The sequence below is a fragment of the Ruegeria sp. AI2 genome (assembly GCF_056541275.1).
On record NZ_JBQFYB010000006.1, the window covers coordinates 1 to 57,671 of the forward strand.

The 57,671-nt window shown below is 56.1% G+C and carries 51 protein-coding genes and 1 tRNA gene (1 of these 52 running past the window's edge); 22 read left to right on the forward strand and 30 right to left on the reverse strand.

Translation table 11 applies throughout. From position 1 onward, the window contains the following. Window positions 1-253: 253 nt before the first annotated feature. A complete protein-coding gene (gene msrQ / locus ACR0LL_RS12370) occupies window positions 254-868 on the reverse strand; it encodes a protein-methionine-sulfoxide reductase heme-binding subunit MsrQ (protein ID WP_480587089.1) in 615 nt (204 codons plus the stop codon). Window positions 869-872: 4 nt separating this feature from the next. Next, complete coding sequence (msrP, locus tag ACR0LL_RS12375; RefSeq protein WP_480587092.1) at window positions 873-1,775, reverse strand: protein-methionine-sulfoxide reductase catalytic subunit MsrP; 903 nt, start codon at window positions 1,773-1,775, stop codon at window positions 873-875. Window positions 1,776-2,154: 379 nt separating this feature from the next. Here msrP and ACR0LL_RS12380 point away from each other — a divergent pair, with 379 nt between their 5' ends. After that, window positions 2,155-2,970 carry a cyclase family protein gene (locus tag ACR0LL_RS12380; RefSeq protein ID WP_480587095.1) on the forward strand — a complete coding sequence of 272 codons (816 nt, stop codon included), beginning with the start codon at window positions 2,155-2,157 and terminating at the stop codon, window positions 2,968-2,970. 162 nt (window positions 2,971-3,132) lie between these two features. Further along, window positions 3,133-3,741, forward strand: a complete 609-nt coding sequence (locus ACR0LL_RS12385) for a class I SAM-dependent methyltransferase (protein ID WP_480587098.1) — start codon at window positions 3,133-3,135, stop codon at window positions 3,739-3,741. 1 nt (window position 3,742) lies between these two features. Here the strand turns inward: ACR0LL_RS12385 and clpB are convergent, their stop codons facing one another. The 3 genes from clpB to ACR0LL_RS12400 all read right to left on the reverse strand — a co-directional run bounded on the left by clpB (window position 3,743) and on the right by ACR0LL_RS12400 (window position 8,158). Continuing rightward, entirely contained in the window at window positions 3,743-6,361 is a 2,619-nt protein-coding gene (clpB, locus tag ACR0LL_RS12390) for an ATP-dependent chaperone ClpB (RefSeq protein WP_480587101.1), read from the reverse strand. A 125-nt stretch (window positions 6,362-6,486) separates the two neighbouring features. Further along, window positions 6,487-6,801 (reverse strand): hypothetical protein, encoded by a 315-nt coding sequence (locus ACR0LL_RS12395; protein WP_480587104.1) that lies wholly within the window; start codon window positions 6,799-6,801, stop codon window positions 6,487-6,489. Between the two features lie 100 nt (window positions 6,802-6,901). Then, window positions 6,902-8,158: a tetratricopeptide repeat protein gene (locus ACR0LL_RS12400; protein WP_480587107.1), complete on the reverse strand. Its 1,257-nt coding sequence runs from the start codon at window positions 8,156-8,158 to the stop codon at window positions 6,902-6,904. Window positions 8,159-8,245: 87 nt separating this feature from the next. Here ACR0LL_RS12400 and pyrF point away from each other — a divergent pair, with 87 nt between their 5' ends. Continuing rightward, window positions 8,246-8,959 carry an orotidine-5'-phosphate decarboxylase gene (pyrF, locus tag ACR0LL_RS12405; RefSeq protein ID WP_480587110.1) on the forward strand — a complete coding sequence of 238 codons (714 nt, stop codon included), beginning with the start codon at window positions 8,246-8,248 and terminating at the stop codon, window positions 8,957-8,959. 349 nt (window positions 8,960-9,308) lie between these two features. Next, complete coding sequence (locus ACR0LL_RS12410) at window positions 9,309-10,562, forward strand: DNA polymerase IV (protein WP_480587113.1); 1,254 nt, start codon at window positions 9,309-9,311, stop codon at window positions 10,560-10,562. A gap of 2 nt (window positions 10,563-10,564) precedes the next feature. Here ACR0LL_RS12410 and ACR0LL_RS12415 read toward each other — a convergent pair whose 3' ends face one another. Next, window positions 10,565-11,425 (reverse strand): N-formylglutamate amidohydrolase, encoded by an 861-nt coding sequence (locus tag ACR0LL_RS12415; RefSeq protein WP_267365028.1) that lies wholly within the window; start codon window positions 11,423-11,425, stop codon window positions 10,565-10,567. Window positions 11,426-11,574: 149 nt separating this feature from the next. Between ACR0LL_RS12415 and ACR0LL_RS12420 the strand changes: the two genes are divergently transcribed. Beyond that, a tRNA-Val gene (locus ACR0LL_RS12420) sits at window positions 11,575-11,649 on the forward strand. A 90-nt stretch (window positions 11,650-11,739) separates the two neighbouring features. Continuing rightward, complete coding sequence (gene ykgO / locus ACR0LL_RS12425; RefSeq protein ID WP_008755722.1) at window positions 11,740-11,865, forward strand: type B 50S ribosomal protein L36; 126 nt, start codon at window positions 11,740-11,742, stop codon at window positions 11,863-11,865. Between the two features lie 65 nt (window positions 11,866-11,930). On the opposite strand, the gene ACR0LL_RS12430 is transcribed toward ykgO, so the two are convergent. Then, window positions 11,931-12,167, reverse strand: coding sequence for a SemiSWEET transporter (locus ACR0LL_RS12430; RefSeq protein WP_480587116.1), 237 nt, complete (start codon window positions 12,165-12,167; stop codon window positions 11,931-11,933). 368 nt (window positions 12,168-12,535) lie between these two features. Here ACR0LL_RS12430 and ACR0LL_RS12435 point away from each other — a divergent pair, with 368 nt between their 5' ends. The 3 genes from ACR0LL_RS12435 (at window position 12,536) to ACR0LL_RS12445 (ending at window position 14,742) form a co-directional block, all read left to right on the forward strand. Beyond that, on the forward strand, window positions 12,536-13,552 hold the full coding sequence (locus ACR0LL_RS12435; protein WP_480494584.1) for a Fe(3+) ABC transporter substrate-binding protein: 1,017 nt from the start codon (window positions 12,536-12,538) through the stop codon (window positions 13,550-13,552). Between the two features lie 117 nt (window positions 13,553-13,669). Continuing rightward, window positions 13,670-14,224 carry a helix-turn-helix domain-containing protein gene (locus ACR0LL_RS12440; RefSeq protein ID WP_480587119.1) on the forward strand — a complete coding sequence of 185 codons (555 nt, stop codon included), beginning with the start codon at window positions 13,670-13,672 and terminating at the stop codon, window positions 14,222-14,224. Further along, window positions 14,221-14,742, forward strand: a complete 522-nt coding sequence (locus ACR0LL_RS12445) for an N-acetyltransferase family protein (protein ID WP_480587122.1) — start codon at window positions 14,221-14,223, stop codon at window positions 14,740-14,742. The genes ACR0LL_RS12440 and ACR0LL_RS12445 overlap by 4 nt, the downstream gene beginning before the upstream one ends. A gap of 16 nt (window positions 14,743-14,758) precedes the next feature. On the opposite strand, the gene ACR0LL_RS12450 is transcribed toward ACR0LL_RS12445, so the two are convergent. Continuing rightward, window positions 14,759-15,559: a phenylalanine 4-monooxygenase gene (locus tag ACR0LL_RS12450; RefSeq protein ID WP_480587125.1), complete on the reverse strand. Its 801-nt coding sequence runs from the start codon at window positions 15,557-15,559 to the stop codon at window positions 14,759-14,761. 119 nt (window positions 15,560-15,678) lie between these two features. Here ACR0LL_RS12450 and ACR0LL_RS12455 point away from each other — a divergent pair, with 119 nt between their 5' ends. After that, the gene (locus ACR0LL_RS12455) at window positions 15,679-16,137 is read left to right on the forward strand and encodes an Lrp/AsnC family transcriptional regulator (protein WP_480494575.1); all 459 of its coding nucleotides are present in this window, start codon (window positions 15,679-15,681) and stop codon (window positions 16,135-16,137) included. A gap of 151 nt (window positions 16,138-16,288) precedes the next feature. On the opposite strand, the gene ACR0LL_RS12460 is transcribed toward ACR0LL_RS12455, so the two are convergent. From ACR0LL_RS12460 to ACR0LL_RS12470, 3 genes are all read right to left on the reverse strand, one after another. After that, complete coding sequence (locus ACR0LL_RS12460; RefSeq protein ID WP_480587128.1) at window positions 16,289-19,081, reverse strand: bifunctional aconitate hydratase 2/2-methylisocitrate dehydratase; 2,793 nt, start codon at window positions 19,079-19,081, stop codon at window positions 16,289-16,291. A gap of 714 nt (window positions 19,082-19,795) precedes the next feature. Then, window positions 19,796-20,902 carry an alkene reductase gene (locus ACR0LL_RS12465; RefSeq protein ID WP_480587130.1) on the reverse strand — a complete coding sequence of 369 codons (1,107 nt, stop codon included), beginning with the start codon at window positions 20,900-20,902 and terminating at the stop codon, window positions 19,796-19,798. 122 nt (window positions 20,903-21,024) lie between these two features. Then, a complete protein-coding gene (locus ACR0LL_RS12470) occupies window positions 21,025-21,621 on the reverse strand; it encodes a TetR/AcrR family transcriptional regulator (RefSeq protein ID WP_480587132.1) in 597 nt (198 codons plus the stop codon). 621 nt (window positions 21,622-22,242) lie between these two features. Between ACR0LL_RS12470 and ACR0LL_RS12475 the strand changes: the two genes are divergently transcribed. Continuing rightward, the gene (locus ACR0LL_RS12475) at window positions 22,243-22,611 is read left to right on the forward strand and encodes a hypothetical protein (protein WP_480587134.1); all 369 of its coding nucleotides are present in this window, start codon (window positions 22,243-22,245) and stop codon (window positions 22,609-22,611) included. Between the two features lie 380 nt (window positions 22,612-22,991). Further along, complete coding sequence (locus ACR0LL_RS12480) at window positions 22,992-23,336, forward strand: hypothetical protein (RefSeq protein WP_480587137.1); 345 nt, start codon at window positions 22,992-22,994, stop codon at window positions 23,334-23,336. Window positions 23,337-23,347: 11 nt separating this feature from the next. Here ACR0LL_RS12480 and ACR0LL_RS12485 read toward each other — a convergent pair whose 3' ends face one another. The 3 genes from ACR0LL_RS12485 to ACR0LL_RS12495 form a co-directional block, all read right to left on the reverse strand. Continuing rightward, entirely contained in the window at window positions 23,348-26,092 is a 2,745-nt protein-coding gene (locus ACR0LL_RS12485; RefSeq protein ID WP_480587139.1) for an AsmA family protein, read from the reverse strand. A 113-nt stretch (window positions 26,093-26,205) separates the two neighbouring features. Beyond that, window positions 26,206-27,831 (reverse strand): L,D-transpeptidase family protein, encoded by a 1,626-nt coding sequence (locus tag ACR0LL_RS12490; RefSeq protein WP_480587141.1) that lies wholly within the window; start codon window positions 27,829-27,831, stop codon window positions 26,206-26,208. A 304-nt stretch (window positions 27,832-28,135) separates the two neighbouring features. Continuing rightward, entirely contained in the window at window positions 28,136-28,669 is a 534-nt protein-coding gene (locus tag ACR0LL_RS12495) for a hypothetical protein (RefSeq protein ID WP_480587144.1), read from the reverse strand. Window positions 28,670-28,762: 93 nt separating this feature from the next. On the opposite strand from ACR0LL_RS12495, the gene ACR0LL_RS12500 reads away from it, so the two are divergent. Then, entirely contained in the window at window positions 28,763-30,265 is a 1,503-nt protein-coding gene (locus tag ACR0LL_RS12500) for a phospholipase D family protein (protein ID WP_480587146.1), read from the forward strand. 366 nt (window positions 30,266-30,631) lie between these two features. Here ACR0LL_RS12500 and gyrB read toward each other — a convergent pair whose 3' ends face one another. Further along, window positions 30,632-33,049 carry a DNA topoisomerase (ATP-hydrolyzing) subunit B gene (gene gyrB, locus ACR0LL_RS12505; RefSeq protein WP_480587149.1) on the reverse strand — a complete coding sequence of 806 codons (2,418 nt, stop codon included), beginning with the start codon at window positions 33,047-33,049 and terminating at the stop codon, window positions 30,632-30,634. 114 nt (window positions 33,050-33,163) lie between these two features. Beyond that, window positions 33,164-33,736: a TetR/AcrR family transcriptional regulator gene (locus ACR0LL_RS12510; protein ID WP_480587152.1), complete on the reverse strand. Its 573-nt coding sequence runs from the start codon at window positions 33,734-33,736 to the stop codon at window positions 33,164-33,166. A gap of 100 nt (window positions 33,737-33,836) precedes the next feature. Between ACR0LL_RS12510 and ACR0LL_RS12515 the strand changes: the two genes are divergently transcribed. Next, a complete protein-coding gene (locus tag ACR0LL_RS12515; RefSeq protein ID WP_480587155.1) occupies window positions 33,837-34,403 on the forward strand; it encodes a carboxymuconolactone decarboxylase family protein in 567 nt (188 codons plus the stop codon). Here the strand turns inward: ACR0LL_RS12515 and recF are convergent. The 6 genes from recF to mutM all read right to left on the reverse strand — a co-directional run bounded on the left by recF (window position 34,400) and on the right by mutM (window position 41,027). Then, complete coding sequence (gene recF / locus ACR0LL_RS12520) at window positions 34,400-35,497, reverse strand: DNA replication/repair protein RecF (protein ID WP_480587429.1); 1,098 nt, start codon at window positions 35,495-35,497, stop codon at window positions 34,400-34,402. The genes ACR0LL_RS12515 and recF overlap by 4 nt on opposite strands. Before the next feature lie 59 nt (window positions 35,498-35,556). After that, window positions 35,557-36,678 carry a DNA polymerase III subunit beta gene (gene dnaN / locus ACR0LL_RS12525; protein ID WP_480587158.1) on the reverse strand — a complete coding sequence of 374 codons (1,122 nt, stop codon included), beginning with the start codon at window positions 36,676-36,678 and terminating at the stop codon, window positions 35,557-35,559. A gap of 224 nt (window positions 36,679-36,902) precedes the next feature. Then, entirely contained in the window at window positions 36,903-38,288 is a 1,386-nt protein-coding gene (gene dnaA, locus ACR0LL_RS12530; RefSeq protein WP_480587161.1) for a chromosomal replication initiator protein DnaA, read from the reverse strand. A gap of 555 nt (window positions 38,289-38,843) precedes the next feature. After that, on the reverse strand, window positions 38,844-39,107 hold the full coding sequence (gene rpsT / locus ACR0LL_RS12535; RefSeq protein ID WP_039541017.1) for a 30S ribosomal protein S20: 264 nt from the start codon (window positions 39,105-39,107) through the stop codon (window positions 38,844-38,846). A gap of 225 nt (window positions 39,108-39,332) precedes the next feature. Next, window positions 39,333-40,109, reverse strand: coding sequence for an enoyl-CoA hydratase (locus tag ACR0LL_RS12540; protein WP_267363125.1), 777 nt, complete (start codon window positions 40,107-40,109; stop codon window positions 39,333-39,335). Between the two features lie 66 nt (window positions 40,110-40,175). Then, entirely contained in the window at window positions 40,176-41,027 is an 852-nt protein-coding gene (gene mutM / locus ACR0LL_RS12545) for a bifunctional DNA-formamidopyrimidine glycosylase/DNA-(apurinic or apyrimidinic site) lyase (RefSeq protein WP_480587164.1), read from the reverse strand. An 86-nt stretch (window positions 41,028-41,113) separates the two neighbouring features. On the opposite strand from mutM, the gene ubiE reads away from it, so the two are divergent. Together ubiE and ubiB are read left to right on the forward strand one after the other, a co-directional pair. Beyond that, on the forward strand, window positions 41,114-41,866 hold the full coding sequence (ubiE, locus tag ACR0LL_RS12550; protein WP_267363123.1) for a bifunctional demethylmenaquinone methyltransferase/2-methoxy-6-polyprenyl-1,4-benzoquinol methylase UbiE: 753 nt from the start codon (window positions 41,114-41,116) through the stop codon (window positions 41,864-41,866). A gap of 3 nt (window positions 41,867-41,869) precedes the next feature. After that, on the forward strand, window positions 41,870-43,399 hold the full coding sequence (gene ubiB / locus ACR0LL_RS12555; protein ID WP_480587167.1) for a 2-polyprenylphenol 6-hydroxylase: 1,530 nt from the start codon (window positions 41,870-41,872) through the stop codon (window positions 43,397-43,399). A gap of 96 nt (window positions 43,400-43,495) precedes the next feature. Here the strand turns inward: ubiB and ACR0LL_RS12560 are convergent, their stop codons facing one another. Beyond that, window positions 43,496-44,671: an acetyl-CoA C-acyltransferase family protein gene (locus tag ACR0LL_RS12560; protein ID WP_480587170.1), complete on the reverse strand. Its 1,176-nt coding sequence runs from the start codon at window positions 44,669-44,671 to the stop codon at window positions 43,496-43,498. Between the two features lie 116 nt (window positions 44,672-44,787). On the opposite strand from ACR0LL_RS12560, the gene ACR0LL_RS12565 reads away from it, so the two are divergent. The 5 genes from ACR0LL_RS12565 to ACR0LL_RS12585 all read left to right on the forward strand — a co-directional run bounded on the left by ACR0LL_RS12565 (window position 44,788) and on the right by ACR0LL_RS12585 (window position 49,469). After that, window positions 44,788-45,351, forward strand: coding sequence for a helix-turn-helix domain-containing protein (locus ACR0LL_RS12565; protein WP_480587173.1), 564 nt, complete (start codon window positions 44,788-44,790; stop codon window positions 45,349-45,351). Window positions 45,352-45,461: 110 nt separating this feature from the next. After that, window positions 45,462-46,646, forward strand: a complete 1,185-nt coding sequence (locus ACR0LL_RS12570; protein WP_480587175.1) for a glycine C-acetyltransferase — start codon at window positions 45,462-45,464, stop codon at window positions 46,644-46,646. Window positions 46,647-46,660: 14 nt separating this feature from the next. Further along, a complete protein-coding gene (tdh, locus tag ACR0LL_RS12575) occupies window positions 46,661-47,689 on the forward strand; it encodes an L-threonine 3-dehydrogenase (RefSeq protein ID WP_480587432.1) in 1,029 nt (342 codons plus the stop codon). 64 nt (window positions 47,690-47,753) lie between these two features. Next, window positions 47,754-48,638 (forward strand): tryptophan 2,3-dioxygenase, encoded by an 885-nt coding sequence (locus tag ACR0LL_RS12580; RefSeq protein ID WP_480587178.1) that lies wholly within the window; start codon window positions 47,754-47,756, stop codon window positions 48,636-48,638. Between the two features lie 60 nt (window positions 48,639-48,698). Beyond that, entirely contained in the window at window positions 48,699-49,469 is a 771-nt protein-coding gene (locus ACR0LL_RS12585) for an alpha/beta hydrolase (RefSeq protein ID WP_480587180.1), read from the forward strand. A 66-nt stretch (window positions 49,470-49,535) separates the two neighbouring features. Here the strand turns inward: ACR0LL_RS12585 and infB are convergent, their stop codons facing one another. From infB to pip, 6 genes are all read right to left on the reverse strand, one after another. Further along, window positions 49,536-52,019: a translation initiation factor IF-2 gene (gene infB, locus ACR0LL_RS12590; protein WP_480587183.1), complete on the reverse strand. Its 2,484-nt coding sequence runs from the start codon at window positions 52,017-52,019 to the stop codon at window positions 49,536-49,538. Window positions 52,020-52,027: 8 nt separating this feature from the next. After that, window positions 52,028-52,651, reverse strand: coding sequence for an RNA-binding protein (locus ACR0LL_RS12595; protein WP_480587186.1), 624 nt, complete (start codon window positions 52,649-52,651; stop codon window positions 52,028-52,030). Between the two features lie 22 nt (window positions 52,652-52,673). After that, the gene (gene nusA, locus ACR0LL_RS12600; protein ID WP_480559420.1) at window positions 52,674-54,293 is read right to left on the reverse strand and encodes a transcription termination factor NusA; all 1,620 of its coding nucleotides are present in this window, start codon (window positions 54,291-54,293) and stop codon (window positions 52,674-52,676) included. Next, window positions 54,293-54,883 (reverse strand): ribosome maturation factor RimP, encoded by a 591-nt coding sequence (rimP, locus tag ACR0LL_RS12605; protein WP_267363111.1) that lies wholly within the window; start codon window positions 54,881-54,883, stop codon window positions 54,293-54,295. Before rimP ends, nusA begins: the two co-directional genes overlap by 1 nt. A gap of 160 nt (window positions 54,884-55,043) precedes the next feature. After that, window positions 55,044-55,865 carry an ABC transporter substrate-binding protein gene (locus ACR0LL_RS12610; RefSeq protein WP_480587189.1) on the reverse strand — a complete coding sequence of 274 codons (822 nt, stop codon included), beginning with the start codon at window positions 55,863-55,865 and terminating at the stop codon, window positions 55,044-55,046. Beyond that, the gene (pip, locus tag ACR0LL_RS12615) at window positions 55,862-56,839 is read right to left on the reverse strand and encodes a prolyl aminopeptidase (protein WP_480587192.1); all 978 of its coding nucleotides are present in this window, start codon (window positions 56,837-56,839) and stop codon (window positions 55,862-55,864) included. The genes ACR0LL_RS12610 and pip overlap by 4 nt, the downstream gene beginning before the upstream one ends. Window positions 56,840-56,887: 48 nt before the next feature. Here pip and ubiG point away from each other — a divergent pair, with 48 nt between their 5' ends. Continuing rightward, window positions 56,888-57,634, forward strand: a complete 747-nt coding sequence (gene ubiG, locus ACR0LL_RS12620; RefSeq protein ID WP_480587194.1) for a bifunctional 2-polyprenyl-6-hydroxyphenol methylase/3-demethylubiquinol 3-O-methyltransferase UbiG — start codon at window positions 56,888-56,890, stop codon at window positions 57,632-57,634. 3 nt (window positions 57,635-57,637) lie between these two features. Here ubiG and ACR0LL_RS12625 read toward each other — a convergent pair whose 3' ends face one another. Beyond that, window positions 57,638-57,671 carry the final stretch of a MarR family winged helix-turn-helix transcriptional regulator gene (locus tag ACR0LL_RS12625; RefSeq protein ID WP_267363106.1) on the reverse strand. It continues 407 nt past the right edge of the window, so only the last 34 of its 441 coding nucleotides appear in the window; its start codon lies off the right edge, out of view; the stop codon is at window positions 57,638-57,640.

Genomic DNA, 57,671 nt, shown 5'->3' on the forward strand with positions numbered 1-57,671 from the left:
TCAACCGTCTTTCCAGTCCGTCAGGCCAACCTCAGCTGCGCCGGTGAAGGGGGTTCTAAGTATTACTCTCAAAACCCGCAAGCGGAAAATGCACGAAAACAAAAGAAAATGCCGATTTCAAAAATAATTATTTATTTTCAACACGTTAACTATTCACGATCAGGCGGAAGCGCGCCGGAATCGTCGGAAACACAGATGGGGTTCCGCGCTTTATCGCCTTGTTTACAATGTTACTCACAGACTCGCTTCCGAGTCAGGCAGAATCTGCTGTGTTGGACTGGAGTGACAGGCTTGGAATCGGCAACCTAAGGGCAAGAAGGATGACTATAGCTGCCAAATAGATCAGCGGCTCGATCTGAAACCCTTTTGCCAGCATCACGTAATGCAGGCCGCCCAGCAAAGCGGCCGGGTACACCAGCCAATGCAGCCTGCGCCAACGCGGCCCCAGTCGGCGCACCGACCAGTTGTTGGATGTTGCCGTCAGAGGCAACAGCAAAAGAAACGCCCCAATTCCAACAGTAATATAAGGACGCTTGAGGATATCCGCCCAAATCTGGCTGGGAAGCTGAACGTCCAGAACCAGCCAGACAAGGAGATGCAGGCTGACATATACAAAAGTCAGCACCCCAATGGCCCGACGGAACTTCACCAGGTTCAAGCCCACAAATCGGCGCAAGGATGTGATGGCCAGCCCGGCAATCAGCAACTGTAAAGCCAGTTCGCCATAGCGGTGTTCCAGCGCCTCAATCGGTTCGATTCCCAAACCGCCAGTCAGGCCAAGATAGAACAGCCAGGGCGCGGGCAGCGCGCCCATCAGATAAACGGCCCATACCGGAATACGCCGGAGTGTCTGATTGATGGCCTGCATGATTCTAGTAGTTCCTGGCCAAATCCATACCTTCATAAAGGCTGGCGACCTCTTCTTCATAACCGTTGAACATCAGCGTCGGTTTGCGCGAGGCAAACAGGCCGCCGCCGATTTCACGTTCGGAGGCTTGCGACCAGCGCGGATGATCAACGTTCGGGTTTACATTACTATAAAAACCGTATTCTCGCGAATTGGCCATATTCCAACTGGTGGGCGGCTCTTCTTCAACAAGCGTGATCCGGACAATCGACTTGATCGATTTGAACCCGTATTTCCACGGTACGACCAGACGCAAAGGCGCGCCGTTCTGATTTGGAATCGGCTTGTCATAGATACCAGTGGCCATGATCGTCAGCGGATGCAACGCCTCGTCCAGGCGCAAACCCTCGCGATAGGGCCATTCCAGAATGGGATAGCGCGTTCCCGGCATCTCATCCGGGCGGTGGGCCGTTTCGAACGCTACGTATTTCGCGCCGTCTTTCACCCCCGCCATTTTCAGAAGATCGGCCAGTTCGAACCCGTTCCATGGTACGACCATCGACCAGGCTTCAACGCAACGGAAGCGATAGATGCGTTCTTCGATCGTCATCTCGGACAGGATGTCCTTGAAATCATACTCACCAGGACGATCGACCAGACCGTCAATCTTTACGCTCCAGGGTTCGGTCACCAGCGTATGCGCATATTTCGCCGGGTCATCTTTTCCGGTCCCGAACTCATAATAATTGTTGTAACTCGTGATCTCATCCCAGGTGTTCGGCTCCAGCGCATCCTGCGCCGCAGCTGGTTGGCCCATTGCCGCCACACCAACACCCGCCATCCCGGCCATGACCTGCCGACGGTTCAGGAACGACGCCCGTGGGGTGACGTCGGCATGTGTTAATGTATTGGTCCAGCGATGCGCCATTTAGGTCTCCGTCATATTCGTTTGTCATTACAGACTTAGGGTGCTGATAGCACAGACCCATGGAAACAGGCGTCACGTTTGAGCGACGTGATTGTAACTTTCCGAGTGGCGACAGGCCCAGACAGGCGGATTGTGCCGCGCTCCGCCCGCTTTCAGCGGTTGTCACGACCTGAGCCAACTCTCAGTGCTCGAACATTACGCTGGGGATATACGGTTCGCTGAGAGCTGGTTCTGAAAGGAGAAACACAACCGGGTAGTCTGACTGCAGTCTTTACAACTGCGGGTCCAAAACTGCACTCTGTCAGATAGGCACCATACGCGATCAACAGTGTGGCGGGCCTGTTTTTGCAGCCGCGTGGCCGCAATGGGAGGACGAAATATGTGTGATATCTGTGTAATGAACGCCGTAAAAGACAGGATGCTGTCCCGGCGCGGGTTCTTCAAAGCCGCTGCGGCATCGGGTGTTGCGGCTGCCGCAACCGGGGCTATGGCACCGGCCGCACTGGCCGCGGGGCATGGCGGTGTCCAAGACATGACCCACACGCTCAGCCCGGAGTTCCCGACCTGGGGCGGAGAGCCGGGTATCTCGGCCGAACAGGCATTCAATTTCGCGGAGCACGGATTCAATCTGTTCAATTTGTCGATCAATGAGCATACGGGCACGCATATAGATGCCCCGTTGCACTTTTCTGCGGATGGGGCTTCGGTCGATGAAATCCCGGTCTCAGATCTGGTTGCACCACTTTGCGTGGTCGATATCGCTGCCCGCGCAGCAGAAGACGCCGATACGCGTTTAACCCCTGATGACCTGAAAGCCTGGATAGCCGCCAATGGCGATATACCAGACGGGGCTTGTGTGGCCATGCACTCTGGGTGGGCTGGCAAAACGGCAACGGACGCGTTCCGCAATTTCGACGGTGAAGCGCAGCATTACCCGGGCTTTCACGTTGAAGCTGCGCAGATGCTGATGGAAGAAACCGGAGCGCGGTCTATTGCCGTTGACACCTTGTCACTGGATCACGGCATGTCTGCGGATTTCGCCACCCATTATGCCTGGTTGCCATCCGGCCGGTTCGGGATCGAATGCCTGGCCAATCTGGATCAGGTACCCGCGTCGGGCGCAACACTTGTTATTGGCGCACCGAAACACGCAGGCGGCACCGGAGGTCCGGCGCGGATACTTGCGCTGATCTGATGAAACTGACGTTTGGCGAAACTGGCCCGCTTTCTTCGGTGGCCAGTTTCCATCTGCGCATTCCATGAGTGGTAGGCACTGAGAGCAAGCCAGCCAATGGGCAAGACCAAGTCTGATACCACACGGCGCTATGATACCGCTGCACCAAAATGGCGGGATAAGATGCGTGCTCTTGGTTATTACGATGCGTATCTTGGTTTTCTGTCAGCAAGTCAGCTCGCGACAGAGCATAACAGTCGGGTTGTTGATATCGGTGCCGGGACGGCCTCGTTTGCAGAAGCCTGGGTCGCTATTCATGGGTCACCCGTCGAAATAACCCTTCTCGAACCCAGTCAAGCCATGTTGAAACAGGGTCAAAACGCGTTACAGGCGCGGGGTGTCGAGCCAAGACTTGTGCAGGGCTTGTTAGGGTCTGTCGTTCTGGAACCTGCTGATGTGGCACTGGCTGCGCATGTCATCGAACATTGCCCCGATCCGTTGCGCGCACTTGAGAAGATTCACGATATGATGCGCCCTGGCGGTCGTTTGTATCTGGTGGTGTCAAAGCCGCATTGGTGCAATGCAATCATCTGGCTGCAATGGCGCCATCGCACATTCGGCAGAGAAGAAATTCTGGGACTAGTGCACAAAGCTGGCTTTGAATGCGAAAGCGAGCACTCATTCCCCGCAGGCCCACCATCCCGGACAAGCCGAGGAATTTTGGCGCGTCGAAGAGCGTCGATGCAGACAAAAAAGACCCGCCAATGCGGCGGGTCTTCCGTTTGTGCCTAAATCAATGCACCACTGCATCATCCGGGCGGGGCCGTTCTGACGTCCCCAACCGGTCACCGATGATCAGGCCATCAGCCCCGGCGGTGACCGGAACTACCTCACCATCCTTGATCTCACCGGCCAGCAGCGCTTCGGCCAGCGGGTTCTGCAGGGCGCGCTGAATCACGCGTTTCAGCGGGCGGGCTCCGAAGACAGGGTCATAGCCTTCATTGGCCAGCCATTCCTTGGCACCATCGTCCAGGGCCAGTTCGATCTTGCGGGCCGCCAGGCGCTTTTGCAGACGCGCCATCTGGATATCGACGATGCCATCCATATCGGCCCGCTTGAGGCGGTCAAAGATGATCGTTTCGTCCAGACGGTTCAGGAACTCGGGCCGGAAATGTGCCCGCACCGCATCCATCACGTCACGACGTGCCTGCGCGCTGTCCGCGCCATCGGGCAACTGGCTGAGCGCCTGAGACCCAAGGTTCGACGTCAGGATGATCAGCGTCTGCTTGAAGTCCACGGTGCGGCCCTGACCATCGGTCAGAACCCCATCATCCAGAACCTGCAACAGCACGTTGAACACATCCGGGTGCGCCTTTTCAACCTCGTCAAACAGCACGACCTGATAGGGCCTGCGCCGCACGGCTTCGGTCAGCACACCGCCTTCGTCATAACCGACATAGCCCGGAGGAGCCCCGATCAGACGGGCAACCGCGTGTTTCTCCATGAACTCGGACATATCGATACGCACCATCGCGTTGTCGTCATCGAACAGGAAATTCGCCACGGCCTTGGTCAGCTCGGTCTTACCCACGCCGGTCGGCCCGAGGAACAGGAACGAACCCAACGGGCGACCTTCGTCATTCAGACCTGCACGCGCACGGCGCACGGCGTTGGCGACAGCAGTCACCGCTGCATCCTGACCGATCACGCGGGAATGCAAAGCGTCTTCCATCCGCAGCAGCTTCTCGCGCTCACCTTCCAGCATTTTCGAGGTCGGGATACCGGTCCAGCGCTCCACGACGGAAGCAATCTGTTCAGGGCGCACCGTTTCCTCGGCCATCATACCATTGCTTTCGGCGTTCTCGGCCTCGGTCAGCTTTTTTTCAAGCTCGGGGATGACGCCATAGGACAATTCCCCCGCTTTGGCGAGGTTGCCTTCACGCTTGGCGATCTCAAGATCAGCGCGCGCCTTGTCGAGCTGTTCCTTCAGGTCACGGGCCCCCGCCAGCTTGTCGCGTTCGGCCTGCCATTGTGCTGTCATCTCGGCGGACCGTTCCTGCAAATCGGCTAGGTCCTTTTGCAAGGTTTCCAGACGATCTTTCGAGGCCGCGTCATCTTCAAGCTTCAGCGCCTCTTCCTCAATCTGCATCTGCAGGATGTTCCGGTCGAGTTGATCAAGCTCTTCGGGCTTGCTGTCGACCTCCATCCGCAAACGCGATGCGGCCTCGTCGACAAGGTCGATGGCTTTGTCGGGCAGAAAGCGGTCAGTGATATAGCGGTGCGACAGGGTCGCCGCTGAAACAAGCGCTGAATCCGAGATGCGCACACCGTGGTGCAACTCGTACTTTTCCTTGATGCCGCGCAGGATGCTGATCGTATCTTCGACTGTCGGCTCCTGTACCATTACAGGCTGGAACCGGCGCGCAAGGGCAGCGTCTTTTTCTACGTATTTGCGATACTCATCCAGCGTGGTCGCACCGATACAGTGCAACTCACCCCGGGCAAGCGCAGGCTTGATCAGATTGGCAGCATCCATTGCACCGTCCGATTTCCCGGCACCGACCAGCGTGTGCATCTCGTCGATGAACAGGATGATCTCACCCGCGGCTTCAGTCACCTCGGTCAGAACGGCCTTGAGGCGTTCTTCGAACTCGCCACGGTATTTCGCGCCAGCAATCAGCGCACCCATATCGAGCGCAAGCAGCTTCTTGTCCTTCAGCGATTCAGGCACATCGCCGTTGATGATACGCAGGGCCATACCTTCGGCAATCGCGGTCTTACCGACGCCGGGTTCACCAATCAGAACCGGGTTGTTTTTGGTGCGACGCGACAGAACCTGCATCGAACGTCGGATTTCCTCATCCCGACCGATGATCGGATCAATTTTGCCTTCGGCTGCAGCCTCGGTCAGGTCACGCGCGTACTTCTTGAGCGCGTCATAGCCTTCTTCCGCCGACGCGCTGTCAGCAGTGCGACCCTTGCGAATGTCGTTGATCGCCTCGTTCAGTTTTTGCGCTGATACGGCTCCGGCGTCCAACGCATCCTTGGCCTTGGACTTCACCATGCACAGTGCCATCAGAACACGTTCGACAGGGACGAAGCTGTCGCCCGCTTTGGTAGCTATTTTTGTGGCCTCGTCCAGAACCTTGACGGTCTGGCCGTCCATGTAAATCTGGCTGGCGTCGCCGCTGACCTTAGGGATTTTCCCCATTGCCGCGTCCAGCGCCTCAACCACGCGGTTCGGTGCACCGCCCGCGCGCGAAATCAGGTTACTGGCCAACCCCTGATCGTCATCCATCAATGCTTTGAGTATATGTGTGGGCTCCAGCCTCTGGTGCCCCTCGCGCAGCGCAATGGTCTGCGCCGCCTGCACGAATCCCCGTGCCCGCTCGGTGAACTTGTTCAAGTCCATGATATTCTCCTTTTCCAAGCGCCCCGTTTTGACATGCCCGCCTGGCAGCACATATCGGTCGAAGCCTCACATTCAATCTGGGAAATATCTTCGGTGGTTCAAGAGGCTAAAACACAGAAATCGACCTATTCGCGCTGGATGGTATAGACTGTATAACCACCGGTCTCGGCGACCTGAACGGCACCCAGATCATTCACCAATGATTGGGCGGCCGCACTTCCCGTCGGGCAAGAAACCAGATCTGCCGTATGATCCAGGAAATTGCCGGTAAATGCCGTTTCACCGGTCAGCTGACACCAATCACCCTCGGACCTATAGCCGCGGACGAGATACAAATCGTCATTGGTCGGGGGTGGCGCGGCGCCTGTTTCGGCCTGTGGAGGCGTGTCGGCGCAGGCGGCCAGCGTGGCCACGACGGCCAGCGGAACAAGGTGCTTCATGGTCTGTCCCTTTGATGCAATTTTTGTTTCAGAATGGCAGCACCATAGCACAGTTGGGACAAAGCGGGGAAACCGCTAGCTCCTTTGTCAGCCGTGGGCGTCAACCGCCTTCGATCTGCCGGATCAGCTTTTGCGCCTCGTCATCGCCCTGCTCGACCGCGAGGCGAAGAAACCTCAGCGCCTCTTCGACATCGCCGATTTCATAGAGCAACCGGCCGAATTTGCGCTGCGATTTCACATCGCCAAGCTTTGCGGCCCTGCCCCAGAACAACAAGGCCGCTTCCGTGTCCTGGGGCACACCGTCCCGCCCGTGATAGGTCAAGGACCCAAGATTGTGCAGCGCCACGACATTGTTCTGCTTGGCGGCCTGGAAATAATAATCCAGCGCCTGTTCGATGTCCTTAGAGTAGCCGTTCTCGCCGATCTCGTAGATGTAGCCCAGGCGCGCCGCCGCATCGGCGCTGCCGTTTCGGGCCGCCATCTTCAGATAGTCGACCGCGCGCTGCATATCGCGCGCGACATGCGTTCCTTCGCGATAGATTACGCCGAGGTGCAGCAGAGACGGCTCATATCCGAAGAACGCGGCCCTTTCATAATAGTACAGCGCCTTGTCGATGTCGGGCGCAACACCTTCCCCGTTCTCGTAGCCATATGCGACGTTGTGCATTCCCATCGGCAGACCGCTTTCGGCAGCCGCCATGTACCAGGCAAACGCGGTCTCGTGGTCCTCGGGAACGATCTCGCCATCACTATAGAGCGAAGCGAGCGTGTTCATCGCCAGCCCGCTACCCTCCATCGCGGCCAGTTCAGAAAACTCGAGCGCCATTTCCAGCTTGCCGCCCTTCATGAGCGCCCGGCCAAAGGCGGCCACGACCTCGGCATCGACATCCTGGTCTTTCAAAAGCAGATCAGCGCAGATCGCCATCGCATTCTCGGCGTCCAGGTCGGCCCATTCAACCCCGTCGAAATAAGGAGACTGACCCGGAACGGAGGCAGCCATCAGGCACTCATACTCTCCGTCCGAATAGTCGGGTTCCTGCGGCGGATCATCGGGGGCGGGTTCCGGCCGGGGGCGAAGGTCGGAGACCCGCAGGCGCCGTTGCGGTTCCTTGGGCTCGTCGGCCCTTGTCGACGCAGGGGCCTCCCCGGTCAGCCCGACCAGCAGATCGCGTGCCAGCTGCGAATAGATCGGGCAATCAGCGTAGATTTGTACAAAATTCTCGATGGCCGTCGCCGACCCGCTGTCCTTGACGTCTGCCCAGACCAGTCGGGCCTCACCGCAATCCGTCTCACCGGCCCAGACCGCGCCCGCCCCGACCAGAACAGCCGCCGAGGCCACCACACCCAACCGTATCATCCCGTATTTTCCTGCGTCTTTTCTTGTCTCAATGCGTCACACACTCTAAAGAAGCGCCGATCCCGTCAAGCTTGAAAGGCCGAACCAATGCCCCAAACCGCCGATGACCGCCTGATCGTAGCCCTTGATGTTCCCAACGCTCTGCAAGGGTTGGCCATGGCCGAACGGTTGGGGGATAGCGTTTCATTCTACAAAATCGGGCTGGGTATGCTGACGGGTGGCGGGCTGGCATTGGCCAACGAACTGAAACAGGATCACGGCAAGCGCATCTTCCTGGACATGAAGTTGTTCGACATTGGCAATACAGTTGAGAATACCGTGCGGGGATTGGCGCAATTCGATCTGGATTTTCTGACCGTGCATGGTGACCCTCATGTGGTGCGTGCCGCCAAAGAAGGTGCTGTGGGTAAAGACCTGAAGATCCTCGCCGTAACCATCCTGACCTCGCTGAACCGCGACGATCTGGACGCAAGTCTTTTGAAATCTGGTGATGTGCAGGATTTGGTTGTCGAACGCGCGGCCAAGGCCTTTGAAGCCGGGGCTGATGGCGTTATCGCCAGCCCGCAAGAGGCCGCCCTGATCCGGGCTCTGCCACAGGCTGAAGGGCGTCTGATCGTAACCCCTGGTGTGCGCCCGGCTGGCGCAGCGCTTGGTGACCAGAAACGTGTAGCAACCCCTGCAAGCGCTATTCAGGATGGCGCGGATCATATCGTTGTCGGCCGCCCGATTTATCAGGCAAAAGACCCAAAGGCCGCTGCTGAGGCCGTTCTTTCCGAACTAAATTCTCTGAAGGTGTGCTAAGACCACTTGGTCTTTTCAGGTGGGTTTTGCGTTGGGTTTTCCGCGCAACAAGTTGACCTTAGGTCACTTTTTGACAAAACCGCGCCAAATCGTCTCTGTGCCAGAAAACACACATTCAAAACCCGAGTTTTCTCGGCACAACCTTCATCCTATCGAAACTAAGGATTTTCAGGGATTCTGAAGGGGAATACTCCCCAACGAACCGCTTCTTCCTGAGGTTCGTTACTTCCCCCCGCGATGTGCGGGGGGTCTTCTTTCCAAATCACCCCATTTCAGCAAGGCCTTTGATCCAGGATCACAGGTGATATAAAGAACGTCCAAGCCAACTGCGGAACGCATGAGGACGCAGATGCCCGGTCTTTGCCGAGATTGCCTGACCACCTTGTCAATCGAACAACGCTGTACTGCCTGTGGCAGTCCGCGGGTAAAGACACACCCTGAACTGTTTGACCTGTCGATTGCCCATATGGATTGTGACGCCTTTTATGCCTCGGTGGAGAAACGTGACAACCCGGAACTGGCGGACAAACCGGTTATCATTGGCGGCGGCAAGCGCGGCGTTGTTTCAACTGCCTGCTATGTTGCGCGTATTCGCGGCGTCCGGTCGGCCATGCCCATGTTCAAGGCCTTGCAACTCTGCCCCGAAGCCGTCGTGATCAAGCCGCGCATGTCCGTCTACGCGCGGGTGTCGCGCGACATCCGCGCCATGATGGATGAATTGACACCCGTCGTCGAACCCCTGTCGCTGGACGAAGCCTTCATGGACCTGTCGGGAACCGAACGTCTGCATGGCGCGCCGCCGGCCGTCATGCTGGCGCATCTGGTCAAGCGCATGAAGGGTGAAATCGGTGTCACCGGCTCTATCGGGTTAAGTCACAACAAATTTTTGGCCAAGGTCGCATCGGACCTCGACAAACCGCGCGGATTTTCAGTGATTGGCAAGGCGGAAACGGCAGAGTTTCTGAATGACAAACCCGTACGGTTGATCTGGGGCATTGGCCCAGCTGCGCAAGAAGCGCTGGACAAGGCAGGGATCAGAACTTTCAGTGATTTGCTGCGTTGGGATCAGGAAGCGCTGACCGCGCGGTTCGGCTCAATGGGATATCGCCTGTGGCACTTGGCTCGGGGTCAGGACAAGCGACGCGTATCGGCGCATGAGCCGATGAAATCCATCAGCAACGAGACGACATTTTTCGAAGATACGTCGAGCCTTGATATTCTGGACGGTCATTTGTGGCGGATGGCCTTGAAAGTGTCGGACCGCGCCAAGGCAAAGGATCTGGCTGGCCGGGTTGTCACGTTGAAACTGAAGAAAGCCAATCACAAGGTCCTGACGCGGCGCGTATCCTTGCGGGATGCGACACAGATTGCCGACCGGATTTACCGCACGGCCCGGGGCCTGTTCGATCAGGTTGGCGATCAGGGGCCATATCGATTGTTGGGCTGTGGTTTGTCCGACCTTTGCCCGGCGGATCAGGCGGATATTTCCGGCGACTTGCTGGATCCGGATGCTGCCCGCAGATCCAAGGCCGAACGGGCCACGGACGAGATTCGCCAGCGGTTCGGAGCCGAAGCAATCATGAAGGGCCGTGCGCTGCGCTGAAGCTACTCCGCCGCCAGACGCTCTGGGCTCGCACCCAGGCTGGAAATCTCGCGAACCACCTGCCTGAGCAGCTTCGAGAACGCCATGAAATTGGCATTGGGCGCGATTTTCTCTTCGTCCATGTACAAAGCGCGATCGATCTCGATCTGTACAGCGTGCTGCTGGCGACCGGGACGACCATAGGTTTGCGTCACATATGCTCCGGCAAAAGGCGCATTGCGTGCCACGTTGAGACCCGCTGCCGCGAAAGCGGCTTCAATGATATCGACGACCTCTGACGACGCGGACGCGCCAAACCGGTCGCCCAGCACGATCTCGGGCCGCCTTCCGCGCGCAGTGCCCGCCATGGCCACCGCCTCGTGCGGCATCGAGTGGCAGTCCACCAGAATTGCCTGTCCGAACATCTCGTGTGATTCGGCCAGCAGGGATTTCAACCGCGCATGATAAGGGCGCCAATAGGTGTCGATGCGCAGCCGCGCTTCGTCCATGGTAAGTTTGCCGCGATAGATTGCCCGACCGTTGGCAACTACGCGGGGAATCACCCCCAGCCCTGACGCGACCCTTGGATTATGCCCGTGCCTGCGGGCACCGCTGATCAAGGCCGGGTCAAGCTCATCCAGGCTGCGGTTCAAATCCAGATAGGCACGCGGCATGGCCGCCTTGATCAAAGGGGCACCGTTTTCCGCCGCGGGCGCGAACAGCTGATCAACAAAGGCGTCTTCTGAGGATCGAATCACGCTCCGGTTCAACACGGACCGGTTCAGAAATGCCTCAGGATACTCCCGCCCGCTGTGTGGCGATGAAAAAACCACGCACGAGGTGCGGTTTTCGGGCATATCCAATACATAGGCTGCGCTTTGCATGATCCCTCCGTGTTCGTAATCAACATAGACCGGAAAAATTGTTCTTCCAAACCCCTTGAACCCTTTTGCGACTCCTTTTATAGACCCCGCTACCGGCGCGGGGATCCGCGCCCCATTTCGTTATGGGGCAAGGCACGCAAAGGGAAAGTGGGCGGTTAGCTCAGCGGTAGAGCACTTCGTTGACATCGAAGGGGTCACAAGTTCGATCCTTGTACCGCCCACCATCGTTTCACTGTTCCGGTTGTCCGGGGCACCCGAGTAACCCAGGCGCTGGCCACGTCCTTGATGAAGGCGCCGCAGATTGGAGACAGACCATGAAGGTCAAGAACTCGCTCCGCTCGCTCAAGAACCGGCACCGCGACTGCCGGATTGTGCGTCGCAAAGGCCGCGTCTACGTGATCAACAAGACGCAGCGCAAGTTCAAAGCTCGTCAGGGCTAAGAACTGCACATCACTGCTTAAAGAAACCGCACCTTCGAGTGCGGTTTTTTTTGTTCCACCCGCGCCTAAAATGTAATCCCTGCATGGATCAGAATGCCCACGACCATAAGAAAGTTCAGAACCATCGAAATCCCGTTGCCGACATAGATTGGAAGCTTTCCAACAACCAAGCCGTAAGCAAACCAAAGCAGGGATAAGGCGGTATATAGCGACCAAGACAACAAGGATTGTCCCGAGGCATGGTGCGAATGCGTCAAATACAGCTTCACGAGCTGCGGCAGTGTGGCAAAAGGACCAACCACACCAATAAAACCGTGAACCCTTCAAAGCGCGACATCCAATGGCCAAGTTTAGATTTCTCCAATTTTTCAGCCAGTGTTTCGGGCATATCTCACGTTCTTCCTTTAAGTGAATAAGACGGCATATTCTTTTTCTCGGACAATCTGTCTTGCCAAAATATCCGCTAGAAGCGCTTGGACCAAGTCCCTCGACCACGTTACCACCAACCTTCCCCCCTCGTATGCCTTCAGAGCATCGCATATTGAACGTCACTAGCGACCTTTTGACCAAGTAAATCAGTCGGATTTACTTGCATCCTGCCCAGAATCGTATAATTGAGAAAATCAGTCGGATTAATGACCGGCCCGAAATTCAATTGTTGAGGCACACTATGCTGAAATCCACGACCTGCCTGGCCGCCGCGCTGTCGGCTTTGATCGCAACCTCTGCTGCCGCCGAGGGCGAGCTGAACCTTTATTCGTCGCGCCACTATGACACCGACGAACGGCTGTATACCGATTTTGAAGACGCAACCGGCATCAAGATCAACAGGATCGAAGGCAAAGCGGATGAGCTGATTGCCCGGATGGAAGCGGAAGGCGCGAACTCACCTGCCGACGTGATGCTGACCGTGGACACGTCGCGTCTGGCGCGGGCCAAGAACGCAGGTATCCTGCAATCGATCGACAGCGCAAAACTGGAAGAGCGCATTCCAGCCAACCTGCAGGACAGCGACAATCAGTGGTTTGGTTTCTCGCAACGCGGTCGGATCATCTTTTTCGACAAGGAAAACGTGACCAACCCGCCGGCCACCTACGCTGATCTGGCAAAACCGGAATACAAGGGAATGGTCTGTATCCGGTCTTCGACCAACACCTACAACCAGACCCTGCTGGCATCGATCATCACACATGAAGGCACTGAGGCCGCCAAGTCCTGGGCCGAGGGTGTTGTCGCCAACATGGCGCGTGACCCGCAGGGCGGTGACACCGACCAGTTGCGCGGCATCGTTTCGGGCGAGTGTGACATCGCGGTTTCGAACACCTACTATTTCGCGCGTTCCATTCGCACAGACGTCAAAGGCTTGTCCGCAGACCGCGATATGATCGGCTGGGTCTTCCCGAACCAGGACAGCTATGGCGCGCATATGAATCTATCCGGTGGTGGGGTCGCCGCGCACGCACCCAACAAGGAAAACGCGATACTGTTCCTTGAATATCTGGCCAGCGATCAGGCGCAGAAATACTTCTCGGCGGGAAATGACGAGTTCCCAGCAGTTCCAAATGTCGAACTGGCCGAGTCGGTCAAGGCGTTGGGTGAATTCAAGGCCGACGACGTGAACCTTTCAGACGTTGCAAAGAATATCCCCGAAGCGCAGAAGATCTTTAACGAAGTTGGCTGGAAGTAATCTTTCTTAGAGCTGACTTCTTGAAAAGGATGCGGATTGTCCGCATCCTTTTTCGTTGATACGTGATATTTGTTAGTATATTTTCTCGTATATGAGAATTTTTTTCACGAAGTTGTAATGCCTGACACCCTGTCAAACCGCCTTGCCAATCGCCTGAACGAACTGCGCCGCGGGCGTGGTTGGTCTTTGGATTACCTTGCCGAACACAGCAGGATCAGCCGCGCCACCTTGTCCCGTATGGAAAAAGGGGATGTCAGCCCAACAGCCGACAATCTAGGCCGTCTGTGCGCTGTATACCATCTGCCGATCTCACGCCTGCTGATGATGGTTGAAGACAGCTTTGACCCCAAGGTTCCATTCGAACGCCAGACCGAGTGGCGCGACCCCGAAACCGGCGTCACCCGCCGTGCTGTTTCACCACCCGCAAATGGATTGAACGCCGAGGTTCTGGAATGCCACCTTCCCCGGGACACGGTCATCACCTACGAAGTGCCTCCTAAATCGGGGCAAGAGCATCACCTGATCTTAATGGACGGCGCGCTTACTCTGACGGTTGATGGAGCTCCCCACGCGCTGAACGCCGGGGATTGCCTGCGCTACCATCTGTCGGGACCGACCCGGTTTGAAACAGGGGCGTCGCGTGGTGCACGTTACCTGCTGGTGCTTATATGATCACGCGCCTGACCGATAACGATTTTGACGCGGCGCTGGATGACCTGGCTGAAATCCTGCATGCCTGTATTCATGATGGGGCCAGCATAGGTTTCATACTTCCGTTTAACCTGAACGATGCGCGTGCGTACTGGCAACAAAACGTACAGCCCGGTTTGAGGTCTGGTAAGCTGGACTTGTTCGTTTCGTATGACGGTCCCCGCATTGCAGGCACCGTTCAACTGATCCCGGCGGCAATGCCCAACCAACCCCACCGCGCCGACGTGGCGAAACTTCTGGTCCACCCCAACGCCAGACGGCGGGGGTTAGGCCGATCCCTGATGAATGCGCTTGTTCTTCGGGCGCGAGAGGTGGGGCGCACGGTGCTTGTACTTGATACGCGCAGCACCGATCCCTCGCGGCTGCTTTATCAAAGCCTCGGGTTTCAGATCGCGGGGGAAATACCGAATTACTGCCGGAACCCATTTGAACCAAAATTCGAGCCCACAACCTATATGTACAAAAACCTTGACGCTTGAAAAGACGCGGCCCCCGCTACTCGGCGGCGGTTACCTTTTCAGGAAACTTGTTCGGCAACAGCCCGAGGCGGCGCGCACGACGAACATCTGCCAGCAGGTCCCGTTCGGCGGCCTCAAACAACTCTTCAGGGTCATCCAGAACAAAATACCCCATCTGATGCATATCGATCCGGTAGGGTGTTCGCAGAATCGTCAGAACGTCAAACGGGTCACGTTCGGGTATGTCGCTGGTCACGGCATAGACCAGTTCTGTCGGCGACGACGCCAACCCTGAACCCAGCGCCTTGATCTGACCGTTCTGGCGGCGCAAGCCAAACTCGATTGAAAACCAGTAGAGCCTGATCAACCAGGCATAATCCGCGTCATCTGCCTGCTTTCCGGCTAGCCCGATGGCATGGCTGAACGCGGCAAAACGCGGATCACTTAACAACGGTGTATGTCCGAATATCTCATGAAAGATATCCGGCTCTTCGATGTAGTCGAAATCTTCCCGGGAGCGGATGAAAGAGGCGGCCGGAAAAACCCGATCCGCCAGCATCCCGAAAAACGTCTTGAACCCAATCAGCGCCGGAACCGGCTGCACCCGCCAGCCGGTCAGGTCCAGCAACCGTTTCGAAATTTCCGCACAAGAAGGCACTTTGGTCTTCGGCAGATCCAGCCGCGCCAAACCGCGTAGGTATTCCGGTGCCATATAGCGCCGAACATTTTCTTCCTGTGCCGCGTAAAGATCAGCCCAGACCGCATTCTCTTCATCTGTGTAGGTAATGTGGCCATGTTCATCCGCCAGTTTGGCGACATATTTCGTCGATTTGGGCATCAGCATCCTCCTGCATGAGATCAGGATACCTCAACTCACATGGAGAATTTGTTTTGATATTCTACCTATCGTCCGTATTATGAACGGAACATTCCAAAGTATTGCTATTTTCGGGCCAAATGCTTCACCCAGCCGACATCGATATTTTGCGAGAGCTTCAGGCCAGCGGGCGTCTGTCAATGCAGGAGCTTGCCGACCGGACCGGGTTATCGGCGTCGCAATGCTGGCGCCGCGTCCGTGACCTCGAGTCGTCCGGGGTGGTTTCAGGGTATCGCGCGCAGGTCTCTGCCAAGGCTGTAGGCTTGAATGCCATCGCCTATGTCCACGTTGCACTGAAAGACCATCAGGAAAACAGCATCTCGGCGTTTCTTCGTCTGGTCGAGACCGAGCCGCAAATCGTGGAGTGCGCCTCGATCACCGGGGATCACGACTTTATCCTGAAGGTCTACGCCAAAACCCCCGAGGATCTTGAGGTCTTTATCATGCAGCGCTTGTTGAAATCGGGACTTGTCCGCGACACCCGCAGCAACTTTGTTCTTCGCCAGACCAAGACCCGCGGCCCTTTACCCATTCTTTGACAGGGTCCGACGAAACGGAACCTGAGCGGATGTGTCAGGTGCATAACCCATCCTTGCTAAGACGAGGTGTCGAAAGGCTGGGAGTGTCATTCAGTTGGAAAAGCCCGGCCACCATTTATTGGCGACCGGGCTTACAAGGTACAAAACGTCTTCAGAAGTGAGCCGATTTCGCGGTCGCGGGCTTTTCCATCGGCGGCGCGAACTTGGTCAAGTCGATCCCCTTTACCGCCGACTTGTATTCCTCGGCGGTTGGGGTCCGGCCCAATATGGCCGAGAGTACGACAACCGGTGTAGACGCAAGCAGGGACTCACCCTTTTTCTCATCCGAGTCTTCAACAACACGACCCTGGAACAGGCGCGTGGATGTCGCCAGAACGGTATCCCCTTTTGCAGCCTTTTCCTGGTTCCCCATGCAAAGGTTACAGCCGGGCCGCTCAAGGTACAGGATATTTTCATACTCCGTACGTGCTTTGTTTTTCGGGAACAGATCATCGAATTCAAAGCCCGAGTATTTCTGGAGAATGCTCCACTCGCCTTCTTCTTTCAGCTCATCAATGATGTTGTAAGTCGGTGCCGCAACAACCAGCGGGGCCTTGAACTCGACAGTGCCCTGTTCCTCTTCAAGGTTCTTAAGCATCTGCGAGACGATAATCAGATCGCCCTTGTGCACCATGCACGACCCGACAAAGCCCAGATCGACCTTCTTTTCACCCTTGTAGTAGGAAACCGGGCGGATCGTGTCGTGGGTGTAACGCTTTGATACGTCAGCGTTGTTCACATCCGGATCGGCAATCATCGGTTCGTCGATCTCATCCAGATCAACAACGAGCTCGGCAAAATACTTGGCGTTTTCATCGGGTTTCAGGGCCGGCTTATCACCCGACCTGATTTCTTCGATCCGCGCATTCGCCTTGTCGATCAGACCTTGCAGCGTCTGGGCTTCGTTCTCCATGCCCTTGTCGATCATGATCTGGATGCGGCCTTTGGCGATTTCCAGAGATTCAATCAGCGTGTCATCTTCGGAAATACAAATTGAGGCCTTGGCCTTCATCTCGGCCGTCCAGTCGGTAAAGGTGAACGCCTGATCCGCCAGCAAGGTGCCGATATGAACTTCGATGATCCGGCCCTGGAAGACGTTGTCACCGAATGTCTTTAACATCTGCGACTGGGTGGCGTGAACCACATCGCGGAAATCCATATGATCTGCCATCTGGCCCTTGAAGGTCACCTTAACCGATTCAGGGATCGGCATCGTGGCTTCACCGGTAGCCAGCGCCAGCGCAACGGTTCCCGAATCCGCGCCAAACGCTACGCCCTTGGACATGCGGGTGTGCGAGTCGCCGCCAATGATGATGGCCCAGTCGTCCACGGTGATGTCGTTCAGCACCTTGTGGATTACGTCTGTCATCGAATGGTAAACGCCCTTGGGATCACGCGCAGTGATCAGGCCAAAGTTGTTCATGAATTTCATCAGTTTAGGAATGTTCGCCTGCGCCTTTGCGTCCCAAACCGACGCTGTGTGGCATCCGGACTGATATGCGCCATCAACGATGGGCGAGATCACTGTTGCCGCCATAGCTTCCAGCTCCTGCGCGGTCATCAGGCCGGTGGTGTCTTGCGACCCAACGATATTGACCTTAACCCGAGCATCCGAACCCGCGTGCAGAACCTTTCCGTCAGCCACGCCAACCGCGTTTTTGTTGAAGATCTTCTCGACAGCTGTCAGGCCCTGACCCTCGTGCGAGATTTCCTTGGACGGAGCAAATGCAGATTCCAGCGCAACGCCAAGGGTTTCGGCCGCAAATGTCTGCAGCTTCTTCCCAAAGACAATCGCGTAAGAGCCGCCAGCCTTGATGAATTCGACCTTTTGCGGCGTGAAGGACGACGATACATCGACAAGCTCTTTATTGCCTGCTTCGTTGTAAAGCTTCTTGTCCTTTGTGTTGATAGTCAGAACGGTTCCGGTCTCGACCGAGTATTTCTGTTCAAGAACAGGACTTTCGTCGTTGTTCAGGATCGGGTTGCCGTCGTCATCCAGCTTTTTGACCCAGTTCTTCAGGTCAATGCCGATACCTCCAGTCACGCCAACGGTGGTCAGGAAGATCGGTGAGATTCCGTTTGTTCCCGCGACAACTGGTGCAATGTTCACAAAAGGAACATAAGGGCTGGCTTGCGTTCCAGTCCACAGGGCGACGTTGTTGACGCCGGACATGCGCGACGACCCGACGCCCATGGTCCCTTTTTCGGCGACCAGCATGACACGTTTGTCCGGGTGTTGTTTCTGCAAATCCTGAATCTCGGCCTGCGCCGCCGGTGTGATCATGCATTTGCCATGCAATTCCCGATCCGCACGAGAATGCGCCTGATTGCCGGGCGACAGAAGGTCGGTGGAAATGTCTCCTTCGGCCGCGACATAGGTCACAACCTTGATTTCCTCTTCAATGTCAGGCAGCCGGGTAAAGAACTCGGCCTTGGCATAGCTTTCCAGAATGTCCTTTGCGATCGCGTTTCCGGCCTCAAAAGCAGACTTGAGGCGCTGGGTATCCGCATCATACAGGAACACCTGCGATTTCAGCACCTCTGCCGCCTGATTTGCGATCGACGCATCATCGCCCAGCGCCAGATCCAGCAGAACCTCGACCGAGGGGCCGCCTTTCATATGTGACAGCAGCTCGAACGCGAAGGCCTGCGAGATTTCTTCGACCGAGGCTTCACCCAAGATGATCTTTTTCAGGAACCGTGCCTTTTCACCAGCAGCGCTGGTTGTCCCCGGCAGCGTGTTATAGATGAAATAGGTCAAAGACTCGGCGCGGTGAACGTTGTCGACATCCTTGATTTGCTCGATGATTTCCTGAAGCAGCGCACCGTCTTCAATGGGTTTGGGGTGCAAACCTTGCTCTTTGCGCGTCTCAATCTCGTTCAGGTATTCTATATATAGGCTCATGACGGTTCCGACCATTTAGCTGGTGCGCTGGCGGGTAACAAACCAGCGCCTTAATTTTGTATGCCGCGGTATACCAAATGCCTACAACTTGCAAGACACTCTCCTGCGACCCTGTGTCCTGATCGAGGATGTATCTGTCGAAATACCCGCCTGTCAGGCGTGATCTGTCTGTCGCGGCCAACAGGTATCAGCACCCTGGCACGCTAGCTTCCAGCTGCGGAAATCAGTTCTTTGGCCAGCGGCAAGGATGAGTAACCCAGCCGGGACGGCGTCAATCCCAATCGCACAATCACCATATCATGAGAGGGGAAAATACCGATGGACTGACCATCAACCGTGTAGGGGCGCTCACAATGCTGCATCCCCGCCATTGATTTTACTCACAAAAATTGAAAACTATCGCCCATAATATTGCGCGCCATTTGCGCATAAGTTTGCACGATTTGCCCATAGCATTGCGCGGTTCAAGAAACGCGCTCATTTGATGGTAGTCACCGCAAATCTTCTTCAACTAAAACCGGGCGCTTCTCAATCAAGAGTGCATTCTGATTGGAAATATTCAACCCTGACCATAGGGAAGCAGTTCATTCACAGGCTAGTGATAGATCCTCGCTTCAAGAATGGGCATTTCCGTAACTGCTAAGTGAGCGCGTTCAAACCGACGCGCTCACTTTGCTTAGTTTTGCTTGTCACTACGGAGTTAGGAGCGATGTATCACTCTGCGGCAACCGCTTCCTCTTCCAGTGCCGGGTAATCGGTGTACCCTTTTTCATTGCCGCCGTAGAGAGTGGTTGGATCGAGCTCATTCAGCGCGGCGTCTTTCTCCAGCCGATTGACAAGATCCGGATTGGAAATGAACGGCCGGCCAAAGGCCACCAGATCGACGGCTCCGGTTTCAACCGCTTCTATCGCCATTTCCCGGTCATAAGCGTTGTTGCCCATTTTCGCACCGTCAAACAATTCATAGAGCGCCTTCAGATCGCCACCTTCCGGAATATCGCGCGGGCCGCCGGTCTGTCCCTCCACGAGATGGAGATAGGCCAGCCCATAACCATTCAGCAATTTGACGGCATGGGTGAATGTCGCCTGTGGGTCGCTGTCGGAGATGTTGTTGGCGTCCGAGAATGGGCTGAGGCGGACACCAACGCGGTCGGCGCCCCAGACATCGACAACCACGTCCATGACCTCTTTCAGGAACCGTGCTCTATTCTCGACAGGACCGCCGTATTCGTCTTCGCGCTGGTTGGATTCGTCCCGCAGGAATTGATCGATAAGATATCCGTTGGCTGCATGGACCTCAACACCGTCGAAACCGGCCTCTTTGGCGTTTTCCGCGGCCCTCCGGTAGTCCGCAACGATGCCAGCAATTTCTTCGATGGCCAGAGCCCGCGGTTCAGATGTTTCAACAAACTGCTCACCATCAAACGTCTTGGCCTTAGCTCCAATTGCGGATGGTGCAACAGGGGCGCCACCATCCTGCTGCAAGCTGTAATGCGAAATCCGGCCCACATGCCAAAGCTGGATTACAATCTTCCCGTCCTTGGCATGGACGGCCTCAGTTACTTTTTTCCAGCCGTCGATCTGCGCTTCGGAATAAATGCCGGGCGTCCAGGCATAGCCCTTGCCTTGGGGCGAGACTTGCGAAGCCTCCGTGATGATCAGACCTGCACCCGCCCGCTGGGCGTAGTACTTGGCCTGCAATTCATGGACACTGTCATCCTCGGCTCTTGCCCGGTTGCGGGTCAATGGCGCCATGACAACGCGGTTTTTCAGCTCGATTGCACCAGCTTTGATGCCGGAGAACAGTTTTTCATCAGCCATTGCTGCTTCCTTCTTTGGTAAACTTCGTTCAGATATTATTGGATCAATCAGTCCAATATTAGGGTCACTGTCTCTTGATTGAGTTTGTTTTAAGCTTTATTTCCTTATGGTGGCGGGAGGCCTTATGGCGAAATCACCAACCGGGCTTGTTTCAGGGTTTGCGATATCTGCTCAGCGGGAACGCCAGCCTTGCGCAAGGCTAGTGTTCCGATAGCAAGGGACGCAAAGGCGCGTGCCTTGTCGAGGGCCTGTCCCGGATTCGAAGGCTCAAGCGCTCTCGCAATAATCTCGTCAATATTCTCCAAATGCTGACGCCCGAGAGCCGCCACTTCATCATCATGCGGCGCAAGCTCAGTAAGACAGTTGATCAGCATGCAGCCATCACGACCGCCTTGCGGGTTCGCCAAAGCCTCCATTATCGCACCAACAGGGTCATCTCCGCCCGCGTCAGCAACGTCACGCAGCTCTTTCAAACCACGCCTTGAATAGTGGCTGAGGGCTTTGTGAAACAAAGCCTGCTTGTTGCCGAACGCTCCATAGAAGCTGGACCGACTCAAACCCATGGCCTTGGTCAGATCATCCACGGACGCGGTCTCGTAGCCCTTGTGCCAGAATACGCACAAGGCTTCTTCCAATGCCTCAGCTTCGTCGAAGGCACGAGGCCGACCCGGACCTGCGGTCGACTTGATGCCGGTAACTGGGAGAGTTTCTTTACTCATGCCTTAGATGTGGAATGATCAGTCCAGAAGTTCAAGATGGCGATGGGAAATTTTTGGAATGATCAGTCCTTATTGTGACTAGAGAAAGGAATTTAGGTCGGTAGAAATGCAAAACCTCCCCATCGCGCTTGGTGTCACGCTAATCTTGGGATCAGGACTGTTTGTCTTTTTGCGGGAGTGTCAGATGAAGAGGATCGTGATCGTAGAAAAGAGAGCCCACGCTCAGTACTAGTTTCCAACACTGGACAGAGTGACTGGCGGCTTTGTCCAATGCGTTGATGTTGATCACTCACAAACCAGAGATTGGTTCGGTAGATCCATGGCCAATGCCCTCAGATTGTGAGGATTACAACTCCAATGAGTAACAAAGCCACGAATTCAGAACTGGTTTTACGAGCGTCAGTACCGCGGGCCATTGTAAGCAAACCAGCAATAATTTCAGAGCGCTAAGTTAAAAAAGCGAGGTTAGCTGAAGTTAAGTTTGCCCAATGTGAACTTTTTAACTTTGGCTAGAACGATTTTTTGACAGTATCGTTTCATGAGTTGTTAGTGAGTTCAGTGAGTAAATAGATGTATTTGCATAAAATCGAGGGGCATTGTTGCGCGGTCAATGACATCCGGATGGCTGATTTTGCGCGTGAGTATCCGTTGCTGGACGATGCCGGCGTGCACGCACAATGGCAGAAGGGCTCCTGGCAGATCACGCGGATAGCCGACATCTGGACACGAACAGGGAAAGTACTTTCGTTGCCTTACAATGGGGCCAACGCCTATCCATCTTTCCAGTTTGCTGAGGATGGAACCCCGCTTCCTTTGATGGAAAAAGTGTTGAAAGCCCTGCCACGTGAAATGAGCCCGTGGCAATGCGCGTTCTGGTTAACCTCTCCCAAATTGGAACTCGGAGGGGAAAGCCCGGCAATTCGCATTCAGACCGGCGATGACTGCATAGTCGATATCGCAGGCGAAGCTAGTGGTCTGATAGCAGCTTAGTGTTAGCTTTTGGTCACTCATACGTCGCATCGCTGATCCGCCGGAACGCAAAATACCTTTGGCTGATTGGGATGGTGAGCTTGCTCACATATCTGACTAACAACTCGTCAGGGTCATCTAAGAAACTTCAAAAACGCAACACCGCCGTCGTCGGATTGGATTGATTGACATTGAGCAATGATTAGAATCAAACAAGAAATCTTCAGAACTCAGCGAGGCTCCGGATGATCAAGTGGGTACTTTCCGCAACTGTAGTGCTTCTGCCTGGGTTTGTTCACGCAGCCGGGATGGAACAGTGGGGTGAGTCCGGCGACTGGGCAATTCTCATCGATCCAGAAAAAGGCAACGGTTGTCTCGCGTGGAGGGCCTTTGAAGACGATATGACAGTAGAAATTGGCGCTGCACCAAACCAGGCTGGCGGCTTTTTTGCCGCCTACAATCCGGCCTGGGTTCAAGTCGAGGACGGTGCGACAGGCATAGTAAGATTTGATTTTGGTGATGCGCAGTTCGAAGGTGAGGCCGTAGGTGTCTACAAGAATGGCGTGCCCGGTGGCTACGCATTTTTCGACAATCCGGCATTTGTAACCGAGTTTGGAAAACGCCAAAGCGTTACGATCATTGGCGAAAGCGGAGCCGAAGTCGAACTCGATTTAAGCGGATCCGCAAAAGCCATTGAGGCCGTTCTGGCGTGTCAGGCCGAACAGCCGGAACCACTGAAGAACTAGGACGCGTCCAATTATTGCAATTGATTGATGTCCGGCACACATGGCTGCCTGTTTACTGGCATTTCATCAGCACCGACCGGAGCCTTGTTTCTGGACCCGCCCACATCCAGCTTGAATTTTGGCGACGAAAGCTGGCCCGTAACATCAAAGGGCCAAGCGCTTCGGGAAAGGGGTTTGCCCACGCGCCGTGGCTCCGCTCGTATTGCAATCGTATCGTTCAGCCAGTCGACTTGTCCCCTGGCCACCAACTGAACCGAAGCTGTCTCAATGACGATGGAGTTTGTGCTTACCCGCCCGGCTTCAATATTAACAGGGGCCACGACGCAAGTGATGTCGGTGTAACCTTGCCGCAGCTCTTCAGAGAACAGCCAAGGGAAAATACCAAGCCCCGCCAACTCCAGCAAACTGGTGCTTACGTAGCCTTGAGACATTGACAAAGACGCATTGCCACGCATGGAGTTGATGAAGGCCCTGTTAGAAGCGGTACTGCCCGAAACGTTGAATTCACCACTCAAACGCCCGTAGGCATCAATTCCAATCCCTAACTCATCAAGGATCTCACCGAACTCCCACCCTGAGGTCGACCCCGACAATGAAAGCCAATCAGGTGAGTCAATCAGATCCATGACCGCCCGCAGGCTGAAGGTTCCGCCGCCATAAGCTATCTGAAGAGGTCCGAAATCCACGGTTCCGTCTTTTGCAGACAATTGACTGGAAACAGATGTTACGCCTTGCTGGCCTACAATCTCATTGAATTCGATCTGTACCTCGACGTCAGCTTCTCGCAGCACGCGTTGCACATCCAGAAGATCGGCAGGTTTCCCTTTTTCCTTTGGCAACACCAAGGGCTGGACGTTTGTCTCCTTCGGCAAAACCAAAGGCTGAACTTCGGCTTCAGGTTCTTTTGGGGTCTCCCCTACCAGGCTTTTCAATTGGTCCAGCACGGCAGTCAGGTTCTTCAGGTCGTTGAGATCGAGCCTCTCGCTGGTAACGTTGCCGCGAACAACAGAAGAGCCATCCGGAAATTTTGCATCTAAAGCCGCTAGAAGCTGCGAGGAGCCAGCTTCGAACTCGATTGCAGCTTTAAAGTCCTCGCCCTGCTTTGAGGTTTCAGCATCAATGCCGAGTGCGCCAATTTCGATAGGTTGCAGGTTGAGCGCGTTCAGAAATTGAGCTCCATCGCCCACATCCAGGTTCACGTCGAAATCAAGCCCGGCCAGCCCTTTGAGCTCATTGACCGACAACGCAAGGTCGAGCGCCCAAAGATCGGTGTCATAGCTGGTCGCGTTGAACCTATTTAGTGATACCGGGCCTCCCGCATTGGATATGCTGAAGTCCGCCTTAATACCGCCAAACTGGTCGACAAAACCTTCGTCGAGATCGGGCAAAATCAATTTGGCAGGCCCATTCAGCATGCCATCGAAGGTCATGTCCTGAAGCTGAAGCAGGTCGAGTATTTCGCCTTCAGCTTTCAGAACCGGCTCCTCGATTGGGCCAGCTTGCAAGGTAATGCCCAACATCGCGAGGCGGCCATCCGGCATGCGGCGAATGCTCTTGATAGAGGCTGGACCGATCACGTCCAGCCCTTGGTCAAAGGCGTTGGTTTCAAACAGTAATTTCTCGAATTCGAAGGAGGCGAGGGATCCAACCATATGCATTTCAAAGCCTGTAAACTTGAGATCTTGAATACTCTTTGCCGCTTGGGGCGGTTGTCCCTCTGGGTGAAGTCGCGCATTAAAAAGCAGATCGACACCTTGAGCTGTATAGAGATCATCAACAGAACCTTCAGCTTTGAGTTTTTGTCCATCTTCAAGGCTTACGGTTGTTGTAAATGTTTCGATTGTTAGGACGTCCTGAGACACAAGTTCAGCTTGCAACTGGCCATTACCTTCCAGAACTCGTTCCAACCCCATGACATCGAGAAAGTCGCCGAATTCACCAGTATCCATCTCCAGGACAGCCCGGTAACCGCCACCTTCGTCTTCCGAGAATGGCTCGCCATCGTAGCGGACAGTCATTTCTCCAAAGTTGGCCCGCGTCGTAAACGGCGCGTCATGGGGATAGTCGCCCTCGATTTCGAAACCTTGACCGTTGACGGAGCCTGTCCCCGAGACCTTTGTCCTTTGTTCATCAGCTGCTTGTTCGAGGGCGAGTGACTGAAGATCAAACACAAACGAAAAACCTGAAACCTGGTCGTCAACGTTCAAACCGATGGATGTGAAGCTGACGTTCTTGTCGCTGAGAAAAGTAAGAATCCCACTGCTTTCTTTGCCACCAACTTCGAACGCCTCGATTTCGGCCTCAGCATCCTGCTTGTCCTCTGCAAGCGACCCGTTGGTTTGAGGCGTTGGCATTGGTCGGCTTTTTCGCCAGCTTGTTGTGCCATCAGAGGCTGTAAGAAAGTTTGCCTGGAGACCGTCCACCAAAAGGTTGTCAAAGTGCAGACTCCCGTTGGCCAAGGCGGCAACGTCCAGTTCCATTTCAAGGAGCTTTAGTTCTGCAAGAGATGTATCTGGCAGTGTCTCGCTGGGGATTACAACGCCACCGACATAAATGTGGGTAATGCGACCAAGTGCGACGCTCACATCGTCGTTGACCAGAAGCGGCTGTCCAATTTGCTCCGAAAGAACCTTTTCCACAAGGTTGCGTCGCATTTTCGAGAAAAGTGGAGCAGCAAGCAACAGCCAAACAAAAGCGATAGTTGCGAAAGCGAGCAAAGCGACTATTCCAATAAATCTAAACAGCCAAATTCTCATGCTATCCTCTGTCTCTGCCTACTAAATTTAGTCTATCCGCAAATTGGGAATAGCCATTCTTTCTATCAGAAACGGTACGTAAGGGAGGCTCCCTTCCGTTAAACATGGCAAGTTCATCGGTCCAAAGCTGCAAGGATTCGAGCATCTCGTTTGTATGGATCCTCACGGAAATGAACGACACCATCTTCAACCCACGCAGTCCAATAGGTCAAAAGGACCGGCATCGGCTTGGGTAGGTTAACGCGCGTTGTCTTCCCGCTATCCAGAATGGATTGCATCTTTTGCCGGCTCCAGTCTGGCTCACCCTCCATCAAAAGGCTGGCAAATTCGAACGGATACTCAAGACGAACGCAGCCAGAACTCAGGTTCCGCTCGTTTCGGTCGAAAAGACTGCGGTCATTGGTATCATGCAAATACACCGAGTACTTGTTGGGAAACATGAACTTAACCAAACCCAACGCATTGTCTGGGCCCGGTTGCTGAACCAGGGTTACACTGGGATTCTTTGCCCCCCAGTTCACAGCGCTGGCAGGAATTGTCTGCCCGTCTTTGTTCCGAACTACGTAGTTGTTGCGCGCCAAATAGGCTGGATCCTTACGGATGCGCGAAAGTTTATCTTTCCGAAAAATCGAGGCGGGAACGGTCCACGTCGGATTGAATTCCATGTATTCAATTTCATCTCGGAATACTGGGGTTTTTCGGTAAGCTGATCCTGTGATTGACCGAGTGGTCCAAAGCGTCCCGTCAGATGTGACCAAGTAAGTACGAGCGCCTGCAATGTTTACCAGCACGAACTCTTCGTCGATTTCCCGCATGAGCCAGCGGCCTCTTTCCAGGCTGAGGCGCAACTTATTTATGCGATCTTCGACAGGTTTGTTGAGGGATGCGAAAGATTTTCCGCCGACGACTCCATCGGCCTCTAAGCCGTGGCGGTATTGAAAGGTTTTTACCAACTGCACCAAGTTATCGTCATAAACCCAAGCTTGATTTATGCCGTCTTGGCCAATTTCTGGAAATTCATTTGTTCCGGCGTAGCCTTCTGCCGCTAACCTTTTGCGCAATTCAAAAACGGCAGGATTTACCATTTCTGGCTTCAGAACCGTTTCTTCCGGGACTTTGCTCCAGCCTCCTTTTGAAGCGATAGCTCTGTATTTTCTCAATGCTTCAACGAGCATCGTATATTGCGCGTTGTCGATATCAAGGCGTTCAATTAAGGCGCTGAAGCCTTCACCTTGAAGAGATTGGCTCAATACAATGGAAGGGTCTTGTTTAATTACTGGCTTCGAGAAGTTCCAGTCTTCGTCCAGAGCGTTCGGATCGACTTTTCCAAACACCAGATGATGGACGAGTTTCACGGCAGCGTCGGTGGCCAAAATATCGAACAAAGCTTGACTAGAGGCATCGCCATTCTGCGAGGCTTTGAATGCGGATCGAAGCTCTTCTAGTTTAAAGTCACCCGGCGTGAAGCCCTGATCAATTGCTCTATCCAGCTCCTCAAAAAGCTCGTCAACCAATTCAACACTTGTCCAAGCAGGCGAAAATTCTCTGCCCTCATAGAAACGTGGCACAAGGACTTCGGCGTCCAAGTTTCTTATGTTAGATTGTGCGCTATTCTCCTCTAAATTTGCACCGAGAAGCGTTGAAATTTGTTCTGAGACTTGGTTCGCAGCGCCCACGTTTGGGTACATCATCAGCAATGCGACTAGCGTACCTGAGATTGCTGACCTAATGTGTTTCACCATCCCCTCCTGTGGTTTGGTCTACATGTAGTAGCTTGATGGAAGGGTACTCCGCCATAATGGATGCTCAAAATACATTTTATGAATTTTGAAGTTTGTCATCTTAGCAACATCGACGAAGTTCGTGTATTAACGGAAGGTAGCTGCCCGCATTCTTCCGCGATTTACGGTTGCAGCAACTGCTCACAGATGAGGTAACTTTGCCAGTCGCGCAAAAACAAGGCTCCACAATGCGAGCCACTCTGTTTGGAGAAGTGTGTTTACGGTTAAATTGAAGCTCTATGCAGCTCCCACGAGAATGGCTTCATCCGCAGTACTTTCGTACTTCAGTATCCCTAAGCTGTCCGTCATAGCCGAAGTAAATTGTGACAATCAGGATGACGGCAGCAATCCCGCCAAGGACGAGTGGAAGCTCCTTGGCATGCCGTTTACGGTCTCTCCATAAGAAGCTAACCGCCAACAATGCAAACACCCACATGAGCACCGCTTGCACATGTGGGTTTATGGAAAGCGCTTCATAGCCAACCAAATAGGTCAGTAGAACCCCGGAATAGCACGTGGCCAACGACGCCAGAGCAGCCAAGACAGCTCCGATCCCGATTGGCATCGAAATCTTGAACCCCTCTGTTGCCACACCGATACCGTCGGCCACAGCACTCGGCGAAGGGTCCGCAGCGGAGTTATTTCTGTGTTCGGGATCAGGCATGGTCCTCGTTTGCGCTTGGTTGCAGATAGAGTACGTTTGAATTGTGGTTGCGTCAAAATCACGAACCAAAATTGGGGCGGTTGAGGGTTTCACGAAATCAACACCGACAAACGAAACAACCTCAAGCTTCACAGAACAAACTTGCAATCACCCGTCTTGGCGTAGTCACCTAGGACATGGGGATGGAGGAAGCCGATGACACGATGGAAGTTGGTGGTCTGTATCTTGTACACGCTGACCCTTGTTGCTTGCGCCTCCAAAACTCGCACATATGAAAAGACGGTATCGGCTTCGCTGCCGGCGGACTCGCGCACAGCTCTCAGTCGCGCAGCCAACCGGCTTGGCGATCCTAAAGACGGCCGGTCAGGGGTCAAGCTGATCAGTGATGGAGAAGAAGCTCTTGTCTCACGACTGTTGCTGGCTGCGGCCGCCGAGAGAACGATAGACGCGCAATACTACCTTCTGCACAACGACCCAACGGGCCACCTTTTTGCAGCCGGTCTTTTGCAAGCAGCAGATCGGGGTGTTCGTGTCCGATTGTTGCTGGATGACATGGATACGTCCGGTTATGACGCGATGACTGCCGCGTTGGACAATCACAAGAATATTGAGATCAGGCTGTTCAATCCATTTTGGCGAGATCAAAGCCTTCTGATCGCAGGTCTGACAGATTTCAAACGCATCAATCGCAGAATGCACAACAAGTCTTTGACGGCAGACAACGTGTTCACGATTGTGGGTGGGAGAAACATCGGTGCCGAGTACTTTCTCGCACGGGAAGAAATGAACTATGCTGATCTGGATGTGTTGGCCGCAGGCCCCGTTGTACGCGAGGTGTCGCGTAGCTTTGATTCATACTGGAACAGTGAGTTTGCCGTTCCGGCTCGCGTGGTTGTTGGAGAACCTCAGGAACTTGACCTAAGCGATGCGCGACGCAGGTTGAATGAACTCGTCGAGGAAGCGAAGCAAACCCAGTACGGTGCTGCTCTCAGAAAGTCAGCGCAAGAGAACTTTGCAGATGGGGCCTTATCATTGGATTGGCTGCCTGCGAAACTTTATGCTGATCCGCCTTCAAAAGCCGCCGGTCTCGAGAACTCAGGTCCCGTTCTGGCATCTCAATTGCTTCCGTACTTTGAGAATGCCAGCAGTGAGGTGAACATCGTGTCCGCCTATTTCGTGCCGCGCAACAACGGTGTGAAATGGCTGACCGAACTGGAAAGCCGCGGCGTCGACGTAAAGGTTGTAACCAATTCACTTGCATCTAACGACGTCGCACCCGTCTACGCGCACTACGCCAAGAAACGCCGTGCACTTCTACGCGGTGGAGTAGAACTCTATGAACTGCGACCGGACGCCTATCAGGTCCAACGCCGCGGTATTAACTGGGCTCAATCGAGGTCGGGCCTGCATTCCAAGGCATTTGCAGTTGATGACCGATACTTGTTCGTAGGGTCGTTCAACTGGGACCCGCGATCTGTCAACATAAACACCGAGATGGGAATTCTGATTGACTCGCCAGCATTGGCTACACAGACCATGGGTGCCTTGGACGACGCACTACCCGCATACACATATAACGTGACGCTCGAGAAGGCTGGTCAGCTTAAATGGACGACAAGAGGCGATGATGGCACCGTTCTTGAGTACCAATCCGAGCCGACAGGATCTGCCTGGGATCACGTAGTTTCTGGTTTTCTAAGTATCTTGCCAATTGGTTCACAGCTTTAGGCTTTTTGGCAGATAGCCGACGCTACCAGAGAACTCCAGCCTTTGTAGCAACAGCCTTGGGCCGAAATTGTCTGTTGATCGTTTCCAACCGGTCGTTTGATTTATCCACCAGCTAGACTTTGCAAATTCTGCTTGCTGCGCGTCGCAGAACTTCGCGAGAATCCAAGCAAAAAGACCGCATGGAACCCAAAGCTCTTTAGGGAGCGCCCCTTGCGGGTTGAAAGCCGCAAGGGTCCATAACCGCAGCGACTACGCCATAAACTGATCAAATCATCGGTACGGCAGACAATCGCGCAGCGCAATACTATGGGCAAACTACGTAAACTTATAAGGTGTGCGAAGTGTTATGCGCGCACCTACAAGACGTCAGAAATCCAGATTCTCGACGCTCAAAGCGTTTTTCTGGATAAATTCCCGACGAGGTTCGACAACATCACCCATTAGCTTGGTGAACAGATCGTCGGCTTCCACCATATCGTCAACGCGCACTTGTAGCAGCGTGCGTGCATGCGGGTCCAAAGTTGTTTCCCAAAGCTGGTCGGGGTTCATCTCTCCCAGACCTTTGTAGCGCTGCAGGGACAGGCCCTTTTCCCCTTCTTCCAGAATGGCGCGCAACAGGTCCAGCGGACCGTGGATCAATTGGCTACGATCACGGCGGATCAACGTGGCCGATGTGTTGTAGACCTCTTGCAGGCTTTGCGTGAAGCTGCCTGTTTTGCGGGCCTCCCCCGACCGCAGCATCGGGCCGTCCAAGGTGCGAACCTCTTCGACACCACGCAGAATGCGGGCCAGGCGAATTCCGTGATCCTGCGTGATCCGGCCCTGCCAGCCACGCTCATACTCCAACGCGATCAGATCCAGACGGGCGGCAACCTTGTCAGCCACCCCTTGCAGGTCGGCGTCCACCGCACCCGGCACAAAGGCACCGGCAACGGCTGCCTGTTCCAGAATGTGGCGCGGGTAGTGTGTCGGGAAGGCGTCCAGAACACGCTTCAACTGTCGCGCTTCGTCCACCACGCGGGCCAGATCCTGACCAATGATCTCTTCGCCCGATCCCAGTTTCAGCACGGCACCCTCGATCCCCTGATTGACGAGATAATCGTCCAGCGCCGCCTGATCTTTCAGATAAACCTCTGATTTACCGCGCGAAACCTTATAAAGTGGCGGCTGCGCGATATAGAGATACCCACCTTCGATCAGCTCAGGCATTTGCCGGTAGAAGAACGTCAGCAGCAGGGTCCGGATGTGCGCACCGTCCACATCCGCGTCAGTCATGATGACAATCTTGTGGTAACGCAGCTTTTCGATGTTGAACTCATCGCGGCCAATACCCGTGCCCAGCGCCATGACAAGATTACCGATCTCTTGCGAGGACAACATCCGGTCAAACCGCGCGCGTTCCACGTTCAGGATCTTACCGCGCAGAGGCAGAACCGCTTGTGTCAGTCGGTCACGGCCCGTTTGCGCCGACCCTCCGGCTGAATCCCCCTCAACAAGGAAGACTTCGGTTTTGGAGGGGTCTTTTTCGGAACAATCCTTCAGCTTGCCCGCCAGATAGTTCACATCCATCGCCGTTTTGCGGCGGGTCAGTTCACGCGCCTTTCGCGCGGCCTCGCGTGCCAGCGCAGCCTCGATGATCTTGCCGACGATCGCCTTGGCCTCGGTCGGGTTTTCTTCAAACCACTCGGCAAGTTTTTCGTTCATCAGACCCTCAACCGCCGGACGAACCTCGGAACTGACCAGCTTGTCTTTCGTCTGTGACGAGAATTTCGGATCAGGCACTTTGACCGACAGCACACAGGTCAGACCTTCGCGCGCGTCATCACCGGTAAAGCTGACCTTTTCCTTTTTCGCGATCCCGCTGGACTGCGCGTAGTTGTTGATCGTCCGGGTCAGGGCACCACGGAAACCCGCCACATGGGTACCGCCATCGCGCTGAGGTATATTGTTGGTAAAGGGCAGGACAGATTCGTGATAGCTGTCATTCCACCACATTGCGATCTCGACACCGATATCGTCCCGCTCGCCCTTGATATAGATCGGCTCAGACATGGCGGGGGTTTTGGACCGGTCGAGATACTTGACGAATTCCTTGACCCCACCTTCATAGAACAGCTCGGTTTCCAGCCGTTCCGCCGGACGCTCGTCAATCAGGATGATCCGCACGCCCGAATTCAGGAAAGCCAGTTCGCGCAGGCGTTTTTCCAATGTCTCGAATGAGTATTCGAGGTTCGAGAATGTATCGGTCGAAGCCAGAAACCGCACTTCTGTTCCTGTCCGGTCTCCGCATTCACCGACAACCTTCAGGTGCTCAGCGGTTTCGCCACCTTCAAACCGCGCGACATGCTCTTTGCCATTGCGCCAGACACGCAGTTCCAACCAATCCGAAAGCGCGTTCACCACGGAAACACCCACACCGTGCAGGCCGCCCGACACCTTGTACGAATTGCTGTCGAATTTCCCGCCGGCGTGCAGTTGGGTCATGATGACCTCGGCCGCCGACACGCCTTCTTCCGGGTGGATGTCCACCGGAATACCACGCCCATTGTCGCTGACCGAAACACTGGAATCGGCGTGAATTTTCACCGTCACATGGTCGGCATGACCGGCCAGAGCCTCGTCAATCCCGTTGTCGACAACCTCATACACCATATGGTGCAGACCCGAGCCATCATCCGTGTCCCCGATATACATGCCGGGGCGTTTGCGAACGGCCTCCAAGCCTTTGAGAACCTTGATAGAATCTGCGCCGTATTCTTGAGGGGCCTGTGCGTCTTCGGACATTCAGTCAGTACCTATATTATTTTGGTAACTTATACGTTTTCTGGTAGGGATTGTCACGCCATCCCCCAATATTTTGTGGTTTTCCGGATCGTTTTTTGCCGCCCCGAAAGGGGCTCACAAACGATCGATATCAGACGCGATATCCGCTGCAATTTGCGCCGCATCAACGTCTGTGCGTTCAGCGGACAAGCGCAGCCCCAGAATGTCTGACTGATACCTGGCCGCCAAACGATCCGGATCACGTCCCGCCCCGATTTCACCGGCATCCTGAGCCTTGCGAAACAGATCAGCGAAACAGTCTTTCATTTCCGCCATGTAATGCGCCGCCTGATCCGCAAGGACATGATCCTTCGCCTTCAACTCGGCATATGTCTTTGCCAACATGCAGGCCTTTGCCGGGGTCTCGGCTGCTTCGATCACCAATCGGGGCTGTGCTTTCAGCGCCTCCTTCGGACCCAGTCTCTCAGCCATGGCCTTTAGGCGCGCCACACCTTCTTGCGTATAGCTTTCCAGCGTCAGCGCATAGAGCGCATCTTTCGACCCGAACGCCGCATAAAAACTGCCGGGCTTCAGCTTCAGTTCCCGCTCCAGATCCTTCAGCGACGTACCAGCCCAGCCCTGACGCCAGAAGATATCCTTCGCCTTCGCGATCAACACGTCACGATCGTATGCGGGTTTGCGGGGCATCAGCATCACCAATTCTTGAACGTTCACTCAAATATATACTTGAGCGATCACTCAAGAAACCCTAAATACGACCCATCGCGCCAGAAACAGGAGTTCCGACATGGCCAATTTCCCGTCTCACGACCTCGAAACCGCGCCTGAAGCATCCAAACCGCTGCTGCAAAAGTCTCAGGCCGCTTTTGGTCGCTTGCCCGGCCTGCATAAGGTCATGGCCGAAAGCCCTCAACATCTGGAAGGCTACCAGGTTCTGCACGGCCTGTTCCTGAAAACCGATTTCGACAATGATGAGAAAACCGTCGTCTGGCAGACCATCAATGTTGAAAACGAGTGCCACTACTGCGTGCCCGCCCACACCGGTATCGCCAAGATGATGAAGATATCGGACGAGATATCGGACGCCCTGCGCAACGAAACCCCGCTGCCTTCAGCCAAACTCGAAGCACTGCGCACCTTCACCCTGCAAGTGATGGAAACCCGCGGCAACCCGACCGAAGATCAGCTTCAGGCGTTCTTTGATGCGGGCTATTCCCATCGCGCGGTTCTGGATGTCGTGCTGGGTCTGGCCCAGAAAACCATGTCGAACTACGTTAACCACATGGCCAAAACCCCGGTGGACGAGGTTATGCGCGGTTTTCTGTGGGAACGCAAAGTCAGCGAACCGGCCTAAGCAGTCACGACCGAACCCTCATCGCTTTCGGTAACGATCAGCGTCTGGGCCCGGTCGCCCAATTCCGCAAACAGTTCAGGCCCGGTGCCCGTCATCCAGGCCTGAGCGCCCAGCGCGCAAATCTCGTCATAAAGCGCTGCAAGCCGCCCAGCATCCAGATGCGCGGCCACTTCATCCAGCAGAACGATCGGAGGTGCGCCCAGCATTGCCGCCAGCGCCCGCGCATTGGACAGGATCAGCGACACCAAGAGCGCTTTCTGCTCACCAGTGGAACACTCCCTTGCCGGCACGCCCTTGGCCGCGAACACACCATACAGGTCGGACCGATGCGGCCCCACCAGGGTCCGGCCTGCTGCCAGATCCCTAAACCGGCTCTCGCCCAACGCGTCTCGCAAATCTTCCGCCGTCTCGGGCATTGCGCCTTCGGTTTGCACCAACTCCAGCTCGGCCGAAGGAAAGACCGTTTCCGCCCTGTCCTGCGCTGCCCGCAGAAGATCCAGCGACCTCAACCGCGCGGTATGGATGCGGTGCCCCGTCTCGGCCAACTGCCCTTCAAGCGCGGCGTACCAATGCGCATCCCTGATCTGCTCTTTCAGAAGGCGGTTACGTTCGCGCATCGCTTTTTCATAGATCAGCGATGCTTCAGCGTGGGCTGGGTCAAAACTCAGCGCGATACGGTCCAGAAACCGACGGCGCCCTTCCGCCCCTTCAATCCACAGACGGTCCATTGACGGGGTCAGCCAGACAACTCGCGCAAGTTTCCCCAGATCGATCTGCGTCGCCGACTTGCCATCAATTCGCACCTGTCGCGCTGCGCCGCCCTCGGACCAGGTTTCGATCTCAAACCGCTGCCCCTGAGCGTCCAGCAACCCGGACAGTTTCCAACCCAACGCCTCGGGCCGCCGGGTCATCTCGGCTGCACTCGCCCGCCGCATTCCGCGACCGGGCGAAAACAACGACACCGCTTCAAGAAGGTTGGTCTTCCCGGCCCCATTTGGCCCGTGAATAGCAACGGGACGTCCGTCCAGAGACAACCGCGCCAGCTTATGAGATCGAAAATGCGAGACCGTAAGCTCGGTCAGGGCCAATCCCATGACCCCTCCCTTCATCTTTTCAAAAATACTCCCGCCGGAGGCATCGCGCGTCCGCGCGATCAGACGCGCATCGGCATGACGACGTATACAGCACTCAGGTCGTTGCCTTCACGCATCAATGTCGGGTCACCAGCCGAGTTGAACAGGAAAACTGCATTCTCACGATCCACCTGAGACGCAATCTCCAACAGGTATTTGGCGTTGAACCCGATCTCCAACCGCTCATCCCCGTAAGCGACAGCCAATTCTTCCTCGGCGGCGCCACTGTCGGGTGCATTCACCGACAAGATCAGCTTGTCGCCTTCCAATTGCAACTTCACTGCCCGCGACCGCTCCGACGAAACAGTTGCCACGCGATCCACGGCCTGCGCGAATTCAGCAGCATCCACTTCAAGCTTGCGGGTGTTTCCTTGCGGGATAACGCGTGTGTAGTCGGGGAAGGTGCCGTCAATAACCTTCGACGTCAGCGTGATATCCGGCGTGGCAAAGCGTACCTTGGTTTCACTGACCGAAACGGCGATATCCATCTCGTCGTCATCCAGCAGCTTGCGCAACTCGCCCACTGTTTTGCGGGGCACGATCACGCCCGGCATATCCGCCGCGCCATCCGGCAAATCTGCGTCGATCCTCGCAAGCCGGTGGCCATCGGTGGCCACACAACGCAACACTTTTCCACCCTCGGACCCATCTGCCACATGCATGTAGACACCGTTCAGATAGTACCGGGTCTCTTCGGTCGAGATGGCGAATTTCGACTTGTCAAACAACCGGCGAAGCAATGCCGCCGAAGCGGTGAAATTCGATTGATACTCAGACGATGCCATCACCGGAAAATCTTCCTTCGGCAGTGTCGCCAGCGAAAAATTCGACCGCCCCGCTTCAACTGTCAGCCGTCCAGCGGCGATGTCAGCAGTCAGTGTCACCAGCGCACCGTCGGGCAGTTTGCGCACAATCTCATGCAGGGTTGTTGCCGCAACGGTCGTCGCGCCTGCCTTTTCGACCTGTGCGGGTGCCTTATCGACCACTTCGATATCCAGATCGGTGGCACGGAACTGGACCTGATCGCCTTCGGCCTCGATCAGGACATTGGCAAGTATGGGAATGGTATTGCGACGTTCTACAACGGACTGGGCCTGCGAAACGGCCTTAAGAAGGGTGCCGCGTTCAATGCTGATCTTCATACCCTCAATTCCTCTGACTTGCGTACCGACATGGGCGGGACTGGCACGTTAGCGGTTCCACCCCGAGGCACAAGGATTTTTTACGGATTTCTGGGTTGGAATGCACCAACCGTCAAGTGCGGCGTGCCCAACGGGCCTCAGTTCTGGTGCAACCGTGGATTATTACGCACAAAAAACGCCCCGGAACAGAGGCCCGAAGCGTTCCTTAGCGCTGCTGGCCCGGTTCAGGCTTCGAGAGACCTGCGTAGCATTTCCACGTCTTCAGCGATCTGGCCATCGGTCAGTTTCAGCTCTTCAATGCGCTTGACGCCATGCATGACCGTGGTGTGGTCGCGCCCGCCGAACCGACGGCCGATCTCTGGCAGCGATCGGCTGGTCAGCTGCTTGCAAAGATACATCGCCACCTGACGGGGGCGCGCGTAGGATCGCAGGCGCTTGGGACCGATGATATCGGACATGCGGATGTTGTAGTATTCGGATACTTTCCGCTGGATTTCTTCAACCGTGATCTTGCGCTCGGATGCGCGCAGGACATCTGCCAGACAATCCTGCGTCAGCTCCATGTCGATCTCGCGCCCAACCAGCGAGGCAAAGGCAAACAGACGTGTCAGAGCACCTTCCAGCACGCGGACATTGGTTGAGATTCGATGGGCCAGAAACTCAAGAACGCCATCCGCAATCGTCAGGTCAGGATAGGAGCTGCTGTATTGCTGGACCTTGTTTTGCAGAATGCCCAGGCGCAATTCATAGTCGGTCGGATGCAGGTCAACGACCAGACCACATTGCAGGCGCGACTTTACACGATCTTCCAGGTCCTTGATTTCGCCCGGGGCGCGGTCGGCCGAAATGATGATCTGCTTGTTCTGATCCACCAGCGCATTGAACGTATGGAAAAACTCTTCCTGAGTAGAATCCTTTCCGGCGATGAACTGCACGTCGTCGACCATCAGCACATCGACCGAACGGAACAAATGCTTGAAATCCATCATCCGGCGTTCCCGCAGGGCCTGCACGAAGCGATACATGAACTGTTCGGCTGACAGGTACAGGACATTCAGTTCCGGATGTTTGGTTTTCAGTTCCCAGGCAATGGCGTGCATCAGGTGGGTCTTACCCAGACCCACTCCTCCGTACAGAACAAGCGGGTTGAATGTGACCGGGCCACCTTCGGACACGCGGCGCGCGGCAGCATGGGCCAGCTCGTTGGGTTTGCCCACCACGAAACTGTCAAAGGTGAACCGCGAATCCAGCGGCGCGGCCTGCAACGACTCCAAAGCGTTCTGCGCACTATCCGTAGCGACTGTGGGTACCGGCTCTGGCCGAGTTTCGGCGACCACCTTGGCTGCGGGCTTGGGGCGTGCGGGCGAGTTGGCGGCAACACGGAAATCCAGACGCTGAACGGTTTCCCCAGCCGTATTCAGCTCGTACAAGATGAGGTCCGCAAAATTCTGGCTGACGTAGTTCCCCATAAAGTTCGTTGGCACGGAAAAAACAGCCACACCATCCTGCAGCTCTTTAAATTCCAGAGGCTCGATCCAAGTGGTGTAATTATTCCGACCGACAGCCTTCAGCAATTTGTTACGCAGTAGTCCCCATTTCTCTTGTGTCATTCAGCGCCTCACGCATCCCATTCTTATTGGCCTGTCGGCCTTATCATACGAAGCCGGTTGCCCGGTCTTGTATTCACACGCCCAAAGAGAACCTATCGCCAAACCCAATGGTTTGGCGGGGTTGCCCCTGAAAGTTCAGTGCACCCAGATTTTCGACGCTCAATAATAAATGAGCGTCCCGAAACTCGGGCTGCACGTCACAATCTCAATTTTCAGACAGGGCCGAGAACCCCGGATAACCCGAACTTCGCGGCAGATCGGCAGCCCAGCTTGCGCCAGTCGTCGACGAATGTTTCCAGATCGATCTGATGCCCGTCAGTCCGATCGAGTAAACAGCCTGTCCCCCCAAGCGAGTGAATCGCTGACATCAGTGGTAGCAACTTGAAATGGGGCGCGGCAACGAAACTCTGATATTGACTCGGGTCTTTGGTCGAAAGAATCTCTCGGTTTCGTGAAGGCGCGGTATTCCGGCAACACGAAAAAAGGCGCCGCAATGCGCAGCGCCTTTGACATTAGTTCAGCCTTGCTGACTTGACCTAAGGTAATCCTCAGGCTTTAGCCCAGAGCTTTGACCCGGGCCGACAGGCGCGACATTTTACGCGCGGCAGTGTTCTTGTGAAACACGCCTTTGGTAACGCCGCGCATCAGCTCAGGCTGGGCGGCGCGCAGTGCTGCGGTTGCCGCATCTTTGTCACCGGATGCAATCGCTTCTTCGACTTTACGCAGATAGGTGCGGATGCGCGAACGACGCGCTTTGTTAACAGCGAAACGCTTTTCGTTCTGACGGGCGCGTTTCTTTGCCTGGGGCGAATTTGCCATGTGTCTCTGACCTTCGTTCGGTACGGTTATCAAGGGTTGCGCGCCACGGATATATCCGCACCGGATCAGAAATCACGAGTGTGAGTCGGGCCAAGCGGGCCGCACGCGCATGTATTGCGGCGCTCAATACCGAACATTTCAAGGATTGCCAAGCCGATTCTTGGGGCTCACAAACCGGGTAAAGAAAAGGCGGGCATAGCCCGCCGTTCATTAGTCTCTTGCGTTTTATTTGTCGCGAAACTGCGCAGCCCGCTTTTCAAGAAACGCCGCCATGCCCTCTTTCTGGTCCTCGGTGGCAAACATGGAATGGAAGACGCGACGCTCAAACAGCATTCCTTCACTCAGCGGAAGCTCGTAACTGCGATTGACCGCTTCTTTTGCCGCCGCTGCCGTCAGTGCCGATTTCTCGGCTATTTTTTGCGCCGCACCGACGGCTTCCTCGATCAGCTTCTTGGCCGGTACGACCCGGCTGACCAAACCAGCGCGCTCGGCTTCGTCCGCGTCCATAAACCGACCTGTCAGGTTCATGTCCATCGCCTTGGACTTGCCGACAAAGCGCGTCAAACGCTGGGTGCCGCCCAACCCGGCTATGACGCCAAGGTTGATTTCAGGCTGGCCGAATTTTGCAGTGTCCGCCGCAATGATGAAATCGCAAAGCATTGCCAACTCGCATCCCCCACCCAGAGCATAGCCCGCAACCGCGGCGATGATCGGTTTGCGAATCGCCAAAACCCGGTTGTTTGCATCAGCAAAAAGGTTGGTTGTGTAGACATCGACAAAGCTCATCTCGGACATTTCCCTGATGTCCGCGCCTGCGGCAAAGGCCTTGTCCGATCCGGTGATGACGATGCAACGCACCTTGTCGTTGCTGTCCGCCTCTTCCAGCGCGGTACACAACTCGCCCAGCAACTGGGAGTTCAGCGCATTCAACGCATCCGGTCTGTCGAGTTTGATTAGGGCGACGTGGTCTTCGATTTCGACGATGATCGTCTCAAAAGCCATGAGAAAAAAGCTTCCGGTTGTTCCGTTCAGTTACGAGTCCTTACCACGCGAATTCTCTGGATCAAGCTATCTTTGGCATTGCGCACAGTAGAAGGATGAGCGACCGGACTGGGTGATTCTCTGGATCAGACCAGTGCAACCTTCGGTGCGGCAGGGCTTTCCTTCGCGACCGTAGACATCAAAGCTGTGCTGAAAATATCCAAGTTCTCCATCAGCTTGGCGGAAATCCCGCAGGGATGATCCGCCTGCTTCGATCGCGTCCTGCAACACCCTCCGAATGATGGGAACCAGCGATGCGACACGTGTCGCAGATATTTGCCCTGCTTTGCGACGTGGCGACACCTTGCCGCGATAAAGCGCCTCGCAAACATAAATATTCCCCAATCCGGCAACGATTCCCTGATCCAGCAGAGCTGATTTGACAGGGGTATTCCTGCCTTTGAATGCTTCAATCAGGTGTTGCTCATGGAAATCATTACCCAAGGGCTCTGGTCCCAGAACCGCCAGAAGCTTGTGATCTTCGGCCGTGGCTGTGGGCAGTAGGTCCATCGCCCCGAACCGGCGTGGGTCATTAAAGGTGATACGCGCCCCGTTGGCCATGTGAATAACAACATGGTCATGTTTCTCAGCGGCAGGATGTTCGCGCAGGAAATGACCCAGTGGGTCCCCTGACACCGTCATTCGCCCCGACATCCCCAGATGTATCAACAAGGTCTCGCCACTGCTGAGATCGGCCAGGATGTATTTTGATCGCCGCCTTAACCGATCCACCCGCTGCCCGGTCAGCCGTTCTGCCATGCGTTCGGGAAATGGCCAGCGCAGATCCGGGCGGTTCACATCGGCGCGTTCTATCACCATGCCCTCCATCGCGGGAGCAAGACCCCGTCTTACTGTCTCGACCTCGGGCAATTCTGGCATTACAGGGCTCCTATTCCAAAGGGCCGCATTGTGCCCCGCTTCCAGAGCCCTATAACAGAAGCGAAATTCGACAAACGGCAAGGCTTATGTCCGACAACAGCGACAACACCACTCATTTCGGGTTCGAAACCGTACGCGAGGCTGACAAGGCCGGGCGCGTGCAGGGCGTGTTCAACTCGGTCGCCTCGAAATATGACGTGATGAACGATGTCATGTCGATGGGTATCCACCGGGTCTGGAAAGACGCGATGATGGACTGGCTGGCACCACGCCCCGGTCAACGTTTGCTGGATGTTGCAGGCGGAACCGGTGACATTTCCTTTCGCTTTCTGAAACGTGCAGGCTATGGCCATGCCACAGTTCTTGATCTGACAGAACCCATGCTGGTCGAAGGCCGACAACGCGCCGAAGCCGACCAGATGGCCGACAGCCTGAACTGGGTGGTGGGCGATGCCATGGCCCTGCCATTCGAAGACAACACCTTTGACGTCTACACGATTTCTTTCGGCATCCGGAACGTGACCCGCCCGCAAGAGGCCCTGAACGAAGCCTTTCGCGTGCTGAAACCCGGTGGCCGCCTGATGGTGCTGGAGTTCAGTCAGCTTCCCAATGACGGGCTGCAGAAGCTCTATGACCTCTACAGCTTCAATGTCATTCCACGCATGGGAAAGCTGATCGCGAATGATTACGACAGCTATCAGTATCTGGTGGAGTCGATCCGCAAGTTCCCCGATCAGGAAACCTTCCTGAACATGGTCCGAACTGCTGGCTTCGAAAACGCGAAATTCCGCAATCTCAGCATGGGTATCGCCGCGCTGCATTCCGGCTGGAAGATCTGACGCATGCGTGGTCCCCACAACATCATCCGCCTGATCCGTACAGGCGCAACGCTTGAGCGCACCGGTGCCATGAACGTGGTCCTCGACGCGTTCGAGGCGCCAAGGGCTATCCGGTTTCTTGCCCACGCTCTAGGCAAACCGTTTTGGTGGCTGGGGTACAAGGGCGACCCGGAAATGCCGCCTGCAACACGTGCACTCACCGCTTTGGGCCCGGCCTACATCAAGTTTGGTCAGGTGCTTTCGACGCGCCCGGATGTAGTAGGCGATGAACTGGCTGTGCAACTTCGTGTTTTGCAGGACAAGCTGCCGCCGTTCTCGAAAGCCGTGGCTTTGGCCGAAGTGGAAAAGGAACTGGGGCAGCCTGTTGCCGAGATATTCTGCGATTTCAGTGAACCCATTGCAGCCGCGTCCATTGCTCAGGTCCACAAAGCCAAACTTGTTAGCACGGGCGAGGATGTCGCCGTCAAAGTTCTGCGCCCAGGGATTGAGCGCGCATTTCGCAAGGACGTGGACGCGTTTTATTTCGCCGCTCGCATAGTCGATTTGTTTGCGCCCGGTGCTCGCCGATTGCGTCCGATGGAGGTCATTGAACATTTCGATGGCGTTGTACGGGGTGAACTGGATCTGCGTCTGGAAAGCGCTGCTGCATCGGAATATGCGGCCAACACAAAAGACGACAAAGGGTTCTGGCTACCGCCCATATTGTGGTCACTGTCGGCACGGCGCGTGATGACACTCAGCTGGGCCGACGGTGTTCCATTGGGTGAAAATGACGCACTGGACGCCGCTGGCCACGATCGCCGCGATCTGGCTGAACGTGTGCTGCGCCTGTTCCTTCTTCACGCCCTGCGCGACGGCTATTTCCACGCCGATATGCATCAGGGCAACCTCAAGGTCGCCGCCAACGGTGATATCATTGCTTATGATTACGGTATCATGGGCCATATCGACGAATACACCCGCCGGGTCTATGCCGAGATTCTGTTCGGTTTCATCCGCCGCGACTACAAGCGCGTGGCCGAAGTGCATTTCGAAGCCGGTTACGTTCCTGCACATCAGGAGGTCGATGAATTCGCCCGCGCCCTGCGTGCGGTTGGCGAACCGATCTTCGGTATGGATGCCTCGCATATTTCGATGGGCCGTTTGCTAAGCTATCTGTTCGAAGTGACAGAGCGTTTTGGCATGGAAACCCGAACCGAGCTGATCCTTCTACAGCGCACGATGGTCGTGGTTGAAGGCGTTGCCCGGTCACTGGACGACCACATCAATATCTGGGAAGTTGCCCGCCCCGTGGTCGAAGATTACATCAAACAATCCATCGGCCCGCGCGCCGCGCTTCGTGACTTTGCCAAAACCGCTATGGTTCTGGCACGCTTTGGTCCGCGCCTGCCGACATTGGTCGAAAACGCGTTGATTGCACAGACGCACAAAGAAGAACCGGAAAACTCGGGTCTGTTGCCAAAAATCCTGCCCGCCGCTCTCGGTGCGGTTGCCGGCGCAGCCATAGTTCTGTTGATCACTACACTCGGCTGATTGTGATCCGCAGCTTCATCTGGCTAAAAATATCCTCGGGGGGAATCGCGCCTTGCGCGATGGGGGGCAGGCAGCCCCCCTTTGCCCAGACCTGGATCAGAGTCGCTCGATGGCAATGGCGATCCCCTGACCGCCACCAATACACATGGTGATCAACCCTTTTGATCCGCCTGTGCGCTCCAACTCATAAAGCGTCTTCATGGTAATGATGGCGCCCGTCGCACCGACAGGATGCCCCAGCGCAATCGCACCTCCATTCGGGTTCACCTTCGCTGCATTCAACCCAAGCTCCTGGTTGACGGCCAGCGCCTGCGCGGCAAATGCTTCGTTGCTTTCAATCACATCAAAGTCTTCCGCCGACAAACCCGTCTTCCTGAGCAGGTTTTGCACGGCCGGTACCGGGCCAATACCCATGACTTCAGGGCGCACGCCAGCATGTGCATATCCGATCACGCGCGCTTTTGGCTTCAACCCGGCCTTTTCCGCCGCTTCCGCCGTTGCCAGCACCATCGCCGCCGCACCGTCGTTGATGCCCGAGGCATTGCCCGCCGTCACACGCCCATCTTTCTTGAACACCGGTCGCAACCCGGCCAGCGCATCGGCTGTCGTCGCTTTGGGATGCTCATCAACTTTGAAATCCACCATGTCACGCTTGACCTTCACCTGAACGGGCACGATCTGGCTTTCGAAATATCCGGCTTCAATTGCGGCTGCCGCGCGGGTTTGGCTGGTCAGGGCGAAGTCATCCATCTGTTCACGGCTGATCTGGTGTTCATCGGCAACGTTCTCGGCCGTCACGCCCATGTGCCCTGTGCCAAAGGGGCAGTTCAATGCACCCAGCATCATGTCCAGCGAAGTGACATCACCCATTTTCGCGCCCCAGCGTGCCTGTGGAACAATGTAAGGGCTGCGTGACATGCTTTCTGCGCCACCTGCCACAGCGAACTCGGTATCGCCAAGCATCAAGGACTGCATCGCCGACACGATCGCCTGTGCGCCCGAGCCACACAGACGGTTTACATTCATCGCAGGGGTGCCGTTCGGAATCCCGGCCTGCATCGCGGCAACGCGCGACAGGTACATGTCCCGAGGCTCGGTATTGATGACGTGGCCAAACACAACATGCCCGATTTGCGCACCTTCTACCCCTGACCGTTCCAAGGCCGCTTCGGTGACCACCGTCGCCAGATCAATGGGTGCGGTTGACGCAAGCGCGCCACCGAAGGTTCCAATCGCGGTGCGCGCACCATCCAGCAATACGATGTCTGTCATGTCTTTCTCCTCTTGGAATCGTCGTCAGTATGCACATGCAGCATGATCCTGTCCTATAGGACGTGCCGTCACGGATGGAATTGACAAGCCGGGTCCCAACACGCATGGATTCCGTCATGACGGAGAACACAGACGATATCCTGAACCTTTTGCCTGCTCGCCTGAAAGAGGCACGCCGGGCCAAAGGACTTTCGCTGGAAGCAGTCGCAAACCTGAGCGGCGTGTCCAGGTCCATGGTTAGCCAGATCGAACGCGGTGAAAGCAGCCCGACGATCTCGACCCTCTGGAACCTGACCCGTGCATTACAGGTGGATTTTGCCGGTCTTCTGGAAGGATCAAAAGCCAGTGATCAGATCGAGGTGCTGCGCGCGTCCGAAGTGCCCAGCATCGACAATATGGGGCAGAACTGCCGCATTCGCATCCTGTCCCCACCGGAAGAGGCCGGTGGTCACGAGGTTTATGATATCGAGTTCGACATAGGCGGGGCCTTGAACAGCCAGCCCCATGCGCGCGGCGCGCGTGAGCAGCTGACCGTGTTGGAAGGCGCCGTCAAGGTTAAATCGGGCAGTGCCGTGTCGGATCTGAGCCAAGGGGACACCGCCCGCTATGCCGCGGATATCGTGCATTCCATCTCGGCCAAAGAACCTGCGCGGGTGTTTTTGATCGTAAAGAACGCCTGACATCAGCAATTTTCCGCCTTCACGGAAATTTTTCCTGTATATTGAAATTCCCCTATTTGGGAAATTTATCCGCTATGTTAGATGTGCGACTCAGTTGAACGGAGGTCGCCATGGCAGATGCATTCCTGTCCCACATCACGGACACACTCGCGCAGATCGAATCCGAAGGGCTGTACAAGCGAGAACGAATGATCACCTCGCCTCAGGGCGGGGAGATTACGGTAGGTGGAAAACGGGTGATCAACCTGTGCGCCAACAACTATCTGGGTCTTGCGGATCACCCCGCGCTGATCGAAGCCGCAACCAATGCGATGGGTCCGAAAGGTTTCGGCATGGCCTCGGTCCGGTTCATTTGCGGGACGCAGGATATTCACCGTGAACTGGAACGGCGGTTGGCCAAGTTCCTAAACAAGGACGATGCGATCCTGTTCGCGGCCTGTTTTGATGCCAATGGCGGGCTGTTCGAACCGTTGCTGGGGCCTGAAGATGCCATCATTTCGGACAGTCTGAACCACGCCTCTATCATTGACGGGGTGCGGCTGTGCAAGGCCAAGCGCTATCGCTATCTGAACAATGACATGAACGACTTGGAAGCGTGGCTGAAGCAGGCGCGCGAGGATGGCGCGCGTCATATCATGATCGCCACCGATGGCGTGTTCTCGATGGATGGCTATTTGGCCAACTTGCCGAAAATTCGCGAACTGGCTGATAAATACGATGCCATCGTCATGGTCGATGATTGCCATGCAACCGGCTTCATGGGCCCGCGCGGCGCCGGAACACCGGATCACTTTGGTGTTGATGTCGACATTTTGACAGGAACTTTGGGCAAGGCACTTGGGGGGGCAATCGGCGGCTACATCGCCGGGCCGCAGCCAGTGATCGACCTGCTGCGGCAGCGGGCGCGGCCCTATCTGTTCTCGAACTCGCTGCCGCCATCCATCGTCGCCGCAGGACTTGAGGCAATCCGCCTGGTCGAAGAAGGCGACATTCTACGCGCGCAGTTATTCGGAAACGCAAAGTACTGGCGTGCCGGTCTGGAAAAGCTTGGCTTTGACCTTTTGCCCGGTGAACATCCGATCATCCCTGTCATGCTGGGCGATGCAACGCTGGCACAAGAGATGGCCGCCAAGCTGTTTGACGAGGGCGTGTATGTCTCGGGCTTCTTCTTTCCTGTTGTTCCCCGCGGACAGGCGCGGATCAGAACGCAGATGAACGCTGCCCTGACGCGGGACGAACTGGACCGCGCGCTGGCGGCCTTTGGCAAGGTCGGCAAGGAACTGGGGGTGATCTGATGCGACCCAACACGATGAAAGCGCTGGAAAAGTCGAAACCTGAAGAAGGGTTGTGGATGGTACAGGCCCCGGTCCCTGAAATCGGGCCTGATGAGGTACTGATCAAGATCAACAAGACCGGAATTTGCGGTACCGACATTCACATCTGGAACTGGGATGAGTGGGCCTCTCACACCGTTCCGGTTCCGATGATCACTGGTCATGAGTTCGCCGGGGAAATCGTCGAGATTGGGAGCAACGTCACCGGCCTGGATGTTGGGCAGCGCTGTTCCGGCGAAGGGCATCTGATCGGCACTGAAAGCCGTCAAAGCCGCGCAGGCAAATTTCACCTCGACCCCGGTACGCGCGGGATCGGGGTGAATGAACAGGGCGCGTTTGCGCAATACCTGAAATTGCCCGCCTTCAACGTTGTTCCCCTGCCGGACGATATCCCGGATGAGATCGGGGCAATCCTTGATCCGCTGGGCAATGCTGTACACACCGCGCTAAGCTTTGACCTTCTGGGCGAGGACGTCCTGATCACCGGCGCAGGACCCATCGGCATCATGGCCGCCGCCGTCGCCCGCCATGCAGGCGCCCGCAATGTTGTGATTACAGACATTAACGCTGAACGATTGAAACTAGCCGAACATGTGGTGCCGTCGGTGCGGACCGTTGATGTTTCCAAGCAAGATTTGCACGACATCATCGCACAGCTTGGAATGAAAGAAGGCTTTGATGTGGGGCTTGAAATGTCCGGCTCACAAGCCGCGCTTGACCAGATGGTCGAAGCGCTTGTGATGGGTGGGAAAATCGCCTTGCTGGGGATACCGCCGGGGAAATCTCCGGTCGACTGGTCGCGTATCGTTTTCAAGGCGATCACAATCAAGGGTGTCTATGGTCGCGAGATGTTCGAGACCTGGTACAAGATGATCGCCATGCTGCAAAACGGTTTGGATGTGTCCCGCGTGATCACGCATCGCTTTGAGGTTGATGATTTTGCGGATGGATTTGCCGCGATGAAATCCGGCCTCTCTGGCAAGGTTGTCCTTGACTGGACCTAACCCGCTGGAAAGTTACGAACTCAACGCCTAGACAGGTGCAAGGATCGCACAAGGGAGGCATGAGATGGGCGAGAACAAAGACGATCGTCTATTGCAAAGAGGTGTCGAAGACACTCTGGTCACTGATTTCGCCGAGACACATCGCAAAAGCTATGGAGATTTTCTGCAACTCAAAACACTGCTGAATCTGCAAAAAACTTTTCAGGACCCCGCGCAGCCTGACGAGATGCTGTTCATTATCATCCATCAGGTCAGCGAACTGTGGCTGAAACTGATGCACCACCAACTGGTCGAGGTGCGTCGTTTTCTGCAACAGGACGAGTTTGGCCCAGCCATGAAAAACCTCGACCGCATCAAGGCCATTCAACGGCAGTTGATTGCGGCTTGGGAAACCCTGCTGACCATGACACCTGCCGACTATATGACGTTCCGGCAGGCTCTCGGCAACTCGTCAGGGTTTCAGAGCTACGGCTACCGGCAAATCGAATTCATTCTTGGCAACAAGGATGCCTCAACACTGAAGGTCCATGCGCATGACCCAGAGGTGATCGAGATGCTGAATGCCGCACTGACCAAACCGTCACTTTATGACGAAGTGTTGCACATGTTGGCCCGCCAAGGATTCGATGTGCCCAAGGATCTGATTGAACGCGATTACGCCCAACCCTATTCCGGCGATTCGCGCGTGGTAAAAATCTGGGTCGAGGTATTCCGCAACACTGAAAAATACTGGGATCTTTATGCTTTGGCCGAAAAACTGATGGATGTGGAAAGCCTGTTTCAACGCTGGCGCTTTGATCATGCCACCGCAGTTGAGCGCGTGATCGGAATGCAACCCGGCACTGGTGGCTCAAGCGGCGTGGCCTTTTTGCGAAAGGCGCTAGAGCTGCGGTTTTTCCACGACCTTTACGACGTGCGCACCGAATTGATGTACAGCGGGCAGACCTAAGACATGTTGTATCGAGGATTTTCGCAACCCGAGCTGGAGCGGGAGTACTCCCCCAGCACAATGATCGGCGGCGACCTAAGCCCGTATCTTGCCAGCTATAAGGCGCTAAGCGCTCAGGCGCGGGCCGACTATCCGGTACGGGAAAACCTGGCTTATGGTGACAGCCCCGTACAAGTCCTGGATTTCTTTCCCGCTCGCGATGACAAGGCACCCCTGCACGTCTTCATTCACGGCGGGTACTGGCAGGCGCTCAGCCAGAATGAATCGTCTCTGATGGCACCAGGTCTGGTAGAACACGGGCAAGCTTTTGCGACTTTGAACTACACGCTGGCACCCGATGCCCGGGTTGGCGACATGATCGATGAATGCCGCGACGCGTTGTTGTGGCTGGCGGCCAAGGCGGGGAAGTTGGGGTTCGATCCGTCGCGGATCACCCTGTCAGGTCACAGTGCAGGCGCACATCTGGCGGCGATGGTGATGGCAACCTCATCAGATGCCCTTGCCAAAGCGGGGCTCCGGGTGCGGGATGTGATTCTGTTCAGCGGAATATACGACCTGGAACCGATCAGCCTGATGTCGGTGAACGATCCACTGCAATTGACGCCGGTCGAGGTCAACGATCTGTCACCCATCCGCAATCTGCCCCGGCCGGGTCCTCGATACCATGTTTCGGTAGCCGAACGGGATACAGGTGAGTTCATTCGCCAAAGCCGCGACTATGCTGAAAGGCTGCGAAAGGCCGGACACTCTGTCAGCTTTATGCTCGCGCAAGGAATGCATCATTTCGATATCATCATGCATTCAGATGCGTTTCTGCCCCAGACAAAATAAGCGCTTCGGTAAAAGAAAACAGCGGCCTAAGGGGGCCGCTGTTTTTCGTTTTCATCCTTTGCCGGGCTAGTCCAACGTGCGGGTGACTTCTTCGCGCTCGAAGATTTCGATCACGTCGCCTGCGCGGACATCGTCGTAGTTTTCGAACGCCATACCGCATTCCTGGCCCGACTGAACCTCGGCCACTTCGTCCTTGAAACGCTTCAGCGTCTTCAGCGTGCCTTCGTGAATCACCACGTTGTCGCGCAGCAAGCGGACACCGGCAGAACGACGCGCCACGCCTTCGGTGACCAGACAGCCAGCAACCTTGCCAACGCCAGTAACCTTGAAGACTTCGCGAATTTCGGCGTAGCCAATGAACTTCTCGCGAATTTCGGCGCTCAACAGGCCGGATGCGGCTGCTTTCACGTCGTCTACGAGGTCATAGATCACCGAGTAATAGCGAATCTCGACGCCCTTCTGGTTTGCGGTATTCCGTGCAGAGGCATTGGCCCGCACGTTGAAGCCAAAGATTGGAGCGCCCGACGCTTCGGCCAGACCGACATCCGTTTCAGTAATGGCGCCAACACCCGAATGCAGAACGCGCACGCGTACTTCTTCGTTGCCGATCTTCTCCATTGCCTGAACGATGGCTTCCGCCGAACCCTGAACGTCTGCTTTCATCAGAATGGGCAACTCGGTGACATTTTCGTCTTCCTTGGCCTTCTGCATCAACTGTTCAAGGGTCGTTGCGGCACCAGCGGCAGCGCGTTTGTCCTTGGCAGCCTGTTCACGGTAGGCGGCGATTTCACGGGCTTGTGCTTCGGTCTCGGTCACGTTCAGAACATCGCCTGCTTCAGGCGTACCGTTCAGACCAAGAACCTCAACGGGAACCGACGGTCCAGCTTCCTTGACGCGCTCACCCTTGTCGTTGATCAGAGCACGGACCTTACCATACTGCTCACCCACGACAAAGATATCGCCCTGACGCAATGTACCGTTCTGAACCAGGACCGTTGCGACCGGGCCGCGGCCCACGTCCAGCTGTGCCTCGATCACGGCACCTTGGGCAGCGCGATCAGGGTTGGCTTTCAGTTCCAGAATCTCGGCCTGCAATGCGATGGCTTCCAGCAACTCGTCCAGACCCTGACCGGTGATGGCAGACACTTCTACGTCCTGAACCTCACCCGACATCTTCTCGACGATCACTTCGTGTTGCAGCAGATCGGTGCGCACCTTGTCCGGATTTGCATCATGCTTGTCGATCTTGTTGATCGCCACGATCATCGGCACCTTGGCTGCCTTCGCGTGATTGATCGCCTCAATTGTCTGCGGCATGACCGCGTCATCGGCAGCGACGACCAGAACCACGATGTCGGTCACCTGGGCACCACGCGAGCGCATCGAGGTGAAGGCCGCGTGGCCGGGTGTATCCAGGAAGGTCAGCGTCGAGCCGCCATCGGTTTTCACCTGATAGGCGCCGATATGCTGGGTGATGCCACCGGCCTCACCAGCCACAACACGCGCATCGCGGATTGCATCCAGCAGCGATGTTTTCCCGTGGTCGACGTGACCCATGATGGTGATGACGGGCGGACGAGGCTTCAGATCGTCTTCGCTGTCTTCGACTTCTTTGATGACGTCCTCAACATCCGAATCAGAGACTCGGGTGACCTTATGGCCAAACTCTTCGATGATCAGCTCGGCAGTATCAGCGTCGATGGTCTGGTTCTGCGTGACCATCATGCCCATCTGCATCAGTGATTTGACCACGTCAGCCACGCGCTCGGCCATACGGTTGGCCAGTTCCGAGACCATGATCGCCTCAGGCAGTTGTACGTCGCGGATCACCTTTTCCCGCTCGACCGAACCGCCCATGGCTTTCTGACGGGCGCGTTCCTGCTTGCGCTTCATCGCTGCCATCGACCGCTGGCGGCTGCCTTGGTCACCGGTGGCCTGACCCAGTGTCAGCTTGCCCGAACGACGGTTGTCTTCACGACCCTTGCCACGACCGCGCTGTTCGCGTTCGCGATCCTGCTTGCGAGGTGCGGCAGCAGGCGCAGGTTTGCTGGCCGGGCTGCGTGCGGCTTTGGCTTCTTCAGGGGCCGGCGAGGCGGCAGCAGCAGCAGCACGCTTGGCTTCTTCTTCAGCCTCCACGCGCTTGCGCTCTTCATCTTCGGCTTTCTGACGCGCGCGCTCTTCGGCTTCACGCTGCTCGCGCTCTTTCGCTTCCTGTTCCGCACGGCGGCGCACGCGCTCTTCTTCGCGTGCCTTTTCAGCGGCTTCGCGTTCAGCGGCTTCTTCGGCTTCGCGGGCCTTGGCAGCCTGCAAAGCCTTCATACGGCGCGCCATTTCCGCGTCGGAAATACCTGCGGGACGACGCGATGGATCACCCGAAGGGGCGGCACCGCCACCCGGCTTTGCCGCGCCCGGCTTGGGGACCACCACGCGCTTGCGTTTGGTTTCCACCACGACATTCTTGGTGCGTCCGTGGCTGAAACTCTGTTTCACATTTCCGGGGCGTGCCCCGCCACGAAGACCCAATGTCTTTTTGCCGTCACTATCGCTCATAAAGCTTCTTACCCTTCCGCGCGGCCCTTGCCGCCGTCATCCGTTTCGCGCAAGCCACGCAGGCGCTGCGCTTCCTCTACAACACGTTTGGCGAGTCCGCCAGAGGCCAAGGCCGCATGAATCACCGTTTGGCGCCCAAATGCCTGCCCTAATTCGTCTGCCGTCAGCCAACCGATGTATTTTCCGAAGTGCGGCGTACTGAGCTTCGACTTGCCGCGCCCCGATCCATCAGTGGCCTGAATCAGCACCTGAGCCTCTTCCCGGTCCAGCCACGACTTGACCTTTTCATACCCGGCAACCGCGTCGCCGGACTTGCGCGCCAGACTGAGCAACTCAATCACACGGCGCGCGATCTGCTTTTCAACTTCTGTCGCCAGGTCCTGAGGCACAGTCACCTGTGCCTTGAACCCCCGCGCAAACAGTTTCTTACCAATGGCCTTGTCCAGCGCAGCACGATCCGCCGCCACATAAACGCCCCGCCCCGGCAACTTTGCCGCGACATCCGGAAAGACCTGACCGTCCGGGCCCGTCACAAAGCGGATCAAGCCATATTTAGGCTGAACCTCGCCGGTGGCGATGCACTTGCGTTCGGGTCCGTCAGACCGATCCTTATGGACGCCACCGCGACCCATACGCGCCACCCGAGACCTGAGATCAGGCCTCGACCTCCTCGTCTGCTGCGTCGCCGTCGATGTCTTCTTCCGCCTGCTCCAACTCGGCCGGATCAACCCAACCCAACAGGATACGCGCAGTCATGACCATGTCTTGTGCTTCTTCGAGCGTGACGCCAAAGGGCTCCAGCACACCATCATCCTTGACGCGTTCACCGTCGACCGTGGTCCAGCCACCGGCCAGTTCCCAGTCTGCACAGGTTGCGAAATCTTCCAGCGTCTTCACATCGTCCTTGGCCAGCGCCTCTACCATCTGGGGTGTCAGGCCTTCGAATTCAATGAGGCTGTCCTCGGCACCCAGTGCGCGCGCCGCGTCCAGAGCGGCTTTGGCCTGGGCTTCCAGGAACTCGCGCGCCCGGGTCTGAAGTTCCTGCGCAGTGCCTTCGTCGACGCCATCAATGACCAGAAGTTCATCAATCTCGACATAGGCAACTTCTTCGAGGTTGGTGAAGCCTTCGGAAACCAGCAGTTGCGCAAAGAACTCGTCCAGATCCAGACTGTCCATGAACAGTTTGGTACGAGATTCGAATTCCTTCTGACGACGCGCCGATTCTTCAGCTTCGGTCATGATGTCGATATCCAGCCCGGTCAGCTGGCTTGCCAGACGCACGTTCTGACCGCGACGACCGATTGCAAGAGACAACTGCTCTTCAGGAACGACAACCTCGATCTTGCCTGCTTCTTCGTCCAGAACAACCTTCGAAACCTCGGCAGGTTGCAGCGCGTTCACTAGGAAGGTCGGTTGGTCTTCGTTCCACGGGATGATGTCAATCTTCTCACCCTGCAGTTCGTTCACAACGGCCTGCACGCGGCTGCCGCGCATACCAACGCAGGCGCCAACAGGGTCGATCGAGCCGTCATACGAGATCACGGCGATTTTGGCGCGTGAACCGGGGTCACGGGCCACGGCCTTGACCTCGATGATACCGTCATAGATTTCCGGCACTTCCATCTTGAACAGCTCGGCCATGAACTCTGGCGCGGTACGCGACAGGAAGATCTGGTGGCCACGCACTTCGCGGCGGACTTCCTTGATATACGCGCGCACACGATCATTCGGGCGATAGCTTTCGCGACCGATCTTGTCATTGCGGCGCAGAACAGCCTCGGCACCGCCGAGATCGACGATAACATTGCCGAATTCTTCGCGCTTGACGGCACCGTTGATGATGGTGCCCGCACGATCCTTGAATTCTTCATACTGACGATCCCGCTCAGCTTCGCGGACCTTTTGCAGGATCACTTGCTTGGCGGACTGCGCCGCAATCCGGCCCATTTCGACCGGCGGCACTTCTTCAACGAAAACGTCACCGACCTGCGGATCTTCCATGTACTGCTTGGCTTGTTCGACGGTGAACTCGGCCTGATAGTTCTCAAGCTCCGCATCCTCGACCACGGTGCGCACACGGGTGAAGGTCGCCTTGCCGGTCTTGCGGTCGATGGACACGCGGATGTCCATCTCGGCACCGTAGCGGCTCTTGGCAGCGCGGGCGAGCGATTCCTCCATCGCTTCGACAACCAGACCAGGGTCGATCATCTTTTCGCGGGCCACGGCCTCGGCAGTCTGCAGCAGCTCCAGCTGGTTGGCTGAGGTTATTGCCATCAGTTCGTCTCCTCTTCGGACCCTTCGGTCTCAATCTCGTCGAAAGCGTTTTCGTTCAAGGCACCCGCATCTTTGCGCTGGCGCAGCATTTCCTTAATCAGGTCATCGGTCAGGACCAGCTTGGCATCACTCAGCCAGTCGAATTGCAGGCCGATGGTGATCGTCTCGGACCCTTCGGGGATATTGATCAGAACCTCTTCCCCTTCAATCCCGGCCAGTTCCCCTTTGAACCGGCGGCGGCCATCGATCAGTTCAGAAGTTTCGATCTTGGCCTCATACCCCTCGAAAGTCTCAAAATCCTTGAGGCGGGTCAGGGGGCGGTCGATACCGGGGCTGGATACCTCGAGCGTATAGGCGTCAAGGATCGGGTCCTCGACATCCAGGGTGGCGCTGACCGCATTCGAAATCTCGGCGCAGTCATCCACTTCGATGCCGCCTTCGGGTTTGTCAGCCATGATTTGCAACGTGGTCTGCTTGCCACTCATCAGCCGGACACGGACCAACTCATACCCCAGATCTTCGATCACCGGGGTGATGATCTCGGCAAGTCGCCGGTCGATGGCAGCTTTGGCTATCAGGTCGTTTGTCATCAGGTTCTCTACCCTGTCAGTCGGGCACAAAAAAACGGGCGCGCGGCCCGTCGAATTTTTCGGTGGAGCCTTGGACCGGAAGTCCAACGCGCCGCTGTTGAAACTGCATATACGCAGGATGATCCGAGTCTGCAACCCCCGACTGAAGTGTCACCCGGAATTACACGATCCACCACCGTTCAGCGATACGCCCGTCGTCCAGAACCGTGCGTCCGGCAATCTGCCGCGGCAATCCCACCGCCCCAGAGACGGCCAGTGCCATATCGGTCTCGGAAGGATAGTAGCGAAGACCGCGCGTACCGCGGATCTCTGACGAATCGGGGAAGGCAGCGACATCGACATAGCCATCACGCAATGCCTCGGCGCGAACACGGGCATCGGGAATAACGATCACTTCGAATGCATCGACCCAACCGGCCTGACCGTCCTTGTAATGTTCCAAAACACGGCGACCCAGGAAATGCCGCCCGTCTTCGGCGCGTTCGACACGGTAACAACCCGTGCCATTGGCGTTGTGTAGCGGCGTGACGCCTTGGCCATTGCAGGCAATGATAAAACGACTGTCCGCCAAAAGGAATGGAAGGCCCGGATTTGCCTCGGCCAGTTCCAGCCGTAAACGGTTGGCGGTCAATGCCTCGGTATGCCCGACCTCGGCCAATACGGCCGCAACATCTGCGATGTCCAAAGACGCGCCGTCGTGAAACACCGCATCGTTGCGCAGATCAAAGTTCCAGACCCTCGCATCGGCGTCGGTTTGCCAGCCCGTCGCAAGCTCGCCCCGCAAAGTGCCATCCGGGGCGATCTCGGTCAGCGTGTCGAAAACCGCACCGCGCGCCACCTGCTCAAGACTGTCGTCGCGCGGTACGGCCAATCGCAGCGTGCCGCCTTTCTCAGGTCTGTCCGCCAGGGACGCGCCTGTCGCGGCAAGCAGCGCGGCGGCGGCACCCGAAGCAAACAAGGCACGGCGGTCGATGCGTGTCATGCCAAACCCTCCGCCACGCGATCCATGATCCGGACCAGTTCTGCGCTGATCCCGGGTTCAGAAAGCGCATGACCGGCCTGACGTACCATCTTGATCTCGGCATTCGGCCAGCTTTCGCTCAGCGACCAGGCGGCCTGTGGCGGGCAAATCATGTCGTATCGCCCCTGCACGATGTGACCCGGGATATGAGCAATCCGGTCCATTTGATCTAGGATCTGCCCATCCGTTTCCAGGAACGCCTTATTGTAGAAATAGTGATTCTCGAGCCGGGCAAATGTACGGGCGTATTCGCCGGGGCTTTCGCCCACTGATCCGTTCGTGTGGATCGACGCCAGCGCATTTTCCCAGTGCGACCATGCCCGCGCATACAGGGTCTCGGTCGCGCGGTCCCCCGAGAACAGGCGTTTATTGTAGGCGGTGATGGTGTCCTTCAGCTCCACCTCGGGCAACAGTGAGGTAAATTTCTGCCACTGTTCCGGCCAGAAACGTCCCGCTCCGCCGCCATAAAACCAGTCAAGTTCAGCGTCAGTTGCCAGGAACACACCGCGCAGCACCAATCGGCTGACCCGGTCTGGATGCGACTGCGCGTAGATCAACGCAAGGGTCGCGCCCCAGCTGCCGCCAAAAGCAATCCATTCATCAATCTCGAACAGGTCGCGCAACCGTTCAATATCGGCCACCAAATGCCATGTCGTGTTGTTTTCAACCGAAGCCGTGGGGCGAGACCGGCCACACCCACGCTGATCAAATAGAATCACCCTGTAGGCCTGTGGATTAAAATAACGCCGCATTGCAGGGCTGCAGCCACCGCCTGGGCCGCCATGCAGGATCACCACCGGTATGCCTTCGGGGTTGCCGCATTGTTCCACATAGATACGGTGCCCGTCGCCCATATCGACCATACGCTGGTCGAACGGATCGATCGGCGGGTACAGATATTGAACTGCGCGCTTTTGGTCCGGGTACTTGTCCATTATGGCCCTATATAGTCCTTAAGCGTAAAAGAGCATACGGAGACAGGAATGCAAGCGCATCCGAACACGGTGGATCCATCCGAGATCGCAAAATTCGAAGCGATGGCGGCGGAATGGTGGGATCCTCATGGGAAATTCAAACCCTTGCACATGCTGAATCCTTGCCGTTTGGATTATATCACACAGCAGATCGCCAGTGAATTCGACCGCGATCTGAAAGCGCGAAATCCGTTCGAAGGGCTGCGCCTGCTGGATATCGGTTGTGGCGGTGGTCTGCTGAGCGAACCCATGGCACGTCTGGGGGCCGAGGTCGTTGGGGCCGATGCCGCCGGAGGCAACCTGCCTGTTGCGCGTATCCATGCCGAGCAATCCGGTTTGAAGATCGACTATCGCCACACCACAGCCGAAGACATGGCCGCCGCAGGTGAGAAGTTCGACGTGGTCCTGAACATGGAAGTGGTCGAGCATGTGGCCGACCCGGAGGGCTTCCTGACCGCCTCGCAAAAATTGCTCAAGCCGGGCGGGCTGCTGATCTGCTCAACCATAAACCGCAACCCGAAGTCCTATGCGATGGCGATTTTCGGGGCCGAGGTCGTCATGCGCTGGCTGCCGCGCGGCACGCATGAGTGGAACAAGTTCATCACCCCTGATGAGTTGTTCGACCTGCTGCGTCAGGCTGGGATGGACCCGGTGGACCGCAAGGGGTTCGTCTTCAACCCGATCCTCTGGAGCTGGTCGATCTCGGACCGGGATTTAAGCGTGAACTATGTGACGGCGAGTGTGAAACCGGGCTGAGGGTTATTCCCCTTCCAGCTGTTTTCTCAGATCGCGC

Bases quoted from the DNA above. Each gene is read 5' to 3' on its own strand.
- msrQ (WP_480587089.1), bottom strand. From the start codon at position 868: ATGCAGGCCATCAATCAGACACTCCGGCGTATTCCGGTATGGGCCGTT.
- msrP (WP_480587092.1), bottom strand. From the start codon at position 1,775: ATGGCGCATCGCTGGACCAATACATTAACACATGCCGACGTCACCCCA.
- ACR0LL_RS12380 (WP_480587095.1), top strand. From the start codon at position 2,155: ATGTGTGATATCTGTGTAATGAACGCCGTAAAAGACAGGATGCTGTCC.
- ACR0LL_RS12385 (WP_480587098.1), top strand. From the start codon at position 3,133: ATGCGTGCTCTTGGTTATTACGATGCGTATCTTGGTTTTCTGTCAGCA.
- clpB (WP_480587101.1), bottom strand. From the start codon at position 6,361: ATGGACTTGAACAAGTTCACCGAGCGGGCACGGGGATTCGTGCAGGCG.
- ACR0LL_RS12395 (WP_480587104.1), bottom strand. From the start codon at position 6,801: ATGAAGCACCTTGTTCCGCTGGCCGTCGTGGCCACGCTGGCCGCCTGC.
- ACR0LL_RS12400 (WP_480587107.1), bottom strand. From the start codon at position 8,158: ATGATACGGTTGGGTGTGGTGGCCTCGGCGGCTGTTCTGGTCGGGGCG.
- pyrF (WP_480587110.1), top strand. From the start codon at position 8,246: ATGCCCCAAACCGCCGATGACCGCCTGATCGTAGCCCTTGATGTTCCC.
- ACR0LL_RS12410 (WP_480587113.1), top strand. From the start codon at position 9,309: ATGCCCGGTCTTTGCCGAGATTGCCTGACCACCTTGTCAATCGAACAA.
- ACR0LL_RS12415 (WP_267365028.1), bottom strand. From the start codon at position 11,425: ATGCAAAGCGCAGCCTATGTATTGGATATGCCCGAAAACCGCACCTCG.
- ykgO (WP_008755722.1), top strand. From the start codon at position 11,740: ATGAAGGTCAAGAACTCGCTCCGCTCGCTCAAGAACCGGCACCGCGAC.
- ACR0LL_RS12435 (WP_480494584.1), top strand. From the start codon at position 12,536: ATGCTGAAATCCACGACCTGCCTGGCCGCCGCGCTGTCGGCTTTGATC.
- ACR0LL_RS12440 (WP_480587119.1), top strand. From the start codon at position 13,670: ATGCCTGACACCCTGTCAAACCGCCTTGCCAATCGCCTGAACGAACTG.
- ACR0LL_RS12445 (WP_480587122.1), top strand. From the start codon at position 14,221: ATGATCACGCGCCTGACCGATAACGATTTTGACGCGGCGCTGGATGAC.
- ACR0LL_RS12450 (WP_480587125.1), bottom strand. From the start codon at position 15,559: ATGCCCAAATCGACGAAATATGTCGCCAAACTGGCGGATGAACATGGC.
- ACR0LL_RS12455 (WP_480494575.1), top strand. From the start codon at position 15,679: ATGCTTCACCCAGCCGACATCGATATTTTGCGAGAGCTTCAGGCCAGC.
- ACR0LL_RS12460 (WP_480587128.1), bottom strand. From the start codon at position 19,081: ATGAGCCTATATATAGAATACCTGAACGAGATTGAGACGCGCAAAGAG.
- ACR0LL_RS12465 (WP_480587130.1), bottom strand. From the start codon at position 20,902: ATGGCTGATGAAAAACTGTTCTCCGGCATCAAAGCTGGTGCAATCGAG.
- ACR0LL_RS12470 (WP_480587132.1), bottom strand. From the start codon at position 21,621: ATGAGTAAAGAAACTCTCCCAGTTACCGGCATCAAGTCGACCGCAGGT.
- ACR0LL_RS12475 (WP_480587134.1), top strand. From the start codon at position 22,243: ATGGCTGATTTTGCGCGTGAGTATCCGTTGCTGGACGATGCCGGCGTG.
- ACR0LL_RS12480 (WP_480587137.1), top strand. From the start codon at position 22,992: ATGACAGTAGAAATTGGCGCTGCACCAAACCAGGCTGGCGGCTTTTTT.
- ACR0LL_RS12485 (WP_480587139.1), bottom strand. From the start codon at position 26,092: ATGAGAATTTGGCTGTTTAGATTTATTGGAATAGTCGCTTTGCTCGCT.
- gyrB (WP_480587149.1), bottom strand. From the start codon at position 33,049: ATGTCCGAAGACGCACAGGCCCCTCAAGAATACGGCGCAGATTCTATC.
- ACR0LL_RS12510 (WP_480587152.1), bottom strand. From the start codon at position 33,736: ATGCCCCGCAAACCCGCATACGATCGTGACGTGTTGATCGCGAAGGCG.
- ACR0LL_RS12515 (WP_480587155.1), top strand. From the start codon at position 33,837: ATGGCCAATTTCCCGTCTCACGACCTCGAAACCGCGCCTGAAGCATCC.
- recF (WP_480587429.1), bottom strand. From the start codon at position 35,497: ATGGGATTGGCCCTGACCGAGCTTACGGTCTCGCATTTTCGATCTCAT.
- dnaN (WP_480587158.1), bottom strand. From the start codon at position 36,678: ATGAAGATCAGCATTGAACGCGGCACCCTTCTTAAGGCCGTTTCGCAG.
- dnaA (WP_480587161.1), bottom strand. From the start codon at position 38,288: ATGACACAAGAGAAATGGGGACTACTGCGTAACAAATTGCTGAAGGCT.
- rpsT (WP_039541017.1), bottom strand. From the start codon at position 39,107: ATGGCAAATTCGCCCCAGGCAAAGAAACGCGCCCGTCAGAACGAAAAG.
- ACR0LL_RS12540 (WP_267363125.1), bottom strand. From the start codon at position 40,109: ATGGCTTTTGAGACGATCATCGTCGAAATCGAAGACCACGTCGCCCTA.
- mutM (WP_480587164.1), bottom strand. From the start codon at position 41,027: ATGCCAGAATTGCCCGAGGTCGAGACAGTAAGACGGGGTCTTGCTCCC.
- ubiE (WP_267363123.1), top strand. From the start codon at position 41,114: ATGTCCGACAACAGCGACAACACCACTCATTTCGGGTTCGAAACCGTA.
- ubiB (WP_480587167.1), top strand. From the start codon at position 41,870: ATGCGTGGTCCCCACAACATCATCCGCCTGATCCGTACAGGCGCAACG.
- ACR0LL_RS12560 (WP_480587170.1), bottom strand. From the start codon at position 44,671: ATGACAGACATCGTATTGCTGGATGGTGCGCGCACCGCGATTGGAACC.
- ACR0LL_RS12565 (WP_480587173.1), top strand. From the start codon at position 44,788: ATGACGGAGAACACAGACGATATCCTGAACCTTTTGCCTGCTCGCCTG.
- ACR0LL_RS12570 (WP_480587175.1), top strand. From the start codon at position 45,462: ATGGCAGATGCATTCCTGTCCCACATCACGGACACACTCGCGCAGATC.
- tdh (WP_480587432.1), top strand. From the start codon at position 46,661: ATGAAAGCGCTGGAAAAGTCGAAACCTGAAGAAGGGTTGTGGATGGTA.
- ACR0LL_RS12580 (WP_480587178.1), top strand. From the start codon at position 47,754: ATGGGCGAGAACAAAGACGATCGTCTATTGCAAAGAGGTGTCGAAGAC.
- ACR0LL_RS12585 (WP_480587180.1), top strand. From the start codon at position 48,699: ATGATCGGCGGCGACCTAAGCCCGTATCTTGCCAGCTATAAGGCGCTA.
- infB (WP_480587183.1), bottom strand. From the start codon at position 52,019: ATGAGCGATAGTGACGGCAAAAAGACATTGGGTCTTCGTGGCGGGGCA.
- ACR0LL_RS12595 (WP_480587186.1), bottom strand. From the start codon at position 52,651: ATGGGTCGCGGTGGCGTCCATAAGGATCGGTCTGACGGACCCGAACGC.
- nusA (WP_480559420.1), bottom strand. From the start codon at position 54,293: ATGGCAATAACCTCAGCCAACCAGCTGGAGCTGCTGCAGACTGCCGAG.
- rimP (WP_267363111.1), bottom strand. From the start codon at position 54,883: ATGACAAACGACCTGATAGCCAAAGCTGCCATCGACCGGCGACTTGCC.
- ACR0LL_RS12610 (WP_480587189.1), bottom strand. From the start codon at position 55,865: ATGACACGCATCGACCGCCGTGCCTTGTTTGCTTCGGGTGCCGCCGCC.
- pip (WP_480587192.1), bottom strand. From the start codon at position 56,839: ATGGACAAGTACCCGGACCAAAAGCGCGCAGTTCAATATCTGTACCCG.
- ubiG (WP_480587194.1), top strand. From the start codon at position 56,888: ATGCAAGCGCATCCGAACACGGTGGATCCATCCGAGATCGCAAAATTC.